This is a genomic window from Streptococcus downii, assembly GCF_004353325.1.
GTDB lineage: Bacteria > Bacillota > Bacilli > Lactobacillales > Streptococcaceae > Streptococcus > Streptococcus downii.
Genome location: NZ_MZNX01000006.1, coordinates 189,762 through 245,343 on the forward strand (window position 1 = coordinate 189,762; position 55,582 = coordinate 245,343).

Here is a 55,582-nt window from a genome sequence, read left to right on the forward strand (position 1 = left end):
TAAGTCGACTCTAACGAAGGTTGATGAGATTTTCGAAGAGTATTAGGAGGTCTTTATTTAATGATTATATAATACACGAGGAGACTTAAAATTCCCTTAATTTTTAAATCAATCACTAACAATTTTCTTTAACAGCTGTTTGACCTGCAATACGTCCAAAAGTAAAGATATCCGTAAGCGAATTTCCTCCTAGACGGTTACCTGCATGGAGTCCACCTGCGACTTCTCCGGCAGCATACAAACCAGGGATAATCTGCCCGTTTTCATTCAAAACGTGTGTTGAAGTATCAATCTTGAGTCCACCCATTGTATGGTGAACGGCTGGTTTTCTTGGTGTTGCGTAAAATGGTGCAACCTCACACTTGAGATCAAAACTACCTTTATTGAATTCAGGGTCAAATCCTGCATCAACATAAGAATTGTACTTCTTGATTGTATCTGCTAACACCTGTGGATCCATACCAATCTGAACCGCTAACTCTTCTATCGTATCTGCACGATAGAGAGTGCCTGCTTTGACTTGGGCATCGATTTTTTCTTGGCTAGTGTTGTAGGCTGTTGCCTTGATACGTTCATCTGCGATTAGATAGAACAAGCCTCCATTATCAATCGCTGCTTGAGATAGCTTGTCTCGGCTACCGTACTCATCTACAAAGCGCTTCCCTTCAGTATTTACCATGATGAAGTTAGCTGGAGGAACTTGAAGTCCTGAGAAGAGGGCACCTGTTACTGGATCGGATACTGGCATCATTTGACTAAAGCCCATACCCACCAAATCTGCACCTACACTTTGCCCTAAAAGAATACCATCTCCTGTTACAGCTGGTGTATTAGATGTGGCAATATCATCTGCAATTTCAGTCCAGTAAGTATTGTATTTTTGTAGCATCTTTGTATTGGCACCAAATCCTCCAGAAGCTAGAACAACGGCATCTGCATTGACAATGATGGTTTGACCATTTCGACCTTCTGCTCTAACACCCTTGACAGCCCCGTCTTTTACAAGCAATTCTTTAACTGGAGAGTCAGTCAAGATTTTGCCACCATGCTCTAGAACATTTTTTTGTAGGACAGATATAAAGGCATACCCCATTGGTTGAACCGGCTTATGGCCACGACGCCAAAGGGCTCCAACTGGCATTGTCACTTCACTACGAACAAATTCAACGCCGATGTCTTCCAACCAACGAACAGACTCTAGGGCTCGTTCGGTTAATACAGAAACCAAATCGTATTGCCCATGAATTTCATTTCCTTGTAAATCTTTTCGTTTCCCACCGATATAGGTTTGGATACGGTAAAGTAAGGTAGAGTCAAACAAATAGCTCGGGTCCTGCAAATACTGCTCAACCTCAACTTTCAAGGCTCTAAAGTCCTCTAGATATTCTGGATCAATCGTTGATTCATCTGTCGCAATCAATTCTTGAAGCGTATGAGCCTCACCTGGATGAGCTGCGAAGGTTCCTTGCCATGCTGGATCTGGTGCATTCATTGGACCACCTGCACGAACAGTATTTCCTCCAATTGCAGGAAATTTCTCAACAACAATTGGCTTCTTACCAGCTTGTAAGACTGCAGCCGCTGCAGCTAATCCAGCTCCTCCGCCTCCGACGATGACAACGTCTGCCTGATAGGTTTTATCTTCTTTATCTAGGGCAGATGGCGCTTTTGAACGCTTCCGTAAAACATCTGGATTTGCACCGGCTTGTTTGACTGCACGCGCAACTCCATCTAAAACACCATTTGAAGTCACAGAAGCTCCTGACACCGCATCAACATTTAAGGTTTGTCCCTCAATGATTTCTGCTGGAATACGGGTAAAGACGACATCTGCGATTCCTGAAGATTCTCCAGAAGAATCGATTTCAATTTTTTCAATACGGTCCTCAGAAACCGTTACATCCATCGGTAATTTACCATTATGACCTTCAGTTGTAACATGGTAAGTCCCCGGTTCAAAGCGGACTTCTTCAGGAAGATTTAGTTGGTTTGCGACGGATACAAAGCGAAGGAAGCGATAAAAACAACTATCTAGGAAATCAACGGTTCGCTCATCAATCAAATCTCCATTGTCATCAAACGCTCGATGCGCTCGACCAAGTAAAAACTCACTACCTGGCATAACTGTTGCATTTACCCCAGGAGCATCCAAAATCTGACGAAGATGAAGTTGGGCACGTGAGGAACCTTGAATATCGTAAGAAGCTCCGACAATCATTGTCGGCTTTCCGTCTAGTGGATGAATGTTAAAAGACAACCACTTGAGCAAGCTATTCAAACTTGATGGAATCGTATGATTGTGCTCGGGTGTCGAGATAATGACACCATCAGCTTCTGAAATAGCTTGATTAAACTTCTGAATAATAGGTGTATCTGTTTGATCATCTGTTTCATTGAACATTGGTACATCTGTTATTTCTAAAATCTCAATATCCGTTTTCTGAGCAAAATGTCTTTTCATAAATTGCAACAGGTTGCGATTATAGGATTTTTTTGCATTAGTCCCAACAATAGCTACTAATTTCATGGATTGTTCTCCTTTCTTGAAATACCTATGCTTTCAACCATTCTTCCCAAATGAAAGATTTCTTACGATTTGTATCTTCTGGTTTGACTAAAGCCTTTGTTAGTTCAACAAAATTTTGAAACTCTGAAAAATGTTCTTCTAGTTCTGCAACCTTTTCAGGATTGTTCAAATGACACTCATCATCTAGGACTTGCTCAGAATGACCTAGAAAGAACTCTGTACCAGGCATAACTCTCGCTTTAAGCTCCGGCGCATCTAAAATCTGACGTAAATGTGCCTGCGCTCTAGATGTTCCTAGCAAGCCAAGAGAAGCACCAACAATCATAGTTGGTTTATTGATTAAGGCACGACTGGTATAAGCAATCCACTCCAAAGCAGAGGCCAAAGGTGCTGGTATCGTGTGGTCGTACTCAGGTGTTGAAATAATCACACCATCTGCGGCAAGAATTTTTTCTGAAAAAGCTTGAACTTCAGCTGGTGCTTGCTTGTCCTCAGGTTCGTTAAATGCTGGCAATTGTTTGATTTCCAATACCTCAATGTCGGCTTTATCCGAAAAGTGCTTTTGCATAAATTTCAAGAGTTTCAGATTGGTTGAGCGATCTGAATTGGTTCCAACGATAGCAACTAGTTTCATCTTGGTACCCCTTTCATTTATTTAATCTACTTTCATTATACTACTTTAGAAAATCTTGTAAATCCTTGATAATAAAGACCGTGTTATTCTATCAGATTATCGTACTTTAGTACAAGTTCGTGAAAAAATTAACAAAATATCTTCTTAAACTATTGACCAGCTTCCTTAACTATGATATAGTCTTGGTGAAAAAATATACATTTAAGGAGGATGTTTTTATGAAAGAGACATTCAATCGTTGGCGGATTTTAGTCGCGTCCACAGCCATTCTTCTTTGCACAGGTGCCGTCTATTCCTTTTCTGTTTTTGCCGGACCACTTAGCAGTTCAACAGGCTGGTCCATGTCTGATATTATGTTAGCATTTGCTATCAACTCTGCAATCGGCCCTATCCCCATGATTCTTGGAGGTTATTTAGTTGACAAAGGTTACGTAAAATGGACCATCGCCCTCGGTGCTCTTCTATTTGCTAGCGGATTTTACTTAACCGGCTATGCCAATTCACCAGCCATGCTTTATTTGACCTATGGATTAATGGCCGGGCTTGGTCAAGGTTTTGCCTATTCAGGTGCCCTCTCCAATTCACTTCGCCTCTTCCCTGATAAACGTGGCTTAGCCTCTGGAATTCTGACAGGTGGCATGGGATTTGCCGCAGTCATCGCTTCTCCAGTCGCGAGCAATCTCATTCAACAACAAGATGCCTTCTTTGCTTTTCGTACAATTGGGCTAGTCTATATTGTTGTTATCATCTGTGCAATTTTCTTTATCAAGGCAGCTCCAAGTGGCTACCAACCAGCAGGCTGGAAAGCTCCTATCCCAACCAAACAAGGACCTACTAATAAGAACTGGAAACAAATGCTACAAAGTCCTCTGTTTTACATTATCATTAGCATGTTCTTTGTTGGCGCCTTTTCTGGTTTGATGATTGCCTCTCAAGCATCACCAATCGGTCAATCAATGTTTGGACTCTCTGCAGGCACTGCAGCTCTCTATGTCTCTCTTTATTCAATCGCAAACTCTAGTGGTCGTTTTATCTGGGGATCACTTTCTGATAAAATCGGCCGTTCAAAGACCTTATTGATTATCTATTCTGTCATTGTCCTAGCTTTATTCTCCCTAACTATCGTTCCTGGTCAATTCGGGTTTACCTTAGGAATTATTGGGCTTGGTATCTGCTTTGGTGGTGTTATGGGGGTCTTCCCATCTATCGTCATGGAAAATTACGGTCCTGCAAATCAAGGGGTCAACTACGGTATCGTCTTCACTGGATATTCTTTAGCAGCATTTTTCGCTCCCAAGGTCGCTGTTCAAATGGCAATGGCTAATAATGGAAATTATAGTGTAGCTTTTTATGTGGCTATTGCTTTGGCCTTCATTGGACTTATGCTTACTATTTTTTATATGAAAAAGAAAGCTTAAAACTCGAAAACTTCCTAGATAAGGAAGTTTTTTTGGTATAAACAAAGTATAAATTTCTAATTATCTTTTTATATTTTCTTAAATGCTCGTAAAGCCTTATTCTATGTGCTTTCGAGTATTTTTACTGTAGGAAGATACTTCACGTTTCTTTGCATATTTCCTCATGTCTTAGCTGTCAGAAGTGGTAAATAAGTAGTAAATTCATTTGTACTACTAAGCAACAAGACGCTCCTGTTGCTTCTCTTTATTCAAGCGTTTCATTTCTGCCATTGCAGAATCGAATGTTGCATGTGCGTAATAGTTCAGCGTCATGGCTATATTAGCATGTCCCATAATGTACTGTAATGCCTTTGGATTCATTCCTGCATTTGCATAGTTGGTACAGAATGTATGTCGCAAACTATGTGGAGTGATGTGTGGCAATTTATCCTCGTTATACTTATTGTATTTCTTAACAAGACCTTTCATCATGCCGTTGTAATCACTTGCCACTTTTGGATAGTTCTTTCTATTAAGAAAGAGGAAATCACTATATCCATCAATCTCAACACGCTTATCATTCTTTCGATTCGCTAACACTCGCTTAAATGCTTGATAGGCTTCTTCAACCATAGGAACTTGACGTTCGCCACTTTTGGTCTTTGGTGTTTCAATGTAGTACCCAATTTCAGTATCTCTCAATAGCTGATGGTCTATATTGACAAGACGATTCTCAAAATCTAAATCTGGAAGTGTCAAACCACCAAACTCTGAAATACGAAGACCTGTTTTTAAGAGTATCAGAATTTCATCATAATTTTTGCTGTAGGTTTTATCAGCTTTTGCAAAGGCTAACAGTTTTTCTTCCTGTTCTTCTGTTAGTACGGTCTTAGGGACAGTATCATCATCAAGAACTGCTTTCAGTTGAAAGTCAAATGGATTCTTCCGAACACAATCATCTTGTATAGCAATATAGAATGAAGCCTTTAAAGAACGTTTGTAGTTATTGATGGTTTGATAAGCATAACCATTTTCACTCATTCTAATAGCCCATTCTTTAGCGTCTGATGGCTTAATACTGTCAATACTTCTTACACCTAACTTGTCTTTCTTCAAAATATCCATAAGATATTTGCGTCCAGTTTCAGTGTTTTTTCTAACCTTTGGTCTTTGAGCGTTCTGTTTTGCGTAAAGCTGGCAGAGTGTCATTTTCTTTCCTACAACATCAATACCATCATGAATGTCTTTCTGTAACTCTGCGATTTTCTCTCTAAGTGAGATACAATCACGCTTTCCTGCTGGTACTCGGTCTGTAGCCACAAGTTTCCACGAGTAAACAAATTGCGGTTCTCCAAATGAATCTATATATTTGTATAAGTATCTTCCGTCTTTTCGTTGGCTCTCTCCAGTCTTTAAGATTCGACCTTTATTGTCACGTCTTTTTTCTGACATGGCATTTGCTCCTTTCCTTTATGGAAAGAGCCTTGATACGACTTAATACTATTTTATCATATACAAGACCCTTTGGCGACGCTAGATTGCGTCCAATGTATCTATAATTTTTTCAAATTGTTTTCGTTTAATCTGAATACGATTGCCATTCATAATCAGCCAATTTGCATTTTTATTTTCCTCTGCCAAGCGTCGTAGCTTGTTTTCGCCAATACGAAAATATTTTGACGCTTCTTCAATGGTTAGGGTATAACGTTCCCAAATAGGAATGTCAGTCTGCTTCATAAAATCCTCCTTTCCAAATCACTTATTTGGATTTCATAAAAGTTGTTTTACCAGCAATCGAACAGCTTTAGCAAAGCTCACGGGAGTTCCACCCCTGCATGGTTCTCATGTAGCCATACTCATTGCCTGCGACGGTTTTATCACGCTCGGACTATTGACTGTATGGGAGTATCATTATCACGATAAGAATGTCGTTGCAGGCAATCCTGCTAAAGATTGCTTCTCGGATCACTAACATGAATCGCTCGCTATCTTTATAAGATAGGTCATGGCGGTTAGTTCCGTTGGCTCTTTTCTTATCGAAACGTATTCGATTACTTTTATTCAGTTTTCAAAGAACAATGGCTCGTTAGCCTATCAAAACACATTGAAAGCTCAATATGCTTTGGTGGAATAACAAACCTCCCTGTTCGGGAAGCGTGGAATGGTTTAGCACGCTTCCACGAAAGGAGAGAGGATATTACTTAATTTCAAATGACAAAATCTTTGTAATCAGTCTGGTTTCCATTCTTCCACGTAAGACTTCATCAACGACCATACTTTGATTGCCATATTCATCTTTCATAAGTCGTAGGGAACGCTTCGTTATGTACCCTCTGTAATGATGTAGAATCTGGTTAATCGCTTCGGTATCGCCATCTGTTGCCTTTACAATGAGAGGAAAGGGAATCATAGGATATTGTGTTTTCATTCTTCAAATTCCTCCATAAACTTTTTAATTAAGGCTAGTCCACTGGTTCTATGCCGATAGACAGTAGAACGGTTCAATTTCAACAGGTCTGCAATTTCTGAATCGCTCATGTCCATAAAGTAAAACAGCAGTAGAATTTCACGTTTCTTGTCTGGCAACTCACGTAATGCTTCACTCAACAAATCATTTTCAACGCCTACTGATAACCCATTGAGTGTAAAAATCTGAAAGTCAGTTGAATAGTTATCTGTTGTCGCAAACTGGCTAACAAGATAATCGCCAACATCCGAAAAGGACACCTCACGCTTTGCAATCCTTGAAAGATAAAGCATATAATTCTTTCGCTCGTCTTCCATAGCACGTTTACAGATATAGTCAAACTGATTTTCTATTGTGGTCTGAAAAGAAGATGGTTTCATGTTTCTCACCCCCTTTCTGTCTAGGAAAGGAAGTGAGCCTTGCTCGTTTATCTCCTTTCACTCTTAGTCCCAATGTGAAAGGGGGATTTGTTGCATTACTGATAAATAAACTTTGTAAAAAAGTTCTGAATAGCCAAAAAAGCATATAAACAGATTTATTTCTCTGTTTACATGCTTCTGTTATTCTATCTATATGATTTATAAAACCACATTGGTGGACGTACTTATCTATTGCAGATAGACGACTTTTTTTGACAAGAACCCAATGTAAGGAAATTTATTGTATATGATGTACTTCATGGCGACGTTGACCTCCAACAAACCGCCATTTGGAAGTAATATACAATATTTTAACAGCGTAAATAGCACTACCATATAACGGTTTTTTTTATTGGCGTTTAGTAGTGCTTTTTATTAAATATAAACCTATAAACCATATAACACGTTTTTCTATACCTGTTTTTAATTCAGTAGGAACAATAAAATGTATAGAGGTGGTCTACTATGCGTAAAAAAGAAGATAAATATGATTTTAGAGCCTTTGGTTTAGCCATTAAAGAAGCTCGATTGAAACGAGGTTTAACTCGTGAACAAGTGGGAGCATTGATTGAAATTGACCCACGGTACTTAACTAATATTGAAAATAAAGGGCAACACCCCAGCATACAAGTTCTTTATGACCTTGTATCGTTACTTCATGTTTCCGTTGATGAATTTTTCTTACCTGCTAATAACTTGGTAAAAAGCACCCGACGATTACAGATAGAGAAATACATGGATAGCTTTACAGACAAAGAACTATCCTTAATGGAATCTTTAGCCAGCGGTATCAACGAAGCAAGAAACATCGAAGACTAATTAAAAGAATCCATACATAACGGAAAGAGCCGATAAAATGAGATTGTATTAATCTCATTTTATCGGCTCTGCGTCTTTGCGTCTGGCTCTGTAATCACAGTTACTTTGAACTGCTTTATTTCAATTAAATTTTCTTGTCTGCATTTCGGACAATAGAGGGGGAATTTTTTTAATTCAGTATCTTCCCTTATCTTTAATCGTGTTTTATTTCCACATACAGGACACAATATCCACTTGTAGTTTATAATAACTATCTCCTCCTTTACACTTTAATTCAAATCTTTATTAAAAAATATTTCATCTTATTTAACAAGAAACCATATTTATATAACAACATAAAATACACTAAGTTATTTTATTGAACATATATCGTACTTTATCTATCCGACTATTTGGACGACGGGGCTGGCAAACAGGTTCACCGGTAGTAACATGGTACCCTTTTAACTCTGTTAAACAAACACTACGTCCATTTGTAAAGAAAGTTAAATCACTACGATATTCTTGAATACACCGAGCAGGGATTTCTCCACTAAGAATGACCTCATTATTTTTCAATTGAGTGTCTACGATGTTCGCACAATATTTAGGAGCATCGTTGTATGCTCGTGAAAGATATTCCTGTGGCGCATAAATTTTAAAACTAAGATATGGCTCTAACAATTCTGTTCCAGCTTTTTTTAAGACTTGTTCCAATACAATAGGAGCAAGCATCCGAAAATCTGCTGGGGTACTAACAGGGCTATAGTATAAGCCATACTTAAAACAGATTTTACAGTCCGTCACATTCCAACCATATAATCCTTGTTCGCAACCATAGCGTATCCCTTCCATAACTGCATTTTGAAATGATTGATTTAAGTATCCAAGAGAAACCGAGCTCTCATACTGCATTCCACTTCCCAACGGAAGCGGTGATACAGATAAACCAATGGAAGCCCAGAAAGGATTTGGCGGCACTTCGATGTGAATGGTATATTCTGCATTTTTTAACGGTCTCTCCATATAAATGACTGTAGGCTCTTTTAGTTCTATCTCCACATGATACTTTTCTTGCAACAGTGCACTAATCACTTCCATTTGTACTTTCCCTAAGAAAGAAAGTATAATTTCATGTGTCGTAGAATCCACGTAATATCGTAGAAGCGGATCACTATCTGAGATTTCCAAAAGGGCATCAAGCAACATTTCTCTCTGTTCAGGTTTACTCGGTTCAACAGTTGTTTGTAGTAGAGGGTGCGGATTTTCAATCTTTTTTCTCTGTGGCAATAGTTTTGTATCTCCAAGAACACTATTTAACTTCAAAAACTCATTTTGCAAAATAACAATTTCTCCAGAATAAGCTCTATCAATCTTACATAATTCACCATTTATTGAAGTATACATTTCTGTAACTTTTATTTTTTCTTTTTCTGATACTCTAACCGAATCTCGTAAATGTAGTACTCCACTATAAAGGCGTATATATGCAAGACGTTGTCTTTTTTTTGTATATTCAATTTTGAAAACATTTCCGCAAAGTTCAGACGGACCTCGATGTGTTGATGAATAAAATTTATTAGTAATAACTTCTATAAGGTTATCAATCCCTATATTACTTTTTGCACTTCCATGATAAAGAGGGAACAGAGAACAATTCTGAAATCTTATGCTTTCCTCTTGTTCGAGTTCCAATGCTTCTAATGATTTACCGGACATATATTTCTCTAAAAGGTCATCGTTTCCCTCTATTACCGTATCCCATTGTTCAGATTCGGTAAAGTTCGTCACACACATATTAGGATACAGTTCTACCTTCTGTTTGATTACAATTTCGGCAGAAAGTTTCTCTTTAATATCCTGATAAACCGTTGATAAATCAATTCCATTTTGGTCAATCTTATTGATAAAAAAGATTGTGGGAATCCCCATTTTCCTAAGTGCATGAAATAATATACGAGTTTGTGCTTGTACGCCATCTTTTGCAGAAATCAGTAGAATTGCCCCATCTAAAACTGATAATGAACGATATACTTCTGCTAAGAAATCCATATGTCCTGGCGTGTCTATGATGTTCACCTTCGTATTTTCCCACTGAAAAGAGGTTATTCCTGTCTGAATTGTAATTCCTCTCTGACGTTCTAAAAGCGTATTATCCGTCCTCGTTGTACCTTTGTCCACGCTTCCTAATTCTGTAATCGCTCCACTGTTATATAATAAGCTTTCTGTTAAGGTAGTTTTTCCTGCATCAACATGAGCTAAAACTCCAATATTAATAATTTTCATGTGATTTTCCTCCATTCAAAAACCCAAAAGGGCATAAAAATCCCAGTGATAAATACTTTTATCACTGGGATTTTTATGCATAACCATAGGTATACAAAGCATACAGATATTCTCTGGATACTTTAGAATCACATGATAAAGGTATTCTTAAACTGGGTACAAAAAACTAAGCCCTCCTAAAAAAGGACATCCAATTATTTGTTCCCACTATCAAATTGACAGTTTATTTAAGAATACCTTGCCGCATATTTATTAACTCCTTTTAAATAGATACTTAAATAATAGCACGTAAGAGCATATTTGTAAAGGAATCTCCAATTTTTTATCAAAGAGAGTACGTGATTACAAAATAGCTGTAATAATGTACCAATATTTGTTATTCTATAATCTTCCAATTACTCCCGTTCTTTTCAAGTACCAAATCAAATTGAGATACCTGCGTTGCTTTGGTCTGCTGGTCGATATACTCCACTGTCAGCGATACCGTGACTTGATTATCCTTACGATTGTGAATAGGATTTACCAGTTCTTGAAAGATGTACTCTTTTCCGATTGGTTTTAATATCCCGTCATTCACATAGTAGGAAAGTTCACTGGCTGTCGCTGTAGGATAGAGCTTGAAGAACGTCGTTAAAAACTCATTGATTTCATTGGTTGTAATGGAATCAACCGTCCCCTCACTTTCAATGGCTTTTGGTTTATAACTTGATTTCTTAGGTATGTTGGTAATGGTCGGATTCTTAACCAGTACCATATTTCCAGAACCATCTACATAGACACTCACTATATAAGCAGAGTGGACGGTCTTTGTATTTTCTCCCTCTGTAATGAGCTGGTCTACACTGTAGGTTACATTAAACTCATTGTCGCCAGTTGGCTCTACCGTCCATATCTGAAATCCTCTTACAGAAGACGATACAGGAATATCTTTGCGTACTGTATCAACATTGAGAGCTTGAAGTTCATCTGTCAGATAGCCTTTTAGACTTTCCATTCGATTATCAATGGACTTATCGGATTGCTCCCATGAATAGTAGACTTTCGCAAAGTTCTCTACAAAATTTTCTACATGATGAGTATCAACGTATTCCTTTTCTATGATAGTTGTTTCGTGAATAGTATGAGTATCTATAGCTGTAAAGTGCTTGAATATCGCAAAGCTGAAACTAAGCCCTAAAAGTACCCACAAGGCAATCACAACCTTTTTATGAGGATTGACCTTATAGTAGACACGAGGTTTCTTTTCCTTTGGTATCTGTTTTTCTTTATTCTGATTTTTTCTAAATTTCATCATTAAATCTTCCTTTCTCATTGTTTGATTCGTCCTGCTCCCACTAAATGCTGTTGCCAGTAGGGGCTTGTTAAGTCGGCATAACCGATTGGGTCGCCTGCATGAAACATACGGTTATTGCCAAGGTATATCCCAACATGAGTAATATAAGAGCCAGCGTTATAGGTAGAATGAAAGAAAACCAAATCGCCAGCTTGTGCTTCCGATAGTGGGATATGCTGGGTCACATCATATTGCTGTTGTGCGGTTCGTGGTAAGTTAATTCCAGCTTTTCCATACGTCCATTGTGTCAGTCCGCTACAATCAAAAGAAGTAGTCGGGGAAGCTCCACCGTAAACGTATCGCCAGCCCTCATATTTCAGTGCTTCGTCCATGATGGCTTGTACCGTATCATCATCAAACTCTGTTGTGACAAGATACTGCGTTACCAGTTGCACATAAAACATATTGCCATAGTTGTATCGCCAGCCCCCATTGATAGGTATGGCTATGGGATTGGGGTAAGACACTTTTTCGCCACCTGAATACTCTTTTGAGAAACTTTGAGCCAGTTCAAAGGTATATTTATTTCCACGATTAGCCACATACCCTAAGAAACCACCACCATAATTGTAGGACTGGATAACCGATTCTAAATCTACACTGAGCCTTTCGCTACTGGCTAATAATTCACTGAAATACTTCACACCTTGCTTAATGGATTCTTCTGTACTCAATGAATTAGGTGGAAGACCGAGGGATTCCGAGGACTGCATAACATCTTCCGCAGTACCGCCCGATTCCACCTGTATAATCGCAAGAAGTATGTTGACATATTCTTCAACGCCATATTCTTTGGCATATTTTTCTACCATAGGCTTATGAGCCAGCACTTCTGCGGAAACATTCACACCTCCATAATGAATATTGGAAATTCCGCTGTCCTGTTCATCTGAAAATAAAATGGCAACAAACAGAAGCAGTGAGAAGACCATCAAGAATAATCCAGAACCACCAATCACTAAAGTTTTCAACTTCATGGTTTCTTACCGACTTTCTTAATGGTGGCGGTTTTGATTGGTGGTCTACTTCTTGTATTTTGTAGTGGTACTCTTTGAACAGTAGACGGACGTTCTTTTGTGATTGGACGTTGTGAAGTTCTATCTGCTGTAGTGGTTGAAGTTGCTGGCTTTTGAACGGTTTTTTCTTGAACGGTATTGCCTTGGCGTTCCACTTTTGGACTTGAAAAATCGGACTTAACTGCTGGACGCTCTTGTTTGGCTTGTTGAGATTCCTTATATGAAGTCTGAATATTAGACTGTTTTGAGGTCTGTTCATCATGATATTGTTCTTGTCTTGTAGTCGGTCTTTCATGAACAGAAGAAGCAGGCTGTTTTTTCTGTTTGACCTGTTCCATTTCAGAGCGACGCTTCGCAATGGTTTTTCGCCTTTGTTCCTGCTGTTCCTTGCGTCCACTGGCTCTGTCCGCTTTGGTTTGAGAAATACTACTGGTTAAATCACGGACATTCTCTTTTACTTTGGATTTTCCTTGATATACTGCATATCTTGCATTGGTCGGCAAATCTTTAACCTGTTCTTTCAAACCACTAGCAGTGTCTACCATTCTGTCTTTGGTATCAGCTACTGTACCGATGGTTTGACCGATACGTTTTCCAAGTGTTGATTTTTCCTTTCCGTCTGGTCGGGAGTGATCTGCTTGTGTCCTTGCAGAACTCCCCGAACCCGACTGTCCTTTTTTACCTGTAACAATGGCAGACCCAGCCCCTAGAGTAGTCATGGAACGTCCAAGTTTCCGCTGTAGACGGTGCATGTGAGCGTGCATAAGCATACGAGGTTTTCTCATCACACGACTTCCCACACTTTGAGAATCGTTACTCTGTAGAGAAAACATACTCATTAAATCGCCCAGCTTGAAGTAGATTCCTGCAAAGGTCACAATCTGTAGAAAAGCAATCAAAAAGAACGGATAACCAGCCGATAAGGTATAGAGCATGGTTGAAATACTAAATGCTGTCGTAATAATCAATGTGATTCCAGCTCGTGTCAAAATGGTATTAAAGAGCTTTGTTATGGCTCGTTTTGACATACCATCAAATGATGGAATCATGCTTAAAATAAAGCTCACAGGCAGAAACATAGCATAGATGATAAAAAGTACCTGCGAGAAAATCATGATTCCTGTTAATAGGAATACAAATATGGAAATCCCAATATTGAAGACAAATAGGAAGAAGACTGTACCTAAACGGTTAATGGTCTTTGTAATGGTTAGATTGGTATTGCTTCTGTCTTCAATTTCTTCCGCAACAATTTTTTCTCTGTCTTCGCCATTGTTGGAATCTGGGCTGGTGGAGAGCAGGCTTTCCACACGGTCAATACCGATACTTTCAATGTCTGAACTGTTGTATTGAAGCAGTAGCCACGGTTGCTGAACCTGTATGGAAAACAGGCTATCTCTGATTAAGTCCACGCTGTCCTTGCCTTGACTATCGGAATGGGGCATGACAATCTTCGTGCCAAGTGATAAACTGGCATTACTGATGTCTGATGAAAAGTCATTGATTTTTTTAATGTAGTCGGGAGCGTAGGCAATAAAGGAAGCCGATAGGATAAACACCAGCACAAAATTCATAATGGCATGAATTGCCTTTGTGGTTTCTCTCTTTATCAGTCCCGTATAGGCAACATAAACCCCAAGAACCAAAATCAAGAGTAAGAGGAATCCAACATAGAAACCCTCTGTTGAAAATCCGTTTGCACTCACACCAGCTAAGGTCTGCATATTCTTACCAATGGAATCTGCTGTAGCGGAAATGAAGTCTAAGGAATAGGCTTCCTGTACTAAGTAACCTGTCGCATTGGAAACATACAAACTGATTGTCCAAATAAAATTGGTAATGGCATATAGTCCATACATGACCTGTTTTCCAATCCCGTCCGACCAGTTCCACGGAAGCCAGCCCCAGCTATTATCCACATAAAAATCCAGTTGATAGTTTTCAAGTGGGTATCGGCTGTATTCATTTGCCACATTGACCGTATCATCTACCAAGCCCGCAGCTTGAACCACCGTTCCCAGCATGGCTAAAAGAAAAATGGCAATCACAAGTGTGAAAGCCACTGTCATTGCCACTTTACCTAGACGTTTCAGCGTCCAGTTTGATTTTATTCTGTTTACTATTGATGGTTTCACATTTACACCTCTTTTCGCACAGGTGGTCTGGTATCAAAGGCATGGAGCAGTTCTTCAAATACAGGGTGGAACTGTATCACACCGACACGACCATATAAATCACTGATAAGGCATTGCCCGTTTTCCAAATCACGCAATCGCTTCTGATTGTTTTCGTCCTCTGGGTCTACACCAAAAAAGGCTAAGGTCTTTTTAATCTCGTTAAGGTCAGTGGAACGAAATGCAAATTTTAAGCCGAGGTTATTTTTCAGTTTTTCATCTAAGAGGTCGTCTGTATTTTGGGTCACGAAATATACCCCAGCGTTCATAGCACGACCAGCCCGAACCAGCTTCATAGATAGTGTTTTTCCTTGTGCTACCTGTAAAAAGCTCCATGCTTCGTCTAAATCTACAATCTTGAAAATGCTTCGGTCTGTATGGATAAAGTCTAAAGCAAAGGTACTAATGACAATCAGCATAGCAACGGATAAAAGCTCCATAGTGGTATATTCCTCAAAGGAAGTTTCCTTGTCGGGAAGTACCAAGTCCGCAACCTGTATAATGTTCAGTTGTTTTTCTAAGCTGATAGACTGCTCCACATAACCATTACTGAATAATAAATGTGCAAAGTCATAGTCTGTAAAACTTTCGATATGGTCGGCTATACTGGTACTTAGTGGCGTATTCTCAACCCGTAATTCCTCAATCACTTTCATCAACCCTCGTACTTCACTATTGGTTACTGCACGAATGGCTTTTCTAAGGATTGGGAAGCGTTCCCCATCACGAGAGGAAATCCCCGTAAGGAATGTCAGAATATCAATAGCCAGTGATTCAGAATCTTTGGGATTTTTCATAATCACATAAGGGTCAAGTAAGCCTTTGTTTTTCTCATCAGAAGTCAGAGTGACGATATTGATTTCATGGGAAATCTCTGGCAAGGTTTCTTTCCATCTGCCACGTTCTGCTTTTGGGTCTACAATCACTGCTTGTGCCCCATAAAGCACCGCATAATAGACGATAAGGTTATTCGCAAAGGATTTACCACCACCCAGCGAACCAACAAAAGCCGACGCTAACGCATTGGTTACTGAACCCTTAACCCCTTGACTGGCAAGAGCAGGTTTCAGATAGACATTGCGTCCAGTATCTAAGCTGTAGCCAACATAAATCCCCTCATTTTCCCCCAGCATTTGAGTAGCACCAAAACCTAAACCAGCGAGGAAATCAGAGGTCACGTATTGAATATAATCATTCATATAACGCTTGCTGGCAGGTAAAAATTCTTCATGTAAGCCGAGCATATCCCCAAATGGTCGTACCAGTTTTACGCTTAAATCGTCATAAAAATCTTTCACTTCATTACAACGACGTTTGAGTTCGTCAAGATCATTTGCTGATACCCTTACCACATAAGACAGCTTGTACATAGATTCCTTGCTTTGGTCTAAATTGGTTTCCAGCTCATTCACACTTTCCAGAGCTTCCGCCACATTGGAGCTGGTTTCATTATCACTTTGCCAAGCGTGGTTATCCAAGTCTTTCAGTTCTTTCTTTTTATTGCGGACAGTAGATAGGGCTTTACGATTCGCTACAATTTCCACATTCATTGACGTATCAATCGGGAATGTAAATTGCTGTTGCTGGTAGTAGAAGATTTCAGAGGACGGGAAGTCCAGTTCTCCGACAATGCTGTTAATGGTAAAGTAAGCTACATAGACGGTTTCATCTTCCTGCTGGATTTTCAAATATCGCTGTTTTTCTTCCACCAAACAGCGAGTAGGCTTAATCAAGTCATAGTATTTAATCAGCGTTTCATTATCCAGCTTTTTCTTTGATAGATGGTACTCATACTCTTCATAGGCAGTGCCTGTCTGTCCGTAAAGGTGTTCAATCAGATAGCCGAAGTCGTCCTTATCTAACCTGCGGATTTTGAAACGACGAGAGATTTTATTTTCTAAGAGCTTTTCCATCTTCTGAAAACGCAGGATTTCATCATTACTCATACTAACAAAATCGCCCATCAGCTTATGGTTCACATCATAGACAAAATCAGACAAAGCATTTTTTGCTTCAACGGTAAGACTTTTCATAGAAAACTCCTGATCGTTGAGAAGCAACTTAAAGCCGATAAAGAAACGGTAGTTCACTTGATTTTCGCCAATCATGGATATTAAAGCGTCTGTCTGTTGGTCGATTTTGTCATAGGCAACCGCTTTGAGCTTGCCAGTGACTTCATTTTTGGAACGCTCTTGTGCAGAACGTATGCTGGATTCTGTACTGATTTGTAAAGCATGAATTTTGCCATCACGATTTTGTGCGATAAGCTGTCTGAAAGAATCATGCACTTGTATTTTCTGTTCTGGACTTAGAAATGAGTAATTGTAAGGAACAAGCTCATAGTAAGCATAACATTCCCCGTCTTTATTCCAGACGAGATTGTTTTCAATGTATTTAATTGGATATGCCATAAAATTCACTCCTAACTGCTGTAATGGCTTCTTGTGGCTGGTTTCTGCCAAGCGTTACTTTTTTTCCTGCATAGGTCAGCTTTGGTCGCAGTGCATAAGCAATGACAGACTTCAAAAATCCATAAGGCTTTTTACCATCAAAAGTTTTTGTAGACATAAACCATGTGAAAGCCACAGGAATCCCAAAGTATTTGAGAAATGCTCCCTCTATCATGGAAAGAGGGGGCAAGTTGCCAAGTATCATCACTGCAAAGAGTGACACGACAAACCATGTCATTTGCGTAAAGGTTATGGGAAACGGAAGTCTAAAATCATTGATAGAATACAGTACCTTTTCCACAGACCAGATACTGGTATAGCTTCGTATTTTCTTCATGTAATCAATCCTTTCATAAAAAATAGGGGTAGCTGATTGAGCCACCCCGTAAAATAGAAAATCTGCCAGTAGTAATGTACCGACAGATTTAATAGACGATTTCAAAAATCCCATGATTGGTTGAGATAAACGTTCCTGAAAGGTCTAAATCCCGACCATAGGCTTGATAATCAATATAGTTTTGAAGACTAGCTGGTACTTCGCCTAAAGCACCCGTTTCTTCAATGTAGTAGCGTGCCACGTCATACATATCATCACAATCGGAATGAATGATAATATCCTCTTGATGTTCGCTTAGTTCTTCAATGCTTGAAAAATGAGTGAGCAGAGCAGATAGCTCCGATTGTAATTCTTCGGGTAATTCCGATACCATTTCCCATAGTCGATTGAGTTCGCCAATGGAAGTGTATTCGTCAACCGTAAAGGGTAACTCGTAGTCATGAATGGCGTATTCCTCATATTCATCATTCAAGCCGATTTTCTCTTTGACTTCCTCAAAGTCAATGGGAAAGGTAAACCACGCACCGACCAATTCGCCCTCATTGTATTTGCCTAAATTCGCAATATAGACTTGCATATCGTCCATATATTCACGTCCTTTCTTTGTAGAGATTCAAAAATCCCTACCGCACTTCGTTTGGTGTACCATTCCTTTGCGGAACATAAGAAAACCACTTATATTCCACAAAAGAACGGTTTTATTTAAGCACCAATAATGCGATTGAATAGCTCTAGTAAAATGTCTTTTACTCCAGCAGCGTTGAAGACTAAGCCAACCGCAATAATCGCAATAATTAAAAAGCCAATCAGTTTGCTAAACTCACGCTTGAAGCCAAGATACAAGCCAATCACAACGATTGCTAAAAGCACCAGTGATTGAGCGTTTGATAGAAACCAGTTATAAAGGTTTTGTCCAAAATTCATAAAAATGTTCTCCTCTCTATATTCAATGAATTTGTATTTGAGTTATTTTTTTGTTGTTATCACGTCCTGTTCTTTTACTGACTGTTGCTTCAAAATCTGCTTGTGTCGGTCTGTCAGTTTCGCATGGTCGAGAATGTCTTTTACAACCTGCGTCTGGTTGATTTCATCAAGTTTAATCGCAACCTTTAAGGTCGGGGCAACTTGATGAGATAGCCAGTTCAGCGTCCTTTGGAAGGAGTAAGGCTCTGGTTTTGTGGTTAGTTTTAATCGTTCACGATTGTTCCCAATAAACCAAGCCCATTCTTCATTCAGTTTCCAATCAGAACGAGGTTTGGAATCGTCTTTATCTACAAAACGGATATACCGATTGATAATTTTAAAGGCGGTATGCTCTGGATTGTCATAGACGAGTAAATCACGGACTGCATAATAGGCACGCTCATTTTTCAATCGAATCTCAAAACGGTTTTTTACTTCTGCGTCTTCAATGGGAATATCATTTTTCTTGTACTGCTCGTAGTCCTTTTCATAGATACAGAAATAAACTTCACTTTGTAATGAACCGATATAGAGGGTGTTTCCCATACATTCCTTTTCCTCTTTGCGTACCAGTTCGCCACTGCGATAGCTTTTAAAACTGCGGAAGACGGAGATACATTCTTCCTGTTGGCACTTTTCAGTGAGTACAGGGATATTCAAAATCCCTGTCTTATCGTTAATGGCAAGGTCAAGGCGTTTCATCACACCGCCAGCCACCAAAACGTCCATAAAGAACTCATACCAGCTTCTTTGTTGTGCCAGAAGATAGCTTTCAAATTGTCTGCACCCACGACCTTTCAATTCCACCAGAACTCCTTTGTCCAGTTCATGGGAGCAAAGGACGAATATGTCGCCTAAAGCATAATGCTCTGAATAAGAATAGAAACCATAGTCCTCATGAAGAAAATAGGACAGTTTCAGTTGTAAGATGTTTTCGACCACCTGCTGTACGTCTGTTGTCGGAAAGCGAATCCTTACATAATCAAACAGCATTTCAAGGGGAGCGTCGGGATTGAAGCGTTCCAGAGCTTCCCAAAGGGACTGCTGTAAATCCTCTGATGGCTTGACTTTTCCTGTTTCAATATCGCTTAGATACTGCCTTGTAATACCAGTCGCAACAGCTAAACGGTTTTGAGATAGTCCATAAGCCAAGCGTTTTTCTTTTAAATGCTGTAACCAAGTTTGTTCATTCAGTAAAAATCCCTCCAATCAAAAAGGCGTATGTCAACTTTTAAAGCCCATTTGACATACGCTGAAATTTTGTAAATCCCTTGTAACCAAAGGATTTTCTAATGTTTTTTTGACTGTTTCCTGTCGATTTGTACCCCCCTGTTAGATACGGGGGGTTAAGTGCTGGCGTGGCTATTGCCACACCAGCCAGCAAGATCAGTCCACACCTGCGACTTCCGCTTCGCACGTCGCCTGCGTGGACTGTCTGCTGTTGGATAACTTTTTAATTTCCTCCAAGAAATCATATCCTTTTGGTACAAGGGGAGTATAAAACTCTGATATGACACTTGTTCCTACATCAACATAGCCACGACCTTTGATTCGCTTTAAGAAGAAATCCTTTTGTACGTCACTGCCAAACATCATGCCATAGCCCATTTCAGACATACGACCTAAAGCCACTCTGAAATTAAACTGATCACGGATTCCGTCGCCTAAATATTTTGCGTCTGGACGTTGACAAGCCAGTATTAGAAAGAAGCCAGCTTGACGACCTAACATGACAATCTGTTTCAGCTTATTCATAACTGCGGTGTTTTCTTTTGTTCCCAGCATTTCCATGAAAGCGACGTATTCATCAAAGATTAAGAAGTGTGCCGGGAGACCTAAGTAAGCATAATTTTTGCCAGTCTTATAGTTCTTCATCTGCTTCATTTCCTCACTACGTTTCATCATTTCTTCATAGAATGTTTCAATGCAAGAAAGCAAGTCTTCTTTTCTATAGTAGACATTTGCCATCACAGAACCTAAGTCCGCAAGGTCAGCATTTTTCGGGTCAAGAATATACAGTTTTGAATCTGTATGAAGCAAGGCTTCAATCAGTGTCAGTATAAAGTAAGTTTTACCGCCACCTGTACCACCAGCAATCAACATATGAGGGAGCTTATCATATTCCCACCATACGTTTTTCATTAAGCGAAGTTTACCATCTTTAGCTTCTACTTCATCAATAGAAATACGACTGGCTATGGTGTCATAGAGCAAAGTATATTCCACATAGGAATCCTTTAACTCTTTATCCGTCAGCTCACAGTACAAGCCACTCTCTAATTTCTTTTCCAAGTGTAAGAGTTGGTCTTGATATTTTCCCAGCGTGATTTCCACCCGTATCTGTATCAAGCCATTTTTAAGTCGATAATACATTTTAGGGAAGTAGGTTATCTTTTCCTTTGTACGACCAGCACTATCTTTAAAGAAACCCTCTGTTTTGACCTGTTCAGATTCATACCACTTGTTTTCAAGTATCATCTTTGCCAGTTTTTGACGGTGGTAAAGTTGTTTAACCGTATCATAGCGAACCCGTTTGAATACAAACGCTACCAGCAAGCAGATAAGAATTGCGACACTGAAACTGATAATTAAATAGGGAATGTCAATCTTATCTGCTTGTGATAGGTTAAAATCCTGCCAGTTGATCTGCTGGATTGTCTTCACATGAAACAGTCCGACAACCAGCAGGAAAACAGGCAGGAGTGACGCTATCGTAAAATGAAAGACTAAATCTTTACCAGATGGGCGAATCCTTTTACCACGCTGTTTCATGCGAAAAAGTCTCCTTTCTACCTAGCGACTATTTGTCTTGTGTCGGTTCTTTCTTTGCTTGTGGTTGAGCTTTGAATGAACTAGAATCCTTTGTCAGCACAATATCGTCTGCCTTGATATACCAGTCAACATCTGCTCCTTGATAGGTGGCAGTAGCAACGGTGTCCGCAATGGGATTGATAAGTTCCACCCGTGCGTTATAATCAAACTCTTTCAAAGGCACGCTGGCAGGAATACTTACTTGAATCATGCGTCCTTGTCCTTTGGATTTTAAGTCATAGGTACGTTCCTTGATTTCATCTGAAACCGACCCGTCTTCATTTTGGATTCTCACTTCACGACGTAGAGCAGAGAATTTCAATTCTCCAAAAGTCGTGTCTTTATCTAATACAATGCCATTTGCTAATCTCATCATTTTTCCTCTCTTTCTTTATTCTTTTATCATGTCGTCAGCATGTAAAAGGTAATTTGTAAAACCACGAGTGCCGATTTTGTAGCCCTCTGCGGTAATACGTGGATTGACTAACTTCACACGTTCCTCAAAGCCGAAATGTTTTTCGCCAGCTTCAGCAGGAAGCACCACCACAATATCATCTGCTCTTTGAACATCAGAATAGAGATTATAGCTTCTTGATAAGACAGTTAGCCGTCCGTTGATTCTTCGCTGAACGACTTTATCCTCGCCAGCAAATTCTAAATTGCCGAATGTTTTTTCCATGTTGGGAATCACAAATTTAAGTTCCATATTTTTACCTATCCTTTCTTTTTTATTGGCTGAATGAATGTTTGATGGTCTTAAAGAGTGGGGAACGACCTTTTGATTCTTGATTTTTTGTTTTCATAAGTTCACTTCCTTTCAAAATCGGGTAAAAAAATAGACACCTCATTTTTTGAAGTGTCTACCTATTAAATATTCAAATTTTATTGGAAGTATCTTTATATCTTCACTTTTCAAGGATAAATCGTCGTATCAAAGCTCATTCATAAGTAGTAAATTAGTAGTAAATTGAGTGGTTTTGACCTTGATAAAGTGTGATAAGTCCAGTTTTTATGCGGATAACTAGATTTTTATGCTATTTTTCTTTGAATAAAAGTAGTAATAGAATATTGGGAGGATTTACCATGGCAGACCGTTCACGTTTCTTACGAGATAACCCATCTGACTTCCCATATGATTTTGAAAAACAAATCTTATCCAAAACATCTCCTGACACAATCTATCATTGTCATCCTGAGCTAGAGATTATTTATGTTACAAAGGGTTCTGCCATCGTTCATATCAACTCAGAACGCTTTGAAAGTCGTAAAGGAGATATTTTTCTTATCCAACCGACCTCTCTCCATGCTATCTATTCTCACAAAGATCAAGAACTATTTTCTACCAGCTTTCGGATTCATCTAGATTATCTTGGTAGAAGTCAAATTGACAGCTTTAGCCAACGCTATATCCAACCCCTCCACTCTGGTCACTTTTGCCTCACTCCTCAAATATCACCAGGCGATAAGGCCTATGATCAAATTCAATCCTGCCTTCTTTCCCTCTTTTCTATCCTTGAAGAAAAAGGCATATACTACGACCTACTCATAAAATCTAAACTATACGAATTGCTTCATCTTCTCTTTAAGTATAGATACGTCCATCGACACTATACAGATGATACCTACCAAAAATACCAAAAACTAAAAGAAGTGATTTGCTACCTTGAACAGCATTACTCAGAACCCATTCATATTGAGCAACTGGCTGCAACATTTGGATATAGTAAAAATCACTTTATGAGTATTTTCAAGCAACATACTGGAGCCAGTTGTATGGACTACCTGCTCCAGTTACGTCTTGAGAAATCCTGTGAGAAACTCGTCCAAACCAACCTCAGCATTCAAGAAATTGCAAGCCAGGTCGGTTTCACCAACCTTTCAAACTTCAACCGTCAATTTAAGCAGCACTATTACCTAACACCTAGACAGTATCGAAATCAACAACTTAAAAAGAAAACATAATCCTTTCTCCTTAGTCTTTTCTAAGGAGTTTTTTCAAACAAAAAAGCCACCGAATTTGGTGGCTTCATTAGGGAGATTATTATGAAAAAGAAAAGTTTAGGATTTCATTAAATAAAGGGTACTCAATGAAAATCGAAATCAGACTAGGCAGATAGACGCAAGCATAACTATAGTTAGCTAAGTCGACTCTAACGAAGTATGGTAAGATTTTCGAAGAGTATTAGGAGGTCTTTATTTAATGATTATATAATACAAGATGAATCTTAAAGCTAACTTAACTTTTTCTCTGATTTATTATTTTTTAAAAAATTTTTTTCAAATGGATTTTTCCTCCCCAAGTCATAAAAAAGCCACCTGATTGGGTGACTTCTTTAGGAGATTATGATGAAAAAGAAAAGTTTGGGATTTCATTAAATAAAGGGTACTCAATGAAAATCGAAATCAGACTAGGCAGATAGGCGCAAGCATAACTATAGTTAGCTAAGTCGACTCTAACGAAGGTTGATGAGATTTTCGAAGAGTATTAGGAGGTCTTTATTTAATAACTATATGATACAAGAGGATACTTAAACTTTACTTAAGAAAAAATATTTTTTTATCTTTTTCGATCCACCCAAATCATTCCTGTACAGTCATAAGTAGATAAGGTTTCAAATCCCAGAGATCGATAGAATCCCAAGGTTTTTTCTGTCTGATCGGTCACTAGTTGGACTTGATAGGCATCTTTGAAGTCACCTAAAGCCTCTTTCATCAAGTTGCTACCAATCTCTTGGCGCTGATAGCTAGGCAAAACGATCAAATCCTGGACAAAAATCGATGAAAAACCATCTCCGACTAAACGGACCAAGCCCACCACGGCATCACCATCAAGTGCCAGATAAATTGCTAAGGAGTGAGACAAGGCTTTCTTCAACATCTGAGGTTGATGTGTATAATTTGTCCATCCAACTGCCTGATAGAGATGCAAAACATCCTCTAGCTTAACAATTTCTTGCCTTCTAATAGTCATCATCTCAATACCTCTCAGAATTCTCTCAAGCTCTTGTACTGCCGTCCATTTTTATCAAAATTTTCAGGAGCCAGCCATGCTTCCAAACGAGCTTTAACTTGAGGCCAGTCCTTATCAATCATAGAGAGCCAATCCGTATCACGTGTACGTCCCTTATAAACGACTGCCTGACGGAAGATCCCTTCATAGACAAAGCCCAAACGTTCCGCAGCTCGTCTTGATGGCAGATTTAGAGCATCGCATTTCCACTCATAGCGACGATAGTTAATCTCCTCAAAAACATAGCGAGCTAGGAGATATTGAGCCTCTGTCCCTATACGTGTTCCCCTGAGTTCTGTAGAAAAAGTGACAGCTCCCACTTCTATTACTCGGTTATTCTGGTCAATACGCATGAGAGAAAAAGTCCCCAAAGCCTTACCAGTTGCCTTGTCTATAATCGCATAGTAAAAACGGTCCTTACGAGCTAACATCTGATTTAAGACGGTAACCAGTTCCTCCATATCTGCCACCGGCTCCTGAAAGAGGTAGGTCCACATCTCCCGAGGTGTATCTGGACCATAAACAGTTAGCAAATCCTCCGCATGCTTTTCCACTGAAAGAGCCTCTATCCGAGCATAACGCCCTTCTAAGAAATCAATAGCAGGCAATTCACCAGATGTATAACCTTCCATTGACTCACCAATCATCTGACCATATTCATTTACTGGCATCGTTTTTCTCCTTGTTTTACGCTGAGAATACTATATCATAATTTGCTCTATATGGAAACTAGCACTCTCCTCAAACCTCATCCACTCACTACATTAGTGATTCGTTTTCTTTCTTTTATCTTCTAAGGCTTGATTAATTCGTTGGGTGAGCTTGTGAGTTTGCCAGATCTGGTACAACCATATCAGTCCATAAATTAATAAGAAAAAGAACCACAGCAAGGGACTCAACAATGCCGAACCCCAGCCAAAAAATAGGTAGGTCAATACTAAAATAGTAGCTGTCGCTAACAAATGAACTCCTACACGCATACTATAAGCAAGAAACTCTAGCCTTTCAAGGATTAAGGTCAATACCCCCATAATTCCACTCATCAAAAACAAAGCTAGAATATTTTTTGTCGTTGGTGCAGGATAGGTAATACCTGAATAAAACTGCGCCAATAACACCAAACTCAAATAAACAAATGAGGCCGTCCGCATTCCCGATACAAAATAAGCAATCAATCGCTTCATGATTTTCTCCTATAAACCTAGATAATCCATTAAGGACTTAACGTATTTCCGACTCACACTCGATTTGATACCCCGAGTCATTTTAGCCATCATGTTCCCTGAAAAGCTATCCGATAATGACTCTAAATGGTCAATGTTTATAACTGAATGACGTGATATCTGTATAAAGTTACGTCGATTAATTCGATTCTGAAAGTTTGTCAATGTTTCCTTAGTTTTATAAATCCCATCTACCGTATAAATGGTCAACAAATTCTTATCGATATCTGCTAGAATAAGATCCTCAATTTTCACCATAACCAGATGATCATCCGTTCGAATAGGAATGACCACCTGATTAGTCGTTGAAAATTGTTCTAAATACTCCATGACTTCTCTTGCTTGGTCAGTTAACTGAGCTGCCTGAATTAAAATGTGTGGGTCTTTTTCTGAAAACTCTGTCTTCATTTCAAAACGAATCTTCATTTTCTCTCCAATACATCTTTATTTTCTCTTGCTAAACACTTTAACAAATAACATCCAAAGAAGAATAGCGACGAGACTGATAATAACCACTATAAAGTATGTTTCTTCCTTTGTCAATAGTTCTTGCCAGTTGATTTGGATTCCCATTTTTTCTTGAAATTCCTGTAACAGACTGTTATTTCCTGAAAATGCGGTCTCTAATCGCTCTTTCATTAAGACTTGTCGATAGAGAGAAGCAATATAAGTGGCAGGGGTACATTTCATGAAAAGCTGTGCAGAATCAGGTAATACTCCAATGGGGATATAAGTTCCTACTAAAAATCCAGAAGCAGTTCCCACTATCGTTGCCAGTTTACCAAGGCTATCTACAGATTGAAAACGGTAAATCAAGAGAACATTTACCAAACTTGAAAGCAGACTGCTTAACAACATAATCAAAGCGATTTCCGGTAAATGGCTGATAACTGGGCTCTCTTTAAAATAAAAACTCATAACAGCATACATAAACACCTGCATGACAAAAGAAATGACAATACTACTGATTAGATAGGACGCCTGTAAGCCCCAGTTGCCTAAATCAGTCAAGAAGAGATCTTGATCCACTTGATTTTCGCGGTCCTGTACCATTTGTTTAAGAGCCGTAAAACTGGTTGTCATCCCAGTCACAGCCAACGTCCCACCCATCAGCCAGTTATTTAAAAGGTTCGTACTATTAGGGAGTTGGGACCAAGAATCCGTCAAATTCTTCTGCAAAAAAATGATATAAAGGAGGAAGGAAATCAATGCCCCCAATAATGAGAAAAATACTCCCGAACGATTACGAAAATATAAGATAAAATTCCGTTTCAATAAAGCTAGCATTAGCGAACCTCTCTTCCTGTAAGTGCAATAAAGGCATCATCCATAGTACCCGAACGAAACTCAAAAGAATCAATTTCTTCTCGAACTTTTGCCAAATATTCAATGGCTTCCTGTGATGTCCTTGGATAAAAAAGATATTCCATCTCATTTTCTTCCTCGACTGTCATTCCAGTCTGTAGCAATTTTTCTAGATCCTTCATTTCCTTAAAACGAATTTTTAGGATATTAGATGCATACTGACTTTTAATAGCAATCGCAGAACCTTGCGCAATCACTTTCCCATGATCAACGATATAGATCTGATCCGCTTCATCTGCTTCATCCAGATAATGAGTCGTTAAGATAATAGTCATCCCTTCATCCTTTTGTAGTCGATACAGTAGATCCCAGATGGATTTGCGAGTTTGAATATCAAGACCTGTCGTTGGTTCATCCAAGAAAAGAATATCTGGTCGCGAAAGAAGAGCACGCGCAATATCAACCCGACGTTTTTGCCCACCTGACAAGGTTCCATAGAGTTGTTTCTGGAAAGCAGTCAAACCCAGTTGATGGATCAAATCATCCACACGACTTGCCGCAATCTCCTTATACTGTTGAGCACGAATCGTGAGATTTTCCCTAACCGTCAACATCTCATCCAGTACACTAGCTTGAAAAACCACTCCGATTTTCGTATTTGGCGCATATCGAATCTGACCTTGTGTCGGATTTTTCAAACCGATTAACATGGAAATAGTGGTTGATTTCCCTGCACCATTGGGTCCCAAAATAGCATTGAAACTTCCTTTTTCAAACTCTAACTGAATATCATCGACAGCCATGTGATTGCCGTACCGTTTAGTCAAATGTTTCGCTTGTAAAATCATATTTTTTCCTCCTCTTAACCACACTAGTTTAACAAAAAGAATGAAAGAAAAATCGACTTTTGAGATAAGCAGTTAAAATGAAAGGCCAAGTGGTAAAATAATGGGGGTTAAATTAAAGTAGAGCAGGCTCGTTTTTCTCCTATCGAATCACTAGAGGAAGTTGAAAAACACTTACAACCATACATTATATTTTTAAACATACGCTATAAAAGAGATGTTTTATAGCATCCGGCAGAAAAATCCAGGAGTCAATAGTATTGTTCTCGCTAAACCAAACAATAAAAAATGAATCAGAAATAATGGCACACACTCCCTTCTAGTAAAATGAAAATGCTGAATGGGGCAGGATTGAATTTGAAGCAAGCAAGTATGGTCCTAAATTTGAAACTGCCATTAACGATAAGTCTATCTATTAGGAAAGAAATCTTCAATACAAGCAAAAACAGCTCTTGTTATCCAAGAAGAGCTGTTCTTTTTTATGAAAGAGAGAGTCACTAGTGACCCTTGTGCTTCTCTCTACGTTTTTGCTGTTTGCGTTCAAATTTCTCTTGCTTGAGCAATTGCTTTTGGAGACTAGACTGTTGTTTTGAATACTTTTTTCGTTCGTCATACTGCAACTGCAAGAGCTCTTGTGACTTAGAAGAAACTTTCTGCTTCACCTGTTTCTTTACAGCTCGCTGCAGACGCTTCGGATTCTTAATCTTCACATGCTGTTTGACTGTTGCCTCTGGACTAAAAGACAACCGAACAAACTGAGTCTGTAAAAGTTTCAAAATTTCATCCTCTTTTGGTTCCTGACCAAATGTCACTCGACAAACTTGATAAGTTCCCTCGTACTCTTGTTCAAACAATCCATGCCAAAAACCATCTTCAAAATAAACTGTCAAGCCAATTGAAACGATTTCCATGACAGCACCTCCTTAAATCTATCCCTAAGAATGGACAACCAAGGAGGAAGGTTACTGATAGGCTTGCCTACGTCTGGACTACCAACCAGAACTGTGTTTTTATCTTAGTTGGGACTATTATAGCATAATCCAATTTAAAAATCCTCCAGATTCTACTCTGAAGGATTCATTTCTTATCTAACAACGATATTGACGAGTTTGTTAGGTACCGCAATCACCTTGACAATTTCCTTACCGTCAATTTCTGCTTTAACTTTTTCATCCGCTAGAGCGATTTCTTGCAATTCTTCGCGTGACAGGTCTTTAGCGACCATGAGTTTGGCACGGACTTTTCCTTTGATTTGAACGACGATTTCGATTTCGTCTTCAACCAATTTGCTTTCGTCCCATGTTGGCCAAGCCACGTAAGAGATGGATTCACCTGTTGCTGCAACTGTTTGCCAGAGTTCTTCTGCCAAGTGAGGTGCAAATGGGGCAATCAATTGGATAAAGCCTTTGGCGTAGTCTACATAGAGTTTGTCTTCCTTGTTGGCAGCGTTGACAAAGACCATAAGTTGGGCAATTGCTGTGTTGAATTTCATGGATTCGATTTGCTCAGTTACAGCCTTAACAGTTTCGTTATAGATCTTGTCAAGAGCACCATTGTTGTCCGCAACGATTTCTTTACTTGTAATCAAACGGTAAACACGGTCGAGGAATTTACGGCTTCCTTCCAGACCTTCTTCTGACCAAGCGATAGAGGCATCGAGTGGTCCCATGAACATTTCATAGACACGAAGGGTGTCAGCGCCGTATTGTTCCACCACATCGTCTGGATTGACAACGTTCTTGAGAGATTTAGACATCTTAGCTGGTGCTTGCTCCAACTCTTCTCCTGTTTCCACATGGAAGAAAGAACCGTCACGTTTTTCAACCTTGTCAGTCGCTACAAGAGCTCCACGGTGGTCACGGTAGCTTGTTCCCAAAATCATCCCTTGGTTAAAGAGTTTTTGGAATGGTTCCTTAGTCGGAACAACACCGAGGTCATAGAGGAATTTGTGCCAGAAACGAGCATAGAGCAGGTGAAGAACGGCATGCTCTGCACCACCCACATAGATATCTACTGGCAACCATTGTTTGAGGAGGTCCTCATCAGCCAATTTTTCTGTGTTATGTGGGTCAATATAGCGGAGGTAGTACCAGCTTGAACCAGCCCATTGTGGCATGGTGTTGGTTTCACGACGACCTTTAACGCCATCTTCACGCGTCACTTCCAACCAGTCAGTCAAGTTAGCCAACGGGCTTTCACCAGTACCTGAAGGGCGAATATCCTTTGTTACTGGCAAGACAAGTGGTAATTCACTTTCTGGAACAGCTGTTGAAGTCCCATCTTCCCAATGAATGATTGGAATTGGCTCCCCCCAGTAACGTTGACGGCTAAAGAGCCAGTCGCGGAGACGGTAGGTAACCTTCTCTTGACCACAACCTTTTTCTTCCAACCAAGCCACAATTTTAATAATTGCGTCTTCTTTGTTAAGGCCATCTAGGAAGTCTGAATTGACATGAAGACCATCTTCTGTGTAAGCAGCTTCTGCTACATTTCCACCTTCAAGCACTTCGACGATTGGAAGACCAAATTGTTTGGCAAATTCCCAGTCACGTTGGTCATGGGCAGGCACGGCCATGACAGCACCTGTTCCATAACTAGCAAGAACATAGTCTGCAATCCAGATTGGGATTTCCTTGCCATTGACAGGATTGATGGCATAAGCACCCGTCCAAACACCAGTTTTTTCCTTGGCAAGGTCGGTACGAGCCAAGTCAGACTTGAGACTAGCTTGGTGTTTGTAGTCAGCTACTGCCTCAGCTTGCTCTGGACTTGTGATAGCATCAACCAAGTCATGCTCAGGAGCCAAAACAGTGAAGGTTGCACCAAAAAGGGTGTCAGGGCGAGTGGTAAAGACGGTGAATTCCTTGTCAGTCCCTTTCACTTTGAAGGTGACATTAGCACCAGTTGATTTGCCAATCCAGTTGCGTTGCATGTCCTTGATAGACTCTGGCCAATCAAGTTCATCCAAGTCATTGAGCAAGCGCTCCGCATAGGCAGTGATTTTGAGCATCCATTGGCGCATTGGTTTGCGGACAACGGGGTAGCCTCCACGCTCAGAAGTTCCGTCAGGAAGGACTTCTTCGTTGGCGATGGCTGTTCCCAACTCTTCCACCCAGTTTACTGGCACTTCGGCTTCATAGGCCAAGCCTTTTTCGTAAAGCTTAGTGAAAATCCATTGTGTCCACTTGTAGTAGTTTGGATCTGTTGTGTTGACTTCACGATCCCAGTCGTAAGAGAATCCAAGCGCATTGATTTGACGTTTGAAGTTGGCAATGTTTTCCGCTGTAAACTCTGCCGGGTCATTCCCCGTATCCATAGCGTACTGCTCAGCTGGCAAACCAAAAGCATCCCAGCCCATTGGGTGAAGGACATTGTAGCCTTGCGCACGTTTGTAACGGCTGAGAATATCCGTTGCTGTATAACCTTCTGGGTGTCCTACGTGCAGACCTGCTCCAGACGGGTAAGGGAACATGTCAAGCGCATAAAACTTCGGTTTTGAGGCATCTGTTCCTGTCTTAAATGTATGATGTTGAGCCCAGTATTTTTGCCACTTAGGCTCAATTTCTTTATGATTGTAAAAACTCATGGTCTCTCTCCAATTTTGTGATGTTACTATTATACCATTTTTGAGGGAATTTGAAAGACGAGAAATGTTCTTTTAGACTTGGATAACAAGAAATACTGAGTCGCAAATCCACCTTATTTAACAGGAAAAAAATTAGCTCCTAATCGGAGCTAACTTCTATCAATTTTTTATTTCTTCCATCTTCTCACGTCCCAGCTCCCGATAACTACGGTCGCCGACAACTTGGACCGTAAACTGGCCGTTCTCATATTCAAGAATGGTCACGCTACCATTATCGAGACCATGCGGATGCATGCCATTGATCAGATATACAATGGTACCAATCGTCATTCCATGGCTCACAACGAGAGCATTGCCCCCACCTTGTTCTTCCATTTCTTTGGCAATCGTTTCAAAACCTTCCTTGATTCGACCACTGAGTTTTTCCCAACCTTCTGCCCAGCCTGCAGTATCAACCTCAACTAGACCTTCTGCTAGCTCTGCATAGGACAACTGATGAACATGGTCTACATTGAAAATTCTCGGAATCAAGCCCATAAAGAGATCTCCATCATAGGCCCCATCAAAACTACCAAAACACCACTCTCTGATGCGCTTGTCCATTCGATAAGGGATTTTCCCTTGCAAGCCCAGTTCTTCAAGAATAATTCCCATGGTCTGAATAGTTCGCCCTGAATCACTAGAATAAGCTCGGTCAAACTGCAAACCAGACTCTCGTAAGCCAATTCCCAGCTCATGGATTCCCAACTCACCTTCTGTTGTCAGAGGTGTATCACTCCACCCTTGAGCACGTCCAATCGTGTTAAACATCGTTTTTCCATGACGGACCAAGTACAATCTTACTTTAGACATTTTCTATCCTCCATTTTCTTCTATTATATCATGGAACAAAAAAATATTCGGCTTTCAACAGTAAAGCCCGCTTTCGTAATTTTCCCACAAGAAAAGCTACCCTAACGGTAGCTTTCCTAGGAGATTATTATGAAAAAGTTTAGGATTCTAATTAAATAAAGTTAGGAGATCTTTATTTAATGATTATAGTATACACAGTCATCCTTAAACTCAACTTAAATCCTCTCGCTTTTTTATTAATTTTTAAAACTATGGATTGGAGCTGGGATTTGCCCACCGCGAGAGATGAAATCGACAGACGAAGCTCCATTGACTTTCATAACTGGAGCTGTTCCTAGCAAGCCACCAAACTCAATCATATCGCCTTCTTTGCCCTTTGGAATAATACGGACAGCCGTTGTTTTCATGTTAATAACACCGATTGCCGCCTCATCCGCAATCATAGCCGCAATGGTCTCAGCAGGCGTATCTTCTGGAATGGCAATCATATCCAACCCAACAGAACAGATAGCCGTCATGGCTTCTAGTTTTTCTAAATTCAGAGAGCCATTTTGTACCGCAGCAATCATACCCTCATCTTCAGAAACGGGAATAAAAGCACCTGACAAACCACCGACCTGGTTACAAGCCATCACTCCGCCCTTCTTAACTTGGTCATTCAAAAGAGCGAGAGCAGCCGTCGTTCCATGCGTACCAACTGTTTCTAGCCCCATTTCCTCAAGGACACGTGCCACAGAATCACCAACCGCAGGAGTAGGTGCCAAACTTAGGTCGACAATTCCAAAGTCAACACCAAGTCTCTCGCTAGCCATTTGCCCAACCAATTGACCGATACGAGTAATCTTGAAGGCTGTTTTCTTGACTGTTTCCGCTACTACATCAAAGCTCTGTCCACGAACTTTTTCTAAGGCACGCTTGACAACTCCCGGACCAGAAACCCCGACATTGATGATAACATCTGCTTCACCGACACCGTGGAAGGCTCCCGCCATAAAAGGATTATCCTCAACGGCGTTAGCAAATACGACCAACTTGGCAGCTCCCATATCCGATAAGCTCGCTGTTTCCTTGATAATACGTCCCATATCTGCGACCGCAGTCATGTTGATGCCTGACTTGGTTGAGCCGATATTGACAGACGAACAAACCTTGTCTGTCTCAGCTAGAGCTCGCGGGATAGAATTGATGAGGATTTCATCTCCTTTTTGGTAGCCTTTTTGTACCAAGGCCGAAAAACCACCGATAAAGTCAACACCAATCTCCTTGGCAGCCTTGTCAAGTGCCTTTGCCAAAACGACATAGTCCGTCGCATCAGTCGCTGCCCCAATCAGAGAAATCGGAGTCACCGATACTCGTTTATTGACAATAGGAATCCCAAGTTCTGCAGCAATTTCATCTCCTACAGCCACTAGATTTGCAGCTTTAGTTGTGATTTTTTGGTAAATTTTTTCAGCAGCACGTTCGATGTCTGGATCAATACAGTCCAAAAGGGAAATGCCCATGGTAATGGTTCTGATATCAAAGTTCTGCTCTTCGATCATGGCAATGGTTTCAGTAACTTGTCTAATATCCATGATAACCTCCTAGATATTATACATAGCATCAAAAATCGCTGCACTTTGAATATTGATTTTAACATTCAAGGTCTGACCGAAAGTTTCAAACTCATTTCTGAGAGAGGTAAAATCTTGTTTTTCATCACTTGATACGACTGCCATCATGGTGAAATACTCATCCAGTACTGTTTGAGAAATATCATCAATATTCAAACCCAACTCTGCAATCTTCGTAGACACCCCTGCAACAATACCAGCCTTGTCCTTGCCAACCACTGTAATAATAGCCTTCATGCTTATACCCCATTTCTACGATTTTTAGAAAACCTGAACGTTTTTGATATTCTTTTTCCCTAGTATAGCATATTTCCATAGAAAATACTAAAAAACGCCTGCTTACGAAGTTGTTCTTAAACAAAAAAACAATTTCGTAAACAAGCGTCTACCCTATCAAATGATGATGAGTGTTCCCGCTAGAACCGAAGTCCCAGCGGTAGACCAGAGCTAGACTAAGAGCACAAGACTCCATCATCATAACACTCAACAAAATTGATGATTTTATACTAATTCGATGATCGCCATTGGTGCAGCATCACCACGACGTGGTTCAGTTTTAAGGATACGAGTGTATCCACCGTTACGTTCAGCATAACGAGGCGCGATTTCTGAGAACAATTTTTGAAGTACTGTAGTAGAAGTGTACTTATCAGTTGCTTCATCATAGTTTTCAGATGCGATTTCATTACGTACGAAAGCAGCTGCTTGACGACGTGCATGCAAATCACCACGTTTACCTAGAGTAATCATTTTTTCAACAGTTTTACGGATTTCTTTAGCACGAGCTTCAGTTGTCACGATTGATTCATTGATCAAAAGGTCAGTTGTCAAATCGCGAAGCATTGCTTTACGTTGTGAGCTAGTGCGTCCTAGTTTACGGTAAGCCATGTATTCCTCCTTTATTTATCTTTTAATCCAAGACCCAAGTCAATGAGTTTGAGTTTCACTTCTTCCAAACTCTTGCGTCCAAGATTTCGTACTTTCATCATCTCTGCTTCAGATTTTTCTGTCAAATCATGCACAGTGTTGATACCGGCACGTTTCAAACAGTTGTATGAACGCACAGACAAGTCCAGTTCTTCAATCGTACGATCCAAAATACGATCGTCAGATTCAGTATCAGCTTCTTTCATCACTTCAGTTGACTTAGCAATCTCAGTAAGATTTGTAAACAAATCAAGATGTTCTGTCAAGATTCGTGCTGAAAGCCCTAAAGCATCTTCTGGAATAATTGTTCCATTAGTCAAGATTTCAAGGGTTAATTTGTCAAATCCATCATTGCTACCTACACGAGCAGGCTCTACTTGATAGTTGACTTTTGTAACTGGTGTATAAATAGAATCTACAGCAAGTGTTCCAACTGGTGCATTATCTTTTTTGTTTTCATCAGCAGGTACATATCCACGACCACTGTTAACAGTCATTGTCGCTTTTAGAGAAGAACCTTCACCGATTGTAAAGAGATAATGATCTGGATTTACAATCTCAATATCACTGTCAGTCAAAATGTCTCCAGCTGTAATTTCAGCAGGACCTTCAACGTCAAGCTCAATGATTTTTTCGTCTTCAACGTATGATTTCACTGCAATCCCTTTAATGTTCAGAATGATTTGCATCACGTCTTCACGAACACCTGGAACTGTGTCGAACTCATGCAAGACACCTTCAATGTTGATAGATGTCACTGCTACTCCTGGTAGAGAAGCTAGTAGTACACGACGAAGAGAGTTACCAAGAGTTGTACCGTAGCCACGTTCAAGCGGTTCGATTACAAACTTGCCATAATCTTTATTTTCATCAATTTTTGTTATATTTGGTTTTTCAAACTCGATCATTTAGTTACTCCCTCTTAAACGAAAAGCAGTGTAATGCAATGATTATACACGGCGACGTTTTGGAGGACGAGCACCATTGTGTGGCACTGGAGTCACATCACGAATTGCTGTTACTTCAAGACCAGCGGCAGCAAGCGCACGAATAGCTGACTCACGACCAGAACCTGGACCTTTTACAGTAACTTCAACTGATTTAAGACCGTGTTCTTGTGCAGATTTAGCAGCAGCTTCAGAAGCCATTTGAGCAGCGAATGGTGTAGATTTACGAGAACCTTTGAAACCAAGAGCACCAGCTGATGACCAAGCGATTGCATTACCATGCACATCAGTAATCATAACAATAGTGTTATTAAATGTAGCGTGAATATGAGCAATACCAGATTCGATATTCTTTTTCACACGACGTTTACGTGTTGGTTTAGCCAAGACTTTTACCTCCTATATTATTTTTTCTTACCAGCAATCGCAACAGCTTTACCTTTACGAGTGCGAGCGTTGTTTTTAGTGTTTTGTCCACGGACAGGAAGTCCACGACGGTGACGAATACCACGGTAAGAACCGATTTCCATCAAACGTTTGATGTTCAAGTTTACTTCACGACGAAGGTCACCTTCAACTTTGATTGCATCCACTTCACGACGGATAGCATCTTCTTGATCTGATGTAAGGTCACGTACACGAACATCTTCTGAGATTCCAGCAGCAGCCAAGATTTTCTTAGATGTTGCAAGTCCGATACCATAAACGTAAGTCAATGAGATTACTACGCGTTTGTCATTTGGAATGTCAACTCCAGCAATACGAGCCATGTTTTCTCCTTTCTATCTTATCCTTGACGTTGTTTGTGTTTTGGATTTGCTGGGCAAATTACCATAACACGACCATTACGACGAATTACTTTACAGTATTCGCAAATTGGTTTGACCGATGGTCTTACTTTCATTTCTTATCCCTCCAAGTTTTTCGATTATTTAAAGCGGTAAGTGATACGTCCACGTGTCAAGTCATATGGACTCATCTCGACAGTAACACGATCTCCCGCTAAAATACGAATATAGTTTTTACGAATTTTACCAGAAACTGTTGCTAAAATCTGATGTCCATTTTCAAGTTCAACCGTAAACATTGCGTTAGGCATTGTATCGACTACTTTGCCTTCAACTTCAATCACATCGTCTTTTGCCACGCAAAAGCACCTCCATAAATTTCGATTTGATGCCTCTAGACACAGAGACAACAATTATAAGTCAGACTATCTCAGTATAACATTTGTAACGATTTTTTGCAAGTGTGAAAAACGCTTTATTTCAAATTTGTCAATACTTTTTCGATGTCTTTAAACACATCGTTGATATCTTGATTTCCTTCGATATCGTGGACTAATCCTTTAGCACGGTAGTGAGCAATGATTGGTTCACCTTGAGCGATATTGACATCCAAACGACGCTTCACTGTCTCAGGTTTGTCATCCTCACGTTGGTAATAATCTTCTTCTTTGTAGTCAACTGGTGGGTTGAAAACTTTGTGGAAGGTTTCACCTGTTTCGCGGTGGATAATACGGCCGCTCAAACGTTCCAAGAGACAATCTGGGTTCACTTCGATATTAATCACACCTTCAAGTTCAATACCAAGTTCAGCCAATGTTTTGTCTAAAGCATGGGCTTGTTCAATGGTGCGTGGGTAACCATCCAACAAGAAACCTGTTTCTTTGATATCATCCTGTGAAAGGCGTTCTTTAACAATTCCATTTGTAACTTCATCTGGAACCAACTCACCTTTGTCAATATATGACTTCGCAAGTACACCCATTTCGGTTTGATTTGCCATAGCAGCACGGAACATATCTCCAGTTGAAATGTGTGCCACGTGGAATTGTTCCACAATTTTAGCTGCTTGCGTTCCCTTACCTGCTCCAGGTAAGCCCATAATCAAAAGATTCATGATAGGATCTCCTTATTTTGTATTTAAATAGAAGCAGAAAACTTATTTCAACCCCTATTAAAAAACAAAATAGAAGAGGGGAGATGAAAATCTATCTTTCTAGATAGACCTTCATACTCCACTCCCTAAGCAAAAGTAATCTTGCTTTTATTCTGTTTTGTCCATGAAACCAACATACTTACGTTTCAATAGGTAACCTTCTAGCTGTTTGATTCCTTCGATACCTGTCGAAATAATGATCAAAAGACTAGTTCCCCCAAAAGCAACCGCTTCTGAGAGCCCAAAGACATCTTTTGCTACAATCGGCAAGATTGAAATCACACCAAGGAAAAGGGAACCGACGGTTGCAAGGCGACGAAGAAGTTTTGACATAAACTCTTCCGTTCCCTTACCAGGACGGACACCGTGGATATAGGCTCCGCTCTTTTGCAAGTTTTCTGCTGCTTTCTCTGGATTGATCTGTACAAATGTATAGAAGAATGTAAAGAGAATAATCAGCAGTGCATACATGGCAACACCTGTTGGAGATGTTGTCGCAAGCATTTCTTGTGCTGTACGTACCCAAGTCCAATCAAGCCCCATAGCGCTGACAAACTGAAGAATAGCCGCAGGAGCTGCCGTAATCGAACTTGCAAAGATAACTGGGATAACACCAGCAGGATTGACCTTCAAAGGAAGGTAAGAACTGGATGGGGCACCTTGAGCAACTTTTGTATATTGGATTGGAATTTTATATTCTGCCTGTTGTACATATGTTGTAAAGTAAACAATCAACAAAACAGCGATAATGAGAATAACGACAAATATAATAGATGACGTCAACCGATCACTTGGAATATTGACAAAATAGTCCACGTAGATGCCATGAATCATCTCTGGAATTGAAGCCACAATCCCAGCAAAGATAATCATAGACACCCCGTTACCATATCCCTTATCAGTGATTTGCTCCCCTAGCCAAGTAACAATCATAGTACCTGCAGTCAGGATAATACCAATCGTAACAAAGACTTGAGGGGTTAGATCTGTCGTTAATAATTTTGCACCAGATAGAGTATTAAAACCAGCAGTGATTCCGATTGATTGCACAAACGCAAGTACAAGCGCAATATAACGAGTCGCTTGGTTTATCTTTCTCCGTCCTACTTCCCCCTGCTTGCCCCACTCTACAAACTTTGGAACAATATCCATTTGTAGCAATTGAACAACGATGGAAGCTGTGATATATGGACTCACACCGAGTGCAAAAACCGAAAAGTTCTTCATGGCATTCCCTGAAACTAAACTAAGCATGTTCAAGAAGGATAATCCACTCAAAGCTTCCAGACTTTTTGCATTCACACCTGGTACAGTAATACTAGTCCCGATACGGAAGACAAGTATGATAAAAATCGTAAAGAGAATTTTTGATCGTACTTTCTTAACCTTGAGGGCCTCTTTTAATAATTTAAAAAACATAGGTCACCTCTCTAGATGACTTCTACTGAACCACCTTTAGCAGTGATAGCTTCTTCAGCTGTTTTTGAGAATTTAGCTGCTTTCACAGTCAACTTCTTAGTCAACTCACCATTACCAAGAATTTTAACGCCTGATTTTTCAGCCTTTACAATTCCTGCTTCGATAAGAACAACTGGAGTAACTTCAGTACCATCTTCAAAAACGTTCAATTGATCAAGATTTACAATTGCATATTCTTTAGCGTTGATGTTAGTGAATCCACGTTTTGGAAGACGACGGAACAATGGAGTTTGTCCACCCTCAAAACCAAGGCGAACTCCGCCACCGCTACGAGCTTTTTGACCTTTTTGACCGCGACCAGATGTTTTACCGTTACCTGATGAAGTACCACGACCAACACGGTTACGTACTTTACGAGAACCTTCTGCAGGTTTCAATTCATGAAGTTTCATTATTATTTTCTCCTCTTTTGTAAAATGCTAGCGCCGATAAGAGAGAAAAGGTTGTCTCCCTTATCAACTCGCCTATACATCGTCATCTTAGATGACTATACCTAGTTTTAGGGGATGAGTATTGCCACATCCCCTAAAAATTCATTAGTTTACTTCTTCAACTGTTACCAAGTGAGATACTGCAGTGATCATACCACGGATAGCAGCGTTGTCTTCTTTGATAACAGAGCTGTTCAATTTGCCAAGTCCAAGTGCTACAACAGTTTTACGTTGTGATGGAATGCGTCCGATTGGAGACTTAGTCAAAGTAATTTTAATTTGAGCCATTTTATCCCCTTTCTTATGCCAAATCAGAAACTGAGATACCACGAAGGGCAGCAACTTCTTCAGCGCGTTTCAATTGTTTCAAACCTTCAACAGTTGCGCGAACAATGTTGATTGGAGTGTTAGAGCCAAGTGATTTAGATGTAATATCTGCCACACCTGCCAATTCCACAACGGCACGAACTGCACCACCAGCGGCAACTCCAGAACCTTCTACAGCAGGTTTCAACAATACTTTAGCTCCACCAAATTCTGAAAGAACTTCGTGTGGGATTGTTGTTCCAACCATAGGAACTTCAATCAAGTTTTTCTTAGCATCTTCTACTGCTTTACGGATTGCTTCTGGAACTTCTTGAGCTTTACCAGTACCAAATCCTACGCGACCATTGTGGTCACCAACAACAACAAGAGCTGCGAAACGAAGACGACGTCCACCTTTAACAACTTTTGTAACACGGTTGACAGCAACTACGCGTTCTTCTAATTCAACTGCATTGTCTTTAAATGCCATTTTCTAGTGTCCTCCTATTAGAATTTCAATCCGTTTTCACGAGCTGCATCAGCCAAAGCTTTCACACGTCCGTGATATAGATATCCACCGCGGTCGAACACCACTTCTGAAATACCTTTAGCACTTGCACGTTCTGCAACGAGTTTACCGACAGCAACGGCTTGTTCAGTTTTAGTTCCTTTTGAAACTTCTTTGTCAAGAGTTGAAGCACTTGCGAGCGTTACACCCGCTACGTCATCAATCACTTGAGCGTAGATGCCTGTATTAGAACGGAATACGTTCAAACGTGGGCGATCAGCAGTTCCAGAGAGTTTTCCGCGAACGCGACGGTGGCGTTTTTGGCGGAGTTTGTTTTTATCTGGTTTAGAAATCACAGTTTTCACCTCTTTAATTTTAAATCGTGTGCTATGCACAAAGTTGGTAATGAGGTTGGTGGTTGAAAATCAACCACTCAACATTATTTACCAGTTTTACCTTCTTTAAGACGAACATATTCGCCAACGTAACGGATACCTTTACCTTTGTATGGTTCTGGTGAACGAAGGCTACGTACGTAAGCAGCTGTTTGACCAACTACTTCTTTTGAAATTCCGCTGATAACGATAGTCGTTGGGTTTGGAAGTTCAAAAGTAATTCCTGCTGGAGCTTCAACTTCATCTGGATGTGATTTACCAACAGCCAAAACAAGTTTGTTTCCTTGAAGCTGTGCACGGTAACCAACCCCGCGCATTTCAAGTTCTTTCTTGAACCCTTCTGATACACCAACAACCATATTGTTCAAAAGGGCACGAGTAGTTCCGTGGATTGTTTTCATTTCTTTTGAATCGTTTGGACGGTGAAGAGTTACTTCAGTGCCTTCCACACGAATTTCAATATCTTTTGAGAACTCACGAGTAAGTTCTCCTTTAGGTCCTTTTACAGTTACAACGTTGTCATTGTTAGTGATTTCAACACCAGCAGGCAACACGATAACTTTATTACCAATACGTGACATGTTTATTTTCTCCTGTTAGATTGTCAGGCCATAATGGCCAGTTTTCACGGGGTTAAATCGATTTCTCGATTTAAAGGAACATTTAGGTTTCAATTTCAAAGTGAATCTAGGCATCGTCTCGCAGGCATAACTTTGGGTTAGGCAAGAGACGATAACGAAGAGTCACAAAGAAATTGGGAGCTAAATATTACCAAACGTAAGCGATAACTTCTCCACCAACATTCTTTTGGCGTGCTTCTTTATCAGTAAGCAAACCTTCAGAAGTTGAAAGGATAGCAATTCCAAGTCCGTTAAGAACTTTTGGAAGGTCTTCACGTTTTTTGTAGACACGAAGTCCTGGTTTAGAAACACGTTTCAAGTTAGTGATAACTTTTTCACCGTTTGGTCCGTATTTAAGGAATACACGGATGATGCCTTGTTTGTCATCTTCAATGATTTCTACGTTCTTAACAAAACCTTCGCGTTTAAGGATTTCAGCAATCCCTTTTTTGATGTTTGATGCAGGTACTTCAAGTACTTCGTGTTTTGCTTGGTTAGCGTTACGAATACGAGTTAGGAAGTCTGCGATTGGGTCAGTCATAACCATTTTTTATTCTCCTCTTACTAGTAGTTTGCAAGTCGCACTTGCTAGTTAATGATTGAGCTAGGCTCAGATAGTATTGACACATTCAAATGAGAGAACTCTTATTTGAACACGAGCTACAACCTGTGCAAAAAAGATAAATTTGTTTTGGAGCATCGCTCCTTCACCAAATTTCCTATTTTTGCTGTGGTTGTTACGCTCTTTGTATCATGATATTACCAAGATGCTTTTGTTACACCAGGAATTTGTCCTTTGTAAGCTAATTCACGGAAGCAAACACGGCAAAGTTTAAATTTGCGGTAAACTGAATGTGGACGACCACATTTTTCACAACGAGTATAAGCTTGAGTAGAGAACTTCGCTGGACGTTTGTTCTTAGCAATCATTGATTTTTTAGCCATTAGATTTACCTCCTATATTATTTTGCAAAAGGCATTCCAAGGCCTGTAAGCAATGCACGTGACTCTTCGTCAGTGTTAGCAGTTGTTACGATAACGATGTCAAGACCACGAGTTTTGTCAACGTCATCAAAGTTGATTTCTGGGAAGATCAATTGTTCTTTCACACCAAGTGTGTAGTTCCCGCGTCCATCAAATGATTTTGTTGGAACACCGTGGAAGTCACGCACACGTGGAAGTGAAACTGAAACCAATTTGTCCAAGAATTCGTACATACGTTCACCACGAAGGGTAACTTTTGCACCGATCGCTACACCTTCACGAAGACGGAAGCCGGCGATTGATTTTTTAGCTTTAGTGATAAGTGGTTTTTGACCTGAGATAAGTGCCAATTCTTCAGCAGCTTTTTCAAGACTTTTAGCGTTTGATACAGCTTCACCAACACCCATGTTCAAAACGATCTTATCTACTTTAGGCACAGCCATCACTGATGAGTAGTTGAATTGTTCTGTCAAAGCAGGAACTACTTCATTAAGATATTTTTCTTTTAAACGATTTGCCATTATACTTCTCCTTTCCTTCGTGATTAATCAAGCACTTCGCCTGATTTTTTGTTGTAGCGAACTTTTTTACCGTCTACAAATTTGTAACCAACACGACCAGCTACACCATTTTTGTCCAATACTTGAACGTTTGATACGTGAATAGCTGCTTCTTTCTCGATGATACCACCTTGAGGAAGCTCGTTAGTTGGACGTTGGTGTTTCTTAACGATGTTAACACCTTCAACGATAACTTTGTTTACTTTTGGAAGAGCAGTAAGGACAACAGCTTCTGTTCCCTTATCTTTACCAGCGATTACGCGAACTTTGTCGCCTTTTTTTACAAACATTAGGTTTCTCCTTGATTTTTCTTACGCCCATAAGGGCACCCTAGCTCAAAGCTAGGGGACTAGTTTGTTTGTTTTTACTCTGCGAAAATCAAAGCAATTCTTCGTCAGTTTCAACTCACCTAACTTAAGTTATGCTTTCGTCTCACTTCCTAGACTTGTTTTAATTTTCATTGAGCAATCAATTAAAGTACTTCTGGAGCAAGTGACACGATCTTCATGAAGCCACCTTCACGCAATTCGCGTGCAACTGGGCCAAAGATACGTGTTCCGCGAGGAGTTTTATCTTCACGGATGATAACTGCTGCGTTTTCGTCAAATTTGATGTATGAACCATCAGCACGACGAGCACCTGATTTAGTACGAACGATAACAGCTTTTACAACGTCACCTTTTTTAACCGCACCACCAGGAGTAGCTTGTTTTACAGATGCCACAATAACATCACCGATGTTTGCAAATTTACGTCCTGAACCACCAAGAACTTTGATAGTCAAGATTTCGCGCGCACCGCTGTTGTCTGCGACTTTCAAACGAGTTTCTGTTTGAATCATTTCAGTTTTCTCCTTTCAGGTTTGATTAGATGATGACCGCTTCTTCAACAACTTCTACAAGACGGAAACGTTTTGTAGCTGAAAGCGGACGAGTTTCCATGATACGTACGATATCGCCTTCTTTGGCAACATTGTTTTCATCATGTGCTTTGTATTTTTTAGAGTAGTTAATACGTTTACCATAGACTGGGTGGTTACGTTTTGTTTCAACTACAACTGTGATTGTCTTGTCCATTTTGTCAGATACAACACGTCCAACAAGAACTTTACGATTATTGCGTTCCATTGAAATTTCTCCTTCCCTAGTCTATTATTTCGCTTCAGATTGAACTGTTTTGATACGAGCGATTTGTTTTTTAACTTCCTTCAAGCGAGCTGTTTGTTCCAATTGACCAGTAGCAGCTTGGAAACGAAGTTCAAACAATTCTTTTTTCAATTCGTTTTCGCGCTTCGCGAGTTCTTCTTGAGAAAGACCACGAAGTTCTTTAACAAATTCTTTTACTTCATTAAGTTTCATGCCTTCTCCTTATTCTGCTTCACGTTTTACGAATTTACATTTAACTGGCAATTTGTGGCTTGCAAGACGAAGCGCTTCGCGAGCGATCTCTTCAGATACACCAGCGATTTCGAACATCACTTTACCACGTTTAACTGGTGCTACCCAACCTTCAGGTGCCCCTTTACCAGATCCCATACGCACACCGATAGCTTTAGCAGTGTATGATTTGTGTGGGAAGATTTTAATCCAAACTTTACCACCACGTTTCATGTAACGAGTCATGGCGATACGAGCAGCTTCGATTTGGCGGTTAGTGATCCAGTGGCTAGTTGTAGCTTGAAGACCGTATTCACCGAATGCTACTTCTTTTCCACCTTTTGCTTCACCGCGCATTTTTCCACGGAATTCACGACGGTGTTTAACACGTTTAGGTACTAACATTGGTTATTTACCTCCTTTAGTGTTTTTACGAGCTGGAAGAACTTCACCACGGTAGATCCATACTTTAACACCAAGTTTACCGTATGTAGTATCTGCTTCTTCCCAAACGTAATCGATATCTGCACGAAGTGTGTGAAGTGGAACAGTTCCTTCAGAGTATCCTTCAGCACGGGCAATATCTGCACCGTTCAAACGACCTGATACTTGAGTTTTGATTCCTTTAGCTCCAGCACGCATTGCACGTTGGATTGCTTGTTTTTGTGCACGACGGAAAGCGACACGTTGCTCCAATTGACGAGCAATTCCTTCACCTACAAGGTGAGCATCCAAATCAGGTTGTTTGATTTCGATGATGTTGATGTGTACTTGTTTTCCAGTCAATTTGTTAAGTTTTGCACGGAGTGCATCAACGTTAGCACCACCTTTACCGATAACCATACCTGGTTTAGCAGTGTGAAGTGAAACGTTAACTTTGTTTACTGCGCGTTCAATTTCGATAGTTGAAACTGCTGCGTCAGCAAGTTCTTTTTGAACGAATTTACGGATTGCAAGATCTTCATGAAGGTAATCCGCGTATTCTTTTTCAGCATACCATTTGGCATCCCAATCACGGATGATGCCGACACGCATACCAATTGGATGTACTTTTTGACCCACGATGTTACCTCCTTATTTTTCTGCAACAGCTACAGTGATGTGAGCTGTACGTTTGTTGATTGGTGAAGCTGAACCTTTCGCACGTGGACGGAAACGTTTCATAGTTGGTCCTTCGTTTGCGAATGCTTCAGATACTACCAAGTTAGCTTTATCCAAACCAAAGTTGTTTTCAGCGTTAGCTACAGCTGAGTTCAAAACTTTCAAGATGATTTCAGCAGCTTTGTTTGGAGTGAATGTCAAGATTGCGATTGCATCGGCTACGCTTTTACCACGGATGTTATCAAGAACAAGACGTGATTTACGAGGTGAAACACGTACTGTACGAGCCATTGCTTTAGCTGAAGTAATTTCTGCCATTTATGTTCTCCTTATTTTCTACGTGTTTTCTTGTCGTCTGCAGCGTGACCTTTGTAAGTACGAGTTGGTGCAAATTCACCAAGTTTGTGACCTACCATGTCTTCTTGGATGTAAACAGGTACGTGTTTACGTCCGTCATAAACTGCGATAGTGTAACCAATGAAACTTGGAAAGATCGTTGAACGACGTGACCAAGTTTTGATAACTTTTTTCTTTTCGTCATTAGCTTGAGCTTCAACTTTTTTCATCAAATGCTCATCGACGAAAGGTCCTTTTTTAAGACTGCGTCCCATTTTTATATTTTCTCCTTTAAATGTTGTACCACAGCGGCTTGCGCTCATATGGAGCGCTACCGAGCTGGCGGATTTCCTAGTTGCTTAAGCAACTAGTTTACTATTATTTCTCGTTGCGACGACGAACGATAAGTTTGTCAGATTTCGCTTTCTTGTTACGAGTTTTAAGACCAAGAGCAGGTTTGCCCCATGGAGTAGATGGCGCTTTACGACCAACTGGTGCTTTACCTTCACCACCACCGTGTGGGTGATCGTTAGGGTTCATTACAGAACCACGAACTGTTGGGCGGATACCTTTCCAGCGGCTACGTCCTGCTTTACCAAGGTTTACAAGTCCATGTTGTTCGTTTCCGACAACACCAACTGTAGCACGACAAGTTCCAAGAATCATACGTACTTCGCCAGATTGAAGACGAACAAGAACATATTTACCTTCTTGACCCAATACTTGAGCAGAAGCTCCAGCTGCACGTACCAATTCTCCACCACGACCTGGTTTCAACTCGATGTTGTGGATCAAAGTACCAACTGGGATGTTAGCAAGTGGAAGTGCGTTTCCGACTTTGATATCTGCTTCTGGACCTGAAACGATACGTTGACCAACTTCAAGACCTTTTGGAGCGATGATGTATGCTTTCACACCGTCAGTGTAGTGTACAAGGGCGATGTTTGCAGAACGGTTTGGATCGTACTCGATTGTTTTAACAACAGCTTCAACGTTGTCTTTGTTACGTTTGAAGTCAACCAAACGGTAGAAACGTTTGTGTCCACCACCTTGGTGACGAACAGTGATACGACCGTTGTTGTTACGACCAGCCTTGCTCTTCAAAGCAACAAGCAATGATTTTTCAGGAGTGCTTGTTGTGATTTCAGCGAAATCCAAAGAAGTCATATTACGGCGACCGTTTGTTGTTGGTTTATAAACACGAATTCCCACGATATTTCCTCCTTAGATTATTCAGCTTCAGCAGCAAACAACTCGATTGCTTTTGAATCAGCTGTAAGTGTGATGATAGCTTTTTTAGTTTTGTTAGTAAAACCTGTGTAACGTCCAACACGTTTTGCTTTTGGTTTTACGTTGATTGTGTTAACGTTGGCAACTTTAACACCTTCGAAAGCAGCTTCAACAGCTTGCTTGATCAAAAGTTTGTGTGCACGAGTGTCAACTTCAAATACATATTTTCCTGCTTCAAGTTGAGCCATTGAGCTTTCAGTGATAACAGGTTTTTTGATAACATCATACAAATTCATTATGCAAGAACCTCCTCGATTTTAGAGATAGCTGCTTGTGTGACAAGAAGTTTGTCGCTATTTGCGATGTCAAGAACACTTGCAGTTGTAGCAGTTGCAACTTTCACATTTGGAAGGTTACGAGCTGAAAGAGCTGCGAATTCATTTCCTTCTTCAAGGATAACAAGAACTTTTGAATCGATGCTCAATGCTGCAAGAACTTTTGCAAATTCAGCAGTTTTTGGAGCTGTAAATGAAAGAGCGTCTACAGCTACGAATTTGTTTTCAGCAACTTTTTCAGAGTAAACTGATTTAAGAGCTAGGCGACGAACTTTTTGTGGAAGTTTGTAGCCGTATGAACGTGGAGTTGGTCCGAAGACAACGCCACCACCACGCCATTGTGGTGAGCGGATAGAACCTTGACGAGCACGTCCAGTTCCTTTTTGACGCCATGGTTTGCGTCCACCACCTGATACTGCAGAGCGGTTTTTAACAGCGTGTGTTCCTTGACGAAGGCTTGCGCGTTGGCTGATGATCACATCAAACACAACTGATTCATTTGGTTCGATACCAAATACTGCATCGTTAAGAACAACTTGGCCAGCTTCTTTACCAGTTTGGTCAAATAATGTTACGTTTGCCATTGTGACTGATTTCCCCTTTCTTTATTATTTACCAGCTTTAACTGCTGATTTGATAGTGATAAGAGATTTCTTAGCACCTGGTACGTTACCTTTGATAAGGATAACGTTCTTTTCTGGAACAACTTGTACAACTTCTAGGTTTTGAATTGTTACGCGGTCGCCACCCATACGTCCTGCAAGGTTTTTACCTTTGAATACGCGGTTAGGTGCAACAGGTCCCATAGAACCTGGACGACGGTGGTAACGAGAACCGTGAGCCATTGGTCCACGTGATTGTCCGTGGCGTTTAATAACACCTTGGAAACCTTTACCTTTAGAAGTACCAGTTACGTCAACAACGTCTCCAGCTGCGAATGTTTCAACTGTGATTTCAGCACCAACTTCCAAGCCTTCAACGTTTTTGAATTCACGAATGAAGCGCTTAGGAGCCGTGTTAGCTTTCGCTACATGTCCTTTAGCAGGTTTGTTGCTCAATACTTCACGTTTGTCATCGAAACCAACTTGGATAGCGTTGTATCCGTCTGTTTCTACAGTTTTAACTTGAAGAACAACGTTTGGAGTTGCTTCAATAACTGTTACAGGGATCAATTCGCCAGCTTCAGTGAAGATTTGAGTCATTCCCACTTTTTTCCCTAAGATTCCTTTTGTCATGAGAAAATAGTTCCTTTTCTATATTTTTTATTCAAAAAGTTTTTAACGAGCGTTTTTCATGCTCAAGGTTTCAAACTTTGGATTAAAGTTTGATTTCTACGTTTACACCACTTGGAAGATCCAATTTCATCAACGCATCAACTGTTTTTTGAGTTGGGTTAACGATATCGATCAAACGTTTGTGTGTACGCATTTCAAATTGTTCGCGAGAGTCTTTGTATTTGTGAGTCGCACGAATGATTGTGTAGAGGCTACGTTCAGTTGGAAGTGGGATTGGACCCGCAACTTGTGCACCTGTACGAGTAGCTGATTCTACGATTTTTGCAGCCGCTGTGTCAAGCGTACGGTGTTCGTAAGCTTTCAAACGGATACGGATTTTTTTGTTTGCCATCTTTTTCTCCTTTTCGTCTATTTAAGATAATAGGCTAGCTCCACAAGAAAACCGACGCGCGTTGCGTGGCAATGCAACCGAGCGTGTCGCAACCTCTTGCATCAAAGCTAAAGCTGTAATTTACAGCACCATAATAGAATAACACAAAGCCCCTGCGATTGCAAGGGATTTGTGAGCTTTTTCCGTTTTTTTTAAGATGAAACTGTTTTCTCGTTTATCCTTGATAAGATTACCTATTTAAATTATGTATTTTTGTCTTTTCTTCTATATAATATTATTGGTTGTTTTGACTTGAAACTTGTTTCCTGATTGGTCTACTAATATATCAGCTTGACTTTCAGTTGCTTTATAATATCGGTTATATTGGTCTCGTCTCTCTTTGTGAGTATCTAGGATAATGCTAGCATCTCTTTTTCGGACGGTAGTATCTCGAGCTAGGCGCCTCTCCAATTCCGTTTCTGCGTCCGTGTAGAAGCAGATGGTTTTGTCAAAGAGTTCCTTGGGTAGAAAACCTACAGACATTCCTTCGACAATCAAAATCGGTTTGGCTCCAGACAAGACCTCGCTAGTCTTCCAAGGTTCGTCGATTGTCAAGACATCCATACCTGCCTGCAAGGCGAGAATATCTCTCTGCAAACTTGCCAGTTCATGCGCCACTGGCAGACAAGCTGTCACTTTTTGATCTGGCGCTTGCTTTGGTACTACCAGATGACGTTTTGAGGTGATATAGGGATCTGTTTCTAACAAATTTACTTTTGTAGAATCTAAGGCTTGATATAATTCTTGAGCAAAGGTAGACTTACCTGAAGCCCCATGACCGTAGATTCCCAGTGTTTTGACTTTCCCCGTTTCAATCTCTGAGACCAGTTGTTCTATCAGGTCTTTTTTCTTCATTCTCTCTTCACCTGTTCATAGCTTTCTTTTCCGTCATTAAGCTTGTCCCAAATCACTATTTGCCCACTTTTGAGTGATTTTTGCACATCGATAATTCGTTGATTAGAGGAACCTCGAAACTGGAGCATGAGATTGCGCTTGCTTTTATCATACCGTCCATCGACAAGGATGTCAATCAGCGACAAGAGTTCTAGTTTATCTGGAGTTTCCAGCATCATTTCTTCCCACGTGTAGCCCGTCCAGGACCAGATGTCTTTATCTGGCAATTCCTTTCGAATGCGTTTAACGAGGGGCAAGAGAATTCCTGTATTTAGGAAGGGTTCTCCTCCTAATAAAGTCAAACCTTGAACATAGGGTTGAGCTAGGTCTGCTATGATTTGCTCTTCCAACTCCGGGGTATAAGGTATGCCTGCATTAAAGGACCAGGTCGCTACGTTGTAACAGCCCTCACAGTGAAACATACAACCTGCTACGTAAAGGGAGTTGCGCACCCCTTCTCCATCCACAAAGTTAAAAGCCTTATAGTCAATGATACGCCCCTGACTGAGTTCTTCACTTTTCCATTCACCTGGTTTTGGTGTATTCCATGTCATCCTTTTACTCCAAGTCTATCCAATAGCGCTCCGTTCCGTTTCGAACATCCTCCAACTCCCCACCATTAGCTAAGATAACAGCTCGGCTTGCTGGATTTTCTGTGCTACAAGTCACTAAAGCTCGTTTAATATTCTTTCCCTTAGCAACTTGTAGACCTTGTCGGAGAGCTTCTTTGGCATAACCTTTGCCTCTTTCAGATGGGCGGACGGAATAGCCAATATGACCACCATTTTCTAGTAAGTAGTCATTTAATCGGAGACGAAGGTTGAGAAAGCCAAGAGCCTGGCCTGCTACGTCAAAACTAACCAGCTGGATAGCAGGAACCCAGTTTTCAGGAATATTGAGTCCCGCTTCCGCTTGAAGATTTTCTTCTAACCACTCTTCATAAACAAAATTCTCAGCATCCCAAAATCCGCCATCGTGTGCTGATTGAGTCTGTTCAAACTCTGCCATCATCTCTAAAACTGTTTCTTTATCTGCCAATGTTGGTCTGCGTAGTATCATTTTTACCTCCAATTAAGAGAAAAGCGAGAGGCAACTCTCACTTTTATTTTTTCTTGTTCTTGTTTAAAAACTGTTCTCTGAGGTTGAGCAAGCGTTCTTTTTTACCTGTTCCACCTTTAGAGTATTTCTCGTGATAACGGGTCACTTGTGCACGCCCCTTATCATCTAATTGGTATTTCCCCATTCCATTTCCTTCTAATTTGTTACTTCGTGCCCTGTGGTTTTAATAGTCGAACCGTTCATGTGTTTGACACGCGCAGCGATTTCCTTGTGGCGTCCGTTAACCATCGGACGCGCTTGAGGATTTCCCAGATAACCACACGTACGTTTGACCACATCTACTGTTTTAGGGTCGCTATTGCCACAGTTGGGACAAGCAAATCCTCTTTCAGTTGGTTCAAAATCCCCTTCAAAGTCACACTTGTAGCAACGATCAATCGGAGTATTGGTCCCTAGATAGCCGACACGGTCATAGGCATAGTCCCAAACAGCTTCCAGGGCTTTAGGATTTTGTTGAAGAACTGGATACTCACAATAATGGATGAAACCACCTGACGCACCTGCTTCTGGGTAAACTTTTTCAAAATCCAGCTTTTCAAACGGTGTTGGATTTTTACGAACATCGTAGTGGAAAGAGTTGGTGTAGTATTCCTTGTCCGTGATGTCAGGAATAGAACCAAACTTCTCTGTGTCTAAGCGACAAAAGCGGTCTGTCAGACTTTCAGACGGTGTGGAGTAGATAGAGAAGTGGTAACCATATTGGTCAGACCACTCTTCCACACGACGTTTCATATCACGAATAATATCCAGTGTGAATTCCTTGGCTTCAGGATTGCTTTCCCAGCTATTTCCAAAGAAGACTGTAGCCACTTCGTACAAACCGATGTAGCCCAGCGAAACTGTCGCACGGCGATTCTTAAAGAGTTGGTCAACACTTTCTTCTTTTCCGAGACGGCGACCGAAGGCTCCGTACTGATAGAGGATAGGGGCATTCGCTGGTGTTGCTTCCTTGGTCCGTTCAACACGGTAAACCAGAGCATCTTCTGCGATATTCATCCGCTCGTTGAAGATTTCCCAAAACTTATTCAGATCCCCTTCAGACTCGAGGGCGATACGAGGCAAATTGACTGTCACAACACCTAGATTCATCCGACCTGAATTGACTTCTACACCATTTTCATCTTTCCATCCTTGAAGGAAAGAACGGCATCCCATAGGAACCTTGAAAGAACCAGTCAGTTCGATAATCTTATCATAGGATAAGACATCTGGGTACATCCGCTTGGTTGCACACTCGAGGGCCAACTGTTTGATGTCGTAGTTAGGTGAACCTTCCTCTAAGTTGAGTCCTCTTTTCAGCGTAAAGATGAGTTTAGGGAAGATGGCTGTGCGGTGTTCTGAACCAAGTCCCTTGATTCGGATGGTCAAGATAGCTTTTTGAATTTCCCGCTCAAAACGACTAGTTCCTAGACCAAAACCTAGTGAAGTAAAAGGTGTTTGTCCATTTGAAGTGAAGAGGGTATTGATTTCATACTCAAGAGATTGCATGGCATCGTAGATGTCTTTTTGGGTTTTCTTCCAAGCATAATCTTCCCGTTTGTCAGGCAAGACCCATTCTTCCGCATCCTTGAGGTGTTTTTGGTAATTCTTCTCCGCATAAGGCGCCAAGACTTCATCGATACGGTCAGCTGAACAGCCCCCGTACTGGCTAGAAGCAACGTTGGCGATGATTTGTGAAATCTGAGCTGTCGCAGTCTGGATAGACTTGGGACTCTCTACCTCTGCATTTCCAATCTTAAAACCATTTTCCAACATGCCTTTAAAATCAATCAAACAGCAGTTGGTCATCGGTGTGTAGGGGCTATAGTCCAGGTCATGATAATGGATATCCCCTTTTTGGTGAGCATTGGCTACGTGCTTAGGAAGCATTTGCAAGCCGATTGATTTTCCAACAATCCCTGCTGTCAAATCACGCTGGGTGTTAAAGACATCACTGTCTTTATTGGCATTTTCATTGACAACTGCCTGGTCTTTGTTAAGAAGTTTGTGGATACTAAAGTTGATATCTGTCGCTTTTGAGCGCTCAAAATCCCTTTGTGTCCGATAAGTGATATACTCCTCAGCTAGCGCATATTCTTTGGCTTCAAGGAGTTCATGTTCTACGATATTTTGAATCTCGTAAATCTTGACACCTTGAGGGAAACGACTGTGAATTTCCGCAACAATACGCTCAAGCAGCCCATTTAGACGTTTTTCGACCAAGGGTGTCACATCCATGACTTTGTCAGCCGCCTTGTGGAGAGCTTTGTCAATCTTGTCTATATCAAACACTACACGTCTACCATCTCGTTTTTCAACGAACAAAGTGGGAACGGTTGCAAGGTTTTCTTCTAATACAATCATATCCATGCTCTTTTCTATTTTTCTTCTTAAATGATATTATACCACTCCAAAAAGAAAAATCAATATCTTGTGTTAAAAATTCTAAAATTTTTAAAAATACACAAGATATTGATTTATTATTTAGATTTATAAAGCTTGAATTCCTTACTATCCGTCTGAACAAGCTCGTATTTTTCACTAAGTAGGCTCTCTACATCCGACCACAAGGCAACCTTTTGGTTGACCAAAATCATCTTCGGTTGATTTTCTTTCAAGTCATTGACTAGTTTCGTTTTATTCTCGTCGCTTGCAGTATAGAGCGTCGGTGTTACTAGAGAGCTTGGTGCCAAGCGTTCACTTGCTCGATAAAAATCTGGACGATCATCCCAAGCATAGACACGATCCTCAGAACTCGTTTGCTGTTTGACCAAGCTAGCAAGTTGCTCGCGTTCCTGATAAGTACTTGGATGCGAAATATAGCGACTCAAAACAGGTAGGAAAAGTAAATAGACTATCGCAATTAATGGTAGATAGAAATTTCCCTTGAGGTAGCGACCAAAGAGTGATGAAGAACGAACTCTTCGTCTACTACGACTGATACGATCAGAGCTTCCTTCTTTGATATTGGTTAACAATAACAATGTCAGAAAGGGCAAAATCGCTGCCAAACGTGAGCCATGTAAAGGTTCCTTTGAAAGAATTAACAAAGAAAGAGTTGCTAATAATCCTAAAATAGCGCCTATTGAGACAGCAGATTGCTGAGCTGACTTGGTCTGAAACAATCCTGAAAAGATCAATGTCAGAGTCCCAACACCGATGGATAGCAAACCATAGAAAGCAGCATTCTCCATAAGATTGGCATTTGAAAATAGACTAAGCGTATCTATTGGATACAAAGTATGGCTAATCGCATCACCAAAAGTTCCTGTTAAGACTGTATAGTAGCCAATTGGATAAAAAATGATAGAAAATCCTAGAGCTGATGCGAAAAATTGATACAAACCATGAGTAAATCGACGCTTGGCAATATTAAATCCAAACAAACTCAAGGTAAGTGTAGCTGCAAACAAGGTTGTGGGAATAGGTGATAGGAAGAAAGCCAATACTAAACTCATCCCAACTCGCAAGAAACCTTTATCGTTACTTGGATCATCCAGATAGTCAGCCACTAGGCTAAAACTATAAAACAGGAAAGGTAAGGCCACAACCACTGCATAGCTACCGCCAAATCCCAGACTGCCCACAAGAAGATAGAAAATCAACAAAAGCTGTCTAGCCTGTTCTCCCTGACCTGTCAAGGTATCAGCGGATTTAAATAGAAAAACACCAGCTCCGAACAAGGCCAACCACTCCACCAAAGCAAAAAGGATATTCCCTTGAGAGAGATAGGTTAGTACGTAATAAAGCAGCCCATTTGAACCATAATAATCCGTGTAAATCTGCCCACTCTGATGTAGCGCCCAACCAGTATAAAGATCTTGCATCTGTTGGGGGCTCACCAAACCAAAGATCAGAGGCAACATTACAGAAACAGCTGTAGCAGCCAAACTCCAAATTGCCATACTAAAAAATGGAAGCGGAGTTCGTTTCTTCTTACCTCGCTCCAGTCCAAATTCAGACTCTTGATCCAGCCGTTCCCGATACTGGTATCGAAATTCTTCTAGCTGTTCGTCTTTTCCCTCGTATACGTTCATTCAATTTCTCCTCTAAGTTTATCTGTTTTAGTATATCAAAATCTTACAGGAATGTCAGCTAGGGATTGATATTTCCTTAACTTCTTATCTAGCTCAGCATAGCGTTCAATCTCTCGAAAACGGTGTAAACTGCTTGTTTGAAACTCTAGGATAAAATCATATTCTTTTTGATTTAGCATTTTCATCCTCCTGCTTATCTATTCGCAAAAAGACAAAAATAAGATCCAGCCTTGGGCTAGATCTTGGTGGATAGTTAGAGCATGGGCGCAAACAACTGGACAATTTCCTTGATTAAGCTTTGATACCAGCTTGTTTTGATTGTGTGGGGATAAATTTCTTGAGAAACCTTAAAAATCTCTTCGAAGT

Annotated in this window: 70 protein-coding genes and 1 pseudogene (1 of these 71 running past the window's edge); 3 read left to right on the plus strand and 68 right to left on the minus strand. The window is 40.4% G+C overall.

Going from position 1 to position 55,582, the window contains the following annotated elements; all coding sequences use genetic code 11:
• Positions 1-115: 115 nt before the first annotated feature.
• Positions 116-2,527, minus strand: coding sequence for a flavocytochrome c (locus tag E2R31_RS02740; RefSeq protein ID WP_132972733.1), 2,412 nt, complete (start codon positions 2,525-2,527; stop codon positions 116-118).
• A gap of 25 nt (positions 2,528-2,552) precedes the next feature.
• On the minus strand, positions 2,553-3,161 hold the full coding sequence (locus E2R31_RS02745; RefSeq protein ID WP_132972735.1) for an NADPH-dependent FMN reductase: 609 nt from the start codon (positions 3,159-3,161) through the stop codon (positions 2,553-2,555).
• Positions 3,162-3,379: 218 nt separating this feature from the next.
• Between E2R31_RS02745 and E2R31_RS02750 the strand changes: the two genes are divergently transcribed.
• Positions 3,380-4,579: an L-lactate MFS transporter gene (locus tag E2R31_RS02750; protein WP_049519212.1), complete on the plus strand. Its 1,200-nt coding sequence runs from the start codon at positions 3,380-3,382 to the stop codon at positions 4,577-4,579.
• Between the two features lie 213 nt (positions 4,580-4,792).
• Here E2R31_RS02750 and E2R31_RS02755 read toward each other — a convergent pair whose 3' ends face one another.
• The 4 genes from E2R31_RS02755 to E2R31_RS02775 form a co-directional block, all read right to left on the minus strand.
• Positions 4,793-6,010, minus strand: coding sequence for a tyrosine-type recombinase/integrase (locus E2R31_RS02755; protein ID WP_001291561.1), 1,218 nt, complete (start codon positions 6,008-6,010; stop codon positions 4,793-4,795).
• Positions 6,011-6,091: 81 nt separating this feature from the next.
• Positions 6,092-6,295 (minus strand): excisionase, encoded by a 204-nt coding sequence (locus E2R31_RS02760; protein ID WP_000814511.1) that lies wholly within the window; start codon positions 6,293-6,295, stop codon positions 6,092-6,094.
• Between the two features lie 460 nt (positions 6,296-6,755).
• Entirely contained in the window at positions 6,756-6,986 is a 231-nt protein-coding gene (locus tag E2R31_RS02770) for a helix-turn-helix domain-containing protein (RefSeq protein WP_000857133.1), read from the minus strand.
• Positions 6,983-7,405, minus strand: coding sequence for a sigma-70 family RNA polymerase sigma factor (locus E2R31_RS02775; RefSeq protein ID WP_000804885.1), 423 nt, complete (start codon positions 7,403-7,405; stop codon positions 6,983-6,985). The genes E2R31_RS02770 and E2R31_RS02775 overlap by 4 nt, the downstream gene beginning before the upstream one ends.
• A 504-nt stretch (positions 7,406-7,909) precedes the next feature.
• On the opposite strand from E2R31_RS02775, the gene E2R31_RS02785 reads away from it, so the two are divergent.
• The gene (locus tag E2R31_RS02785) at positions 7,910-8,263 is read left to right on the plus strand and encodes a helix-turn-helix transcriptional regulator (RefSeq protein WP_001227347.1); all 354 of its coding nucleotides are present in this window, start codon (positions 7,910-7,912) and stop codon (positions 8,261-8,263) included.
• Positions 8,264-8,322: 59 nt separating this feature from the next.
• Here E2R31_RS02785 and E2R31_RS02790 read toward each other — a convergent pair whose 3' ends face one another.
• From E2R31_RS02790 to E2R31_RS02860, 14 genes and pseudogenes are all read right to left on the minus strand, one after another.
• Positions 8,323-8,490 (minus strand): cysteine-rich KTR domain-containing protein, encoded by a 168-nt coding sequence (locus E2R31_RS02790; protein ID WP_000336323.1) that lies wholly within the window; start codon positions 8,488-8,490, stop codon positions 8,323-8,325.
• A gap of 118 nt (positions 8,491-8,608) precedes the next feature.
• Positions 8,609-10,528 (minus strand): tetracycline resistance ribosomal protection protein Tet(M), encoded by a 1,920-nt coding sequence (gene tet(M) / locus E2R31_RS02795; RefSeq protein WP_000691736.1) that lies wholly within the window; start codon positions 10,526-10,528, stop codon positions 8,609-8,611.
• A 15-nt stretch (positions 10,529-10,543) separates the two neighbouring features.
• Positions 10,544-10,591 (minus strand): annotated as a pseudogene (locus E2R31_RS10135) (hypothetical protein); the annotation flags it as partial.
• Between the two features lie 313 nt (positions 10,592-10,904).
• Positions 10,905-11,840 carry a conjugal transfer protein gene (locus E2R31_RS02805; RefSeq protein ID WP_001224320.1) on the minus strand — a complete coding sequence of 312 codons (936 nt, stop codon included), beginning with the start codon at positions 11,838-11,840 and terminating at the stop codon, positions 10,905-10,907.
• A complete protein-coding gene (locus E2R31_RS02810) occupies positions 11,837-12,838 on the minus strand; it encodes a bifunctional lytic transglycosylase/C40 family peptidase (protein WP_000769868.1) in 1,002 nt (333 codons plus the stop codon). Before E2R31_RS02810 ends, E2R31_RS02805 begins: the two co-directional genes overlap by 4 nt.
• The gene (locus E2R31_RS02815) at positions 12,835-15,012 is read right to left on the minus strand and encodes a CD3337/EF1877 family mobilome membrane protein (protein ID WP_000804748.1); all 2,178 of its coding nucleotides are present in this window, start codon (positions 15,010-15,012) and stop codon (positions 12,835-12,837) included. The genes E2R31_RS02810 and E2R31_RS02815 overlap by 4 nt, the downstream gene beginning before the upstream one ends.
• Positions 15,013-15,014: 2 nt before the next feature.
• On the minus strand, positions 15,015-17,462 hold the full coding sequence (gene tcpF / locus E2R31_RS02820) for a conjugal transfer ATPase TcpF (protein WP_000331160.1): 2,448 nt from the start codon (positions 17,460-17,462) through the stop codon (positions 15,015-15,017).
• On the minus strand, positions 17,446-17,838 hold the full coding sequence (locus E2R31_RS02825; protein WP_000723888.1) for a conjugal transfer protein: 393 nt from the start codon (positions 17,836-17,838) through the stop codon (positions 17,446-17,448). Before E2R31_RS02825 ends, tcpF begins: the two co-directional genes overlap by 17 nt.
• Positions 17,839-17,926: 88 nt before the next feature.
• Complete coding sequence (locus E2R31_RS02830; RefSeq protein ID WP_000342539.1) at positions 17,927-18,424, minus strand: antirestriction protein ArdA; 498 nt, start codon at positions 18,422-18,424, stop codon at positions 17,927-17,929.
• A gap of 116 nt (positions 18,425-18,540) precedes the next feature.
• Positions 18,541-18,762, minus strand: coding sequence for a hypothetical protein (locus tag E2R31_RS02835; RefSeq protein ID WP_001009056.1), 222 nt, complete (start codon positions 18,760-18,762; stop codon positions 18,541-18,543).
• Between the two features lie 42 nt (positions 18,763-18,804).
• Positions 18,805-20,010, minus strand: coding sequence for a MobT family relaxase (gene mobT / locus E2R31_RS02840; RefSeq protein WP_000398284.1), 1,206 nt, complete (start codon positions 20,008-20,010; stop codon positions 18,805-18,807).
• Positions 20,011-20,187: 177 nt separating this feature from the next.
• A complete protein-coding gene (locus E2R31_RS02850) occupies positions 20,188-21,573 on the minus strand; it encodes an FtsK/SpoIIIE domain-containing protein (protein ID WP_000813488.1) in 1,386 nt (461 codons plus the stop codon).
• 28 nt (positions 21,574-21,601) lie between these two features.
• A complete protein-coding gene (locus E2R31_RS02855) occupies positions 21,602-21,988 on the minus strand; it encodes a YdcP family protein (RefSeq protein WP_000985015.1) in 387 nt (128 codons plus the stop codon).
• A 15-nt stretch (positions 21,989-22,003) separates the two neighbouring features.
• Positions 22,004-22,318, minus strand: coding sequence for a YdcP family protein (locus tag E2R31_RS02860; protein WP_000420682.1), 315 nt, complete (start codon positions 22,316-22,318; stop codon positions 22,004-22,006).
• Between the two features lie 377 nt (positions 22,319-22,695).
• On the opposite strand from E2R31_RS02860, the gene E2R31_RS02870 reads away from it, so the two are divergent.
• Positions 22,696-23,574, plus strand: coding sequence for an AraC family transcriptional regulator (locus E2R31_RS02870; protein WP_125412419.1), 879 nt, complete (start codon positions 22,696-22,698; stop codon positions 23,572-23,574).
• A gap of 595 nt (positions 23,575-24,169) precedes the next feature.
• Here E2R31_RS02870 and E2R31_RS02875 read toward each other — a convergent pair.
• The 48 genes from E2R31_RS02875 to cls form a co-directional block, all read right to left on the minus strand.
• On the minus strand, positions 24,170-24,586 hold the full coding sequence (locus tag E2R31_RS02875) for a GNAT family N-acetyltransferase (protein WP_084948359.1): 417 nt from the start codon (positions 24,584-24,586) through the stop codon (positions 24,170-24,172).
• Positions 24,587-24,597: 11 nt separating this feature from the next.
• Positions 24,598-25,293 (minus strand): GNAT family N-acetyltransferase, encoded by a 696-nt coding sequence (locus E2R31_RS02880; RefSeq protein ID WP_132972737.1) that lies wholly within the window; start codon positions 25,291-25,293, stop codon positions 24,598-24,600.
• A 93-nt stretch (positions 25,294-25,386) separates the two neighbouring features.
• Positions 25,387-25,806: a DUF3021 domain-containing protein gene (locus tag E2R31_RS02885; RefSeq protein ID WP_000825486.1), complete on the minus strand. Its 420-nt coding sequence runs from the start codon at positions 25,804-25,806 to the stop codon at positions 25,387-25,389.
• A 9-nt stretch (positions 25,807-25,815) separates the two neighbouring features.
• On the minus strand, positions 25,816-26,271 hold the full coding sequence (locus tag E2R31_RS02890; protein ID WP_000701938.1) for a LytTR family DNA-binding domain-containing protein: 456 nt from the start codon (positions 26,269-26,271) through the stop codon (positions 25,816-25,818).
• Positions 26,272-26,289: 18 nt separating this feature from the next.
• Positions 26,290-27,132 (minus strand): ABC transporter permease, encoded by an 843-nt coding sequence (locus E2R31_RS02895; protein WP_042902987.1) that lies wholly within the window; start codon positions 27,130-27,132, stop codon positions 26,290-26,292.
• Positions 27,132-27,998: an ABC transporter ATP-binding protein gene (locus E2R31_RS02900; RefSeq protein ID WP_042902988.1), complete on the minus strand. Its 867-nt coding sequence runs from the start codon at positions 27,996-27,998 to the stop codon at positions 27,132-27,134. The genes E2R31_RS02895 and E2R31_RS02900 overlap by 1 nt, the downstream gene beginning before the upstream one ends.
• Before the next feature lie 494 nt (positions 27,999-28,492).
• Positions 28,493-28,906, minus strand: a complete 414-nt coding sequence (locus E2R31_RS02905) for a YjdF family protein (protein ID WP_042902989.1) — start codon at positions 28,904-28,906, stop codon at positions 28,493-28,495.
• A gap of 173 nt (positions 28,907-29,079) precedes the next feature.
• The gene (gene leuS, locus E2R31_RS02910; protein ID WP_132972739.1) at positions 29,080-31,581 is read right to left on the minus strand and encodes a leucine--tRNA ligase; all 2,502 of its coding nucleotides are present in this window, start codon (positions 31,579-31,581) and stop codon (positions 29,080-29,082) included.
• A gap of 159 nt (positions 31,582-31,740) precedes the next feature.
• Complete coding sequence (locus E2R31_RS02915) at positions 31,741-32,433, minus strand: histidine phosphatase family protein (RefSeq protein ID WP_132972741.1); 693 nt, start codon at positions 32,431-32,433, stop codon at positions 31,741-31,743.
• Between the two features lie 236 nt (positions 32,434-32,669).
• Complete coding sequence (locus tag E2R31_RS02920) at positions 32,670-34,007, minus strand: PFL family protein (protein WP_000354878.1); 1,338 nt, start codon at positions 34,005-34,007, stop codon at positions 32,670-32,672.
• Positions 34,008-34,016: 9 nt separating this feature from the next.
• The gene (locus tag E2R31_RS02925; RefSeq protein WP_000644108.1) at positions 34,017-34,283 is read right to left on the minus strand and encodes an ACT domain-containing protein; all 267 of its coding nucleotides are present in this window, start codon (positions 34,281-34,283) and stop codon (positions 34,017-34,019) included.
• Between the two features lie 264 nt (positions 34,284-34,547).
• A complete protein-coding gene (gene rplQ, locus E2R31_RS02930) occupies positions 34,548-34,934 on the minus strand; it encodes a 50S ribosomal protein L17 (protein WP_000331495.1) in 387 nt (128 codons plus the stop codon).
• A gap of 11 nt (positions 34,935-34,945) precedes the next feature.
• Positions 34,946-35,881, minus strand: coding sequence for a DNA-directed RNA polymerase subunit alpha (locus tag E2R31_RS02935; protein WP_132972743.1), 936 nt, complete (start codon positions 35,879-35,881; stop codon positions 34,946-34,948).
• Between the two features lie 42 nt (positions 35,882-35,923).
• On the minus strand, positions 35,924-36,307 hold the full coding sequence (gene rpsK / locus E2R31_RS02940; protein ID WP_001118385.1) for a 30S ribosomal protein S11: 384 nt from the start codon (positions 36,305-36,307) through the stop codon (positions 35,924-35,926).
• Between the two features lie 17 nt (positions 36,308-36,324).
• On the minus strand, positions 36,325-36,690 hold the full coding sequence (gene rpsM / locus E2R31_RS02945) for a 30S ribosomal protein S13 (protein WP_000090781.1): 366 nt from the start codon (positions 36,688-36,690) through the stop codon (positions 36,325-36,327).
• A 17-nt stretch (positions 36,691-36,707) separates the two neighbouring features.
• Positions 36,708-36,824 (minus strand): 50S ribosomal protein L36, encoded by a 117-nt coding sequence (gene rpmJ / locus E2R31_RS02950; RefSeq protein ID WP_001808836.1) that lies wholly within the window; start codon positions 36,822-36,824, stop codon positions 36,708-36,710.
• 24 nt (positions 36,825-36,848) lie between these two features.
• The gene (gene infA, locus E2R31_RS02955; RefSeq protein WP_001029883.1) at positions 36,849-37,067 is read right to left on the minus strand and encodes a translation initiation factor IF-1; all 219 of its coding nucleotides are present in this window, start codon (positions 37,065-37,067) and stop codon (positions 36,849-36,851) included.
• Between the two features lie 116 nt (positions 37,068-37,183).
• Positions 37,184-37,822 carry an adenylate kinase gene (locus E2R31_RS02960; RefSeq protein WP_001050433.1) on the minus strand — a complete coding sequence of 213 codons (639 nt, stop codon included), beginning with the start codon at positions 37,820-37,822 and terminating at the stop codon, positions 37,184-37,186.
• A gap of 147 nt (positions 37,823-37,969) precedes the next feature.
• Complete coding sequence (secY, locus tag E2R31_RS02965; RefSeq protein WP_000465381.1) at positions 37,970-39,280, minus strand: preprotein translocase subunit SecY; 1,311 nt, start codon at positions 39,278-39,280, stop codon at positions 37,970-37,972.
• An 11-nt stretch (positions 39,281-39,291) separates the two neighbouring features.
• Positions 39,292-39,732, minus strand: coding sequence for a 50S ribosomal protein L15 (gene rplO, locus E2R31_RS02970; RefSeq protein ID WP_000766092.1), 441 nt, complete (start codon positions 39,730-39,732; stop codon positions 39,292-39,294).
• A gap of 144 nt (positions 39,733-39,876) precedes the next feature.
• A complete protein-coding gene (rpmD, locus tag E2R31_RS02975) occupies positions 39,877-40,059 on the minus strand; it encodes a 50S ribosomal protein L30 (RefSeq protein ID WP_000057241.1) in 183 nt (60 codons plus the stop codon).
• Between the two features lie 13 nt (positions 40,060-40,072).
• Positions 40,073-40,567 carry a 30S ribosomal protein S5 gene (rpsE, locus tag E2R31_RS02980; protein ID WP_000874204.1) on the minus strand — a complete coding sequence of 165 codons (495 nt, stop codon included), beginning with the start codon at positions 40,565-40,567 and terminating at the stop codon, positions 40,073-40,075.
• 17 nt (positions 40,568-40,584) lie between these two features.
• On the minus strand, positions 40,585-40,941 hold the full coding sequence (rplR, locus tag E2R31_RS02985; protein WP_004251098.1) for a 50S ribosomal protein L18: 357 nt from the start codon (positions 40,939-40,941) through the stop codon (positions 40,585-40,587).
• An 83-nt stretch (positions 40,942-41,024) separates the two neighbouring features.
• Complete coding sequence (rplF, locus tag E2R31_RS02990) at positions 41,025-41,561, minus strand: 50S ribosomal protein L6 (RefSeq protein ID WP_132972745.1); 537 nt, start codon at positions 41,559-41,561, stop codon at positions 41,025-41,027.
• Between the two features lie 187 nt (positions 41,562-41,748).
• Positions 41,749-42,147, minus strand: a complete 399-nt coding sequence (gene rpsH / locus E2R31_RS02995; RefSeq protein ID WP_000245504.1) for a 30S ribosomal protein S8 — start codon at positions 42,145-42,147, stop codon at positions 41,749-41,751.
• Between the two features lie 212 nt (positions 42,148-42,359).
• Entirely contained in the window at positions 42,360-42,545 is a 186-nt protein-coding gene (locus tag E2R31_RS03000) for a type Z 30S ribosomal protein S14 (protein WP_001085697.1), read from the minus strand.
• A gap of 17 nt (positions 42,546-42,562) precedes the next feature.
• Entirely contained in the window at positions 42,563-43,105 is a 543-nt protein-coding gene (rplE, locus tag E2R31_RS03005) for a 50S ribosomal protein L5 (protein WP_000013542.1), read from the minus strand.
• 23 nt (positions 43,106-43,128) lie between these two features.
• On the minus strand, positions 43,129-43,434 hold the full coding sequence (gene rplX / locus E2R31_RS03010; RefSeq protein WP_000497691.1) for a 50S ribosomal protein L24: 306 nt from the start codon (positions 43,432-43,434) through the stop codon (positions 43,129-43,131).
• 182 nt (positions 43,435-43,616) lie between these two features.
• The gene (gene rplN / locus E2R31_RS03015; RefSeq protein WP_000616545.1) at positions 43,617-43,985 is read right to left on the minus strand and encodes a 50S ribosomal protein L14; all 369 of its coding nucleotides are present in this window, start codon (positions 43,983-43,985) and stop codon (positions 43,617-43,619) included.
• Positions 43,986-44,010: 25 nt separating this feature from the next.
• Positions 44,011-44,271 carry a 30S ribosomal protein S17 gene (rpsQ, locus tag E2R31_RS03020; RefSeq protein ID WP_000440801.1) on the minus strand — a complete coding sequence of 87 codons (261 nt, stop codon included), beginning with the start codon at positions 44,269-44,271 and terminating at the stop codon, positions 44,011-44,013.
• A 24-nt stretch (positions 44,272-44,295) separates the two neighbouring features.
• The gene (rpmC, locus tag E2R31_RS03025; RefSeq protein WP_000772918.1) at positions 44,296-44,502 is read right to left on the minus strand and encodes a 50S ribosomal protein L29; all 207 of its coding nucleotides are present in this window, start codon (positions 44,500-44,502) and stop codon (positions 44,296-44,298) included.
• A gap of 9 nt (positions 44,503-44,511) precedes the next feature.
• Entirely contained in the window at positions 44,512-44,925 is a 414-nt protein-coding gene (rplP, locus tag E2R31_RS03030) for a 50S ribosomal protein L16 (protein ID WP_000960946.1), read from the minus strand.
• 3 nt (positions 44,926-44,928) lie between these two features.
• Complete coding sequence (gene rpsC, locus E2R31_RS03035; protein WP_132972747.1) at positions 44,929-45,582, minus strand: 30S ribosomal protein S3; 654 nt, start codon at positions 45,580-45,582, stop codon at positions 44,929-44,931.
• A 12-nt stretch (positions 45,583-45,594) separates the two neighbouring features.
• Positions 45,595-45,939 carry a 50S ribosomal protein L22 gene (rplV, locus tag E2R31_RS03040; protein WP_000818137.1) on the minus strand — a complete coding sequence of 115 codons (345 nt, stop codon included), beginning with the start codon at positions 45,937-45,939 and terminating at the stop codon, positions 45,595-45,597.
• Positions 45,940-45,950: 11 nt separating this feature from the next.
• Positions 45,951-46,232 carry a 30S ribosomal protein S19 gene (rpsS, locus tag E2R31_RS03045; RefSeq protein WP_000533766.1) on the minus strand — a complete coding sequence of 94 codons (282 nt, stop codon included), beginning with the start codon at positions 46,230-46,232 and terminating at the stop codon, positions 45,951-45,953.
• 103 nt (positions 46,233-46,335) lie between these two features.
• Complete coding sequence (gene rplB / locus E2R31_RS03050) at positions 46,336-47,169, minus strand: 50S ribosomal protein L2 (RefSeq protein WP_000512910.1); 834 nt, start codon at positions 47,167-47,169, stop codon at positions 46,336-46,338.
• 17 nt (positions 47,170-47,186) lie between these two features.
• Entirely contained in the window at positions 47,187-47,483 is a 297-nt protein-coding gene (locus E2R31_RS03055; RefSeq protein WP_001055347.1) for a 50S ribosomal protein L23, read from the minus strand.
• Complete coding sequence (gene rplD / locus E2R31_RS03060; RefSeq protein ID WP_000024537.1) at positions 47,483-48,106, minus strand: 50S ribosomal protein L4; 624 nt, start codon at positions 48,104-48,106, stop codon at positions 47,483-47,485. The genes E2R31_RS03055 and rplD overlap by 1 nt, the downstream gene beginning before the upstream one ends.
• Before the next feature lie 24 nt (positions 48,107-48,130).
• Complete coding sequence (gene rplC / locus E2R31_RS03065; RefSeq protein WP_000160197.1) at positions 48,131-48,757, minus strand: 50S ribosomal protein L3; 627 nt, start codon at positions 48,755-48,757, stop codon at positions 48,131-48,133.
• Between the two features lie 82 nt (positions 48,758-48,839).
• Positions 48,840-49,148, minus strand: coding sequence for a 30S ribosomal protein S10 (gene rpsJ, locus E2R31_RS03070; protein ID WP_001284513.1), 309 nt, complete (start codon positions 49,146-49,148; stop codon positions 48,840-48,842).
• A 264-nt stretch (positions 49,149-49,412) separates the two neighbouring features.
• Entirely contained in the window at positions 49,413-50,042 is a 630-nt protein-coding gene (locus tag E2R31_RS03075; RefSeq protein WP_132972749.1) for a uridine kinase family protein, read from the minus strand.
• A complete protein-coding gene (gene nrdG, locus E2R31_RS03080) occupies positions 50,039-50,635 on the minus strand; it encodes an anaerobic ribonucleoside-triphosphate reductase activating protein (protein WP_132972751.1) in 597 nt (198 codons plus the stop codon). Before nrdG ends, E2R31_RS03075 begins: the two co-directional genes overlap by 4 nt.
• A 4-nt stretch (positions 50,636-50,639) precedes the next feature.
• The gene (locus E2R31_RS03085; RefSeq protein WP_132972753.1) at positions 50,640-51,140 is read right to left on the minus strand and encodes a GNAT family N-acetyltransferase; all 501 of its coding nucleotides are present in this window, start codon (positions 51,138-51,140) and stop codon (positions 50,640-50,642) included.
• Between the two features lie 43 nt (positions 51,141-51,183).
• Positions 51,184-51,324 (minus strand): hypothetical protein, encoded by a 141-nt coding sequence (locus E2R31_RS03090; protein ID WP_000521635.1) that lies wholly within the window; start codon positions 51,322-51,324, stop codon positions 51,184-51,186.
• An 11-nt stretch (positions 51,325-51,335) separates the two neighbouring features.
• On the minus strand, positions 51,336-53,543 hold the full coding sequence (nrdD, locus tag E2R31_RS03095) for an anaerobic ribonucleoside-triphosphate reductase (RefSeq protein WP_165941780.1): 2,208 nt from the start codon (positions 53,541-53,543) through the stop codon (positions 51,336-51,338).
• A gap of 116 nt (positions 53,544-53,659) precedes the next feature.
• Positions 53,660-55,216: a damage-inducible protein CinA gene (locus tag E2R31_RS03100; RefSeq protein WP_132972757.1), complete on the minus strand. Its 1,557-nt coding sequence runs from the start codon at positions 55,214-55,216 to the stop codon at positions 53,660-53,662.
• Positions 55,217-55,251: 35 nt separating this feature from the next.
• The gene (locus tag E2R31_RS09825) at positions 55,252-55,395 is read right to left on the minus strand and encodes a hypothetical protein (protein ID WP_000934190.1); all 144 of its coding nucleotides are present in this window, start codon (positions 55,393-55,395) and stop codon (positions 55,252-55,254) included.
• A gap of 74 nt (positions 55,396-55,469) precedes the next feature.
• Positions 55,470-55,582, minus strand: partial view of a cardiolipin synthase gene (gene cls, locus E2R31_RS03105; protein ID WP_132972759.1) — the 3' end only. Its footprint extends 1,420 nt past the window's final position; 113 of the gene's 1,533 nt are visible here — the last part of the coding sequence; the start codon falls outside the window, past its right edge — the gene reads right to left on this strand; it ends in the stop codon at positions 55,470-55,472.

Excerpts from the sequence above, each read along its gene's own strand:
- E2R31_RS02740 (WP_132972733.1), bottom strand. The coding sequence starts at position 2,527 with ATGAAATTAGTAGCTATTGTTGGGACTAATGCAAAAAAATCCTATAAT.
- E2R31_RS02745 (WP_132972735.1), bottom strand. The coding sequence starts at position 3,161 with ATGAAACTAGTTGCTATCGTTGGAACCAATTCAGATCGCTCAACCAAT.
- E2R31_RS02750 (WP_049519212.1), top strand. The coding sequence starts at position 3,380 with ATGAAAGAGACATTCAATCGTTGGCGGATTTTAGTCGCGTCCACAGCC.
- E2R31_RS02755 (WP_001291561.1), bottom strand. The coding sequence starts at position 6,010 with ATGTCAGAAAAAAGACGTGACAATAAAGGTCGAATCTTAAAGACTGGA.
- E2R31_RS02760 (WP_000814511.1), bottom strand. The coding sequence starts at position 6,295 with ATGAAGCAGACTGACATTCCTATTTGGGAACGTTATACCCTAACCATT.
- E2R31_RS02770 (WP_000857133.1), bottom strand. The coding sequence starts at position 6,986 with ATGAAAACACAATATCCTATGATTCCCTTTCCTCTCATTGTAAAGGCA.
- E2R31_RS02775 (WP_000804885.1), bottom strand. The coding sequence starts at position 7,405 with ATGAAACCATCTTCTTTTCAGACCACAATAGAAAATCAGTTTGACTAT.
- E2R31_RS02785 (WP_001227347.1), top strand. The coding sequence starts at position 7,910 with ATGCGTAAAAAAGAAGATAAATATGATTTTAGAGCCTTTGGTTTAGCC.
- E2R31_RS02805 (WP_001224320.1), bottom strand. The coding sequence starts at position 11,840 with ATGAGAAAGGAAGATTTAATGATGAAATTTAGAAAAAATCAGAATAAA.
- E2R31_RS02810 (WP_000769868.1), bottom strand. The coding sequence starts at position 12,838 with ATGAAGTTGAAAACTTTAGTGATTGGTGGTTCTGGATTATTCTTGATG.
- tcpF (WP_000331160.1), bottom strand. The coding sequence starts at position 17,462 with ATGGCATATCCAATTAAATACATTGAAAACAATCTCGTCTGGAATAAA.
- E2R31_RS02825 (WP_000723888.1), bottom strand. The coding sequence starts at position 17,838 with ATGAAGAAAATACGAAGCTATACCAGTATCTGGTCTGTGGAAAAGGTA.
- E2R31_RS02830 (WP_000342539.1), bottom strand. The coding sequence starts at position 18,424 with ATGGACGATATGCAAGTCTATATTGCGAATTTAGGCAAATACAATGAG.
- E2R31_RS02835 (WP_001009056.1), bottom strand. The coding sequence starts at position 18,762 with ATGAATTTTGGACAAAACCTTTATAACTGGTTTCTATCAAACGCTCAA.
- E2R31_RS02850 (WP_000813488.1), bottom strand. The coding sequence starts at position 21,573 with ATGAAACAGCGTGGTAAAAGGATTCGCCCATCTGGTAAAGATTTAGTC.
- E2R31_RS02855 (WP_000985015.1), bottom strand. The coding sequence starts at position 21,988 with ATGATGAGATTAGCAAATGGCATTGTATTAGATAAAGACACGACTTTT.
- E2R31_RS02860 (WP_000420682.1), bottom strand. The coding sequence starts at position 22,318 with ATGGAACTTAAATTTGTGATTCCCAACATGGAAAAAACATTCGGCAAT.
- E2R31_RS02870 (WP_125412419.1), top strand. The coding sequence starts at position 22,696 with ATGGCAGACCGTTCACGTTTCTTACGAGATAACCCATCTGACTTCCCA.
- E2R31_RS02875 (WP_084948359.1), bottom strand. The coding sequence starts at position 24,586 with ATGATGACTATTAGAAGGCAAGAAATTGTTAAGCTAGAGGATGTTTTG.
- E2R31_RS02880 (WP_132972737.1), bottom strand. The coding sequence starts at position 25,293 with ATGCCAGTAAATGAATATGGTCAGATGATTGGTGAGTCAATGGAAGGT.
- E2R31_RS02885 (WP_000825486.1), bottom strand. The coding sequence starts at position 25,806 with ATGAAGCGATTGATTGCTTATTTTGTATCGGGAATGCGGACGGCCTCA.
- E2R31_RS02890 (WP_000701938.1), bottom strand. The coding sequence starts at position 26,271 with ATGAAGATTCGTTTTGAAATGAAGACAGAGTTTTCAGAAAAAGACCCA.
- E2R31_RS02895 (WP_042902987.1), bottom strand. The coding sequence starts at position 27,132 with ATGCTAGCTTTATTGAAACGGAATTTTATCTTATATTTTCGTAATCGT.
- E2R31_RS02900 (WP_042902988.1), bottom strand. The coding sequence starts at position 27,998 with ATGATTTTACAAGCGAAACATTTGACTAAACGGTACGGCAATCACATG.
- E2R31_RS02905 (WP_042902989.1), bottom strand. The coding sequence starts at position 28,906 with ATGGAAATCGTTTCAATTGGCTTGACAGTTTATTTTGAAGATGGTTTT.
- leuS (WP_132972739.1), bottom strand. The coding sequence starts at position 31,581 with ATGAGTTTTTACAATCATAAAGAAATTGAGCCTAAGTGGCAAAAATAC.
- E2R31_RS02915 (WP_132972741.1), bottom strand. The coding sequence starts at position 32,433 with ATGTCTAAAGTAAGATTGTACTTGGTCCGTCATGGAAAAACGATGTTT.
- E2R31_RS02920 (WP_000354878.1), bottom strand. The coding sequence starts at position 34,007 with ATGGATATTAGACAAGTTACTGAAACCATTGCCATGATCGAAGAGCAG.
- E2R31_RS02925 (WP_000644108.1), bottom strand. The coding sequence starts at position 34,283 with ATGAAGGCTATTATTACAGTGGTTGGCAAGGACAAGGCTGGTATTGTT.
- rplQ (WP_000331495.1), bottom strand. The coding sequence starts at position 34,934 with ATGGCTTACCGTAAACTAGGACGCACTAGCTCACAACGTAAAGCAATG.
- E2R31_RS02935 (WP_132972743.1), bottom strand. The coding sequence starts at position 35,881 with ATGATCGAGTTTGAAAAACCAAATATAACAAAAATTGATGAAAATAAA.
- rpsM (WP_000090781.1), bottom strand. The coding sequence starts at position 36,690 with ATGGCTCGTATTGCTGGAGTTGACATTCCAAATGACAAACGCGTAGTA.
- rpmJ (WP_001808836.1), bottom strand. The coding sequence starts at position 36,824 with ATGAAAGTAAGACCATCGGTCAAACCAATTTGCGAATACTGTAAAGTA.
- E2R31_RS02960 (WP_001050433.1), bottom strand. The coding sequence starts at position 37,822 with ATGAATCTTTTGATTATGGGCTTACCTGGAGCAGGTAAGGGAACGCAA.
- secY (WP_000465381.1), bottom strand. The coding sequence starts at position 39,280 with ATGTTTTTTAAATTATTAAAAGAGGCCCTCAAGGTTAAGAAAGTACGA.
- rplO (WP_000766092.1), bottom strand. The coding sequence starts at position 39,732 with ATGAAACTTCATGAATTGAAACCTGCAGAAGGTTCTCGTAAAGTACGT.
- rpmD (WP_000057241.1), bottom strand. The coding sequence starts at position 40,059 with ATGGCTCAAATTAAAATTACTTTGACTAAGTCTCCAATCGGACGCATT.
- rpsE (WP_000874204.1), bottom strand. The coding sequence starts at position 40,567 with ATGGCATTTAAAGACAATGCAGTTGAATTAGAAGAACGCGTAGTTGCT.
- rplF (WP_132972745.1), bottom strand. The coding sequence starts at position 41,561 with ATGTCACGTATTGGTAATAAAGTTATCGTGTTGCCTGCTGGTGTTGAA.
- rpsH (WP_000245504.1), bottom strand. The coding sequence starts at position 42,147 with ATGGTTATGACTGACCCAATCGCAGACTTCCTAACTCGTATTCGTAAC.
- E2R31_RS03000 (WP_001085697.1), bottom strand. The coding sequence starts at position 42,545 with ATGGCTAAAAAATCAATGATTGCTAAGAACAAACGTCCAGCGAAGTTC.
- rplE (WP_000013542.1), bottom strand. The coding sequence starts at position 43,105 with ATGGCAAATCGTTTAAAAGAAAAATATCTTAATGAAGTAGTTCCTGCT.
- rplX (WP_000497691.1), bottom strand. The coding sequence starts at position 43,434 with ATGTTTGTAAAAAAAGGCGACAAAGTTCGCGTAATCGCTGGTAAAGAT.
- rplN (WP_000616545.1), bottom strand. The coding sequence starts at position 43,985 with ATGATTCAAACAGAAACTCGTTTGAAAGTCGCAGACAACAGCGGTGCG.
- rpsQ (WP_000440801.1), bottom strand. The coding sequence starts at position 44,271 with ATGGAACGCAATAATCGTAAAGTTCTTGTTGGACGTGTTGTATCTGAC.
- rpmC (WP_000772918.1), bottom strand. The coding sequence starts at position 44,502 with ATGAAACTTAATGAAGTAAAAGAATTTGTTAAAGAACTTCGTGGTCTT.
- rplP (WP_000960946.1), bottom strand. The coding sequence starts at position 44,925 with ATGTTAGTACCTAAACGTGTTAAACACCGTCGTGAATTCCGTGGAAAA.
- rplV (WP_000818137.1), bottom strand. The coding sequence starts at position 45,939 with ATGGCAGAAATTACTTCAGCTAAAGCAATGGCTCGTACAGTACGTGTT.
- rpsS (WP_000533766.1), bottom strand. The coding sequence starts at position 46,232 with ATGGGACGCAGTCTTAAAAAAGGACCTTTCGTCGATGAGCATTTGATG.
- E2R31_RS03055 (WP_001055347.1), bottom strand. The coding sequence starts at position 47,483 with ATGAATTTGTATGATGTTATCAAAAAACCTGTTATCACTGAAAGCTCA.
- rplD (WP_000024537.1), bottom strand. The coding sequence starts at position 48,106 with ATGGCAAACGTAACATTATTTGACCAAACTGGTAAAGAAGCTGGCCAA.
- rplC (WP_000160197.1), bottom strand. The coding sequence starts at position 48,757 with ATGACAAAAGGAATCTTAGGGAAAAAAGTGGGAATGACTCAAATCTTC.
- rpsJ (WP_001284513.1), bottom strand. The coding sequence starts at position 49,148 with ATGGCAAACAAAAAAATCCGTATCCGTTTGAAAGCTTACGAACACCGT.
- E2R31_RS03075 (WP_132972749.1), bottom strand. The coding sequence starts at position 50,042 with ATGAAGAAAAAAGACCTGATAGAACAACTGGTCTCAGAGATTGAAACG.
- nrdG (WP_132972751.1), bottom strand. The coding sequence starts at position 50,635 with ATGACATGGAATACACCAAAACCAGGTGAATGGAAAAGTGAAGAACTC.
- E2R31_RS03085 (WP_132972753.1), bottom strand. The coding sequence starts at position 51,140 with ATGATACTACGCAGACCAACATTGGCAGATAAAGAAACAGTTTTAGAG.
- E2R31_RS03090 (WP_000521635.1), bottom strand. The coding sequence starts at position 51,324 with ATGGGGAAATACCAATTAGATGATAAGGGGCGTGCACAAGTGACCCGT.
- nrdD (WP_165941780.1), bottom strand. The coding sequence starts at position 53,543 with ATGATTGTATTAGAAGAAAACCTTGCAACCGTTCCCACTTTGTTCGTT.
- E2R31_RS03100 (WP_132972757.1), bottom strand. The coding sequence starts at position 55,216 with ATGAACGTATACGAGGGAAAAGACGAACAGCTAGAAGAATTTCGATAC.
- E2R31_RS09825 (WP_000934190.1), bottom strand. The coding sequence starts at position 55,395 with ATGCTAAATCAAAAAGAATATGATTTTATCCTAGAGTTTCAAACAAGC.